General features: G+C 56.9%; 60 protein-coding genes and 1 tRNA gene (2 of these 61 cut by a window edge). 31 read left to right on the plus strand and 30 right to left on the minus strand.

What is annotated here, in order from left to right; all coding sequences use genetic code 11:
- The 3 genes from speA to NI40_RS24525 form a co-directional block, all read right to left on the minus strand.
- On the minus strand, positions 1-793 hold the beginning of the coding sequence (gene speA / locus NI40_RS18300; protein ID WP_023309121.1) for a biosynthetic arginine decarboxylase. It extends 1,184 nt beyond the left edge of the window; 793 of the gene's 1,977 nt are visible here — the first part of the coding sequence; it begins with the start codon at positions 791-793; the stop codon falls past the left edge of the window.
- 8 nt (positions 794-801) lie between these two features.
- A complete protein-coding gene (gene yqgB / locus NI40_RS24445; protein ID WP_127341063.1) occupies positions 802-933 on the minus strand; it encodes an acid stress response protein YqgB in 132 nt (43 codons plus the stop codon).
- Positions 934-1,027: 94 nt separating this feature from the next.
- Positions 1,028-1,171, minus strand: coding sequence for a hypothetical protein (locus NI40_RS24525; protein WP_419095317.1), 144 nt, complete (start codon positions 1,169-1,171; stop codon positions 1,028-1,030).
- Positions 1,172-1,596: 425 nt separating this feature from the next.
- Between NI40_RS24525 and metK the strand changes: the two genes are divergently transcribed.
- The 8 genes from metK to ruvX all read left to right on the plus strand — a co-directional run bounded on the left by metK (position 1,597) and on the right by ruvX (position 8,680).
- On the plus strand, positions 1,597-2,751 hold the full coding sequence (gene metK / locus NI40_RS18305) for a methionine adenosyltransferase (RefSeq protein ID WP_010435443.1): 1,155 nt from the start codon (positions 1,597-1,599) through the stop codon (positions 2,749-2,751).
- Between the two features lie 359 nt (positions 2,752-3,110).
- The gene (gene galP / locus NI40_RS18310) at positions 3,111-4,508 is read left to right on the plus strand and encodes a galactose/proton symporter (RefSeq protein WP_023309123.1); all 1,398 of its coding nucleotides are present in this window, start codon (positions 3,111-3,113) and stop codon (positions 4,506-4,508) included.
- 58 nt (positions 4,509-4,566) lie between these two features.
- Positions 4,567-5,064, plus strand: coding sequence for a SprT family zinc-dependent metalloprotease (locus NI40_RS18315; protein WP_039262968.1), 498 nt, complete (start codon positions 4,567-4,569; stop codon positions 5,062-5,064).
- A gap of 94 nt (positions 5,065-5,158) precedes the next feature.
- Positions 5,159-5,866 (plus strand): deoxyribonuclease I, encoded by a 708-nt coding sequence (gene endA, locus NI40_RS18320; protein WP_023333343.1) that lies wholly within the window; start codon positions 5,159-5,161, stop codon positions 5,864-5,866.
- Between the two features lie 51 nt (positions 5,867-5,917).
- A complete protein-coding gene (rsmE, locus tag NI40_RS18325; protein WP_023309126.1) occupies positions 5,918-6,649 on the plus strand; it encodes a 16S rRNA (uracil(1498)-N(3))-methyltransferase in 732 nt (243 codons plus the stop codon).
- A 19-nt stretch (positions 6,650-6,668) separates the two neighbouring features.
- Positions 6,669-7,616: a glutathione synthase gene (gshB, locus tag NI40_RS18330; RefSeq protein ID WP_029739222.1), complete on the plus strand. Its 948-nt coding sequence runs from the start codon at positions 6,669-6,671 to the stop codon at positions 7,614-7,616.
- Between the two features lie 87 nt (positions 7,617-7,703).
- On the plus strand, positions 7,704-8,264 hold the full coding sequence (locus NI40_RS18335) for a YqgE/AlgH family protein (protein WP_008499752.1): 561 nt from the start codon (positions 7,704-7,706) through the stop codon (positions 8,262-8,264).
- Positions 8,264-8,680, plus strand: a complete 417-nt coding sequence (gene ruvX, locus NI40_RS18340; RefSeq protein WP_029739223.1) for a Holliday junction resolvase RuvX — start codon at positions 8,264-8,266, stop codon at positions 8,678-8,680. Before NI40_RS18335 ends, ruvX begins: the two co-directional genes overlap by 1 nt.
- 10 nt (positions 8,681-8,690) lie before the next feature.
- Here ruvX and NI40_RS18345 read toward each other — a convergent pair whose 3' ends face one another.
- Entirely contained in the window at positions 8,691-9,671 is a 981-nt protein-coding gene (locus NI40_RS18345; RefSeq protein ID WP_039262967.1) for a type IV pilus twitching motility protein PilT, read from the minus strand.
- A gap of 17 nt (positions 9,672-9,688) precedes the next feature.
- Between NI40_RS18345 and NI40_RS18350 the strand changes: the two genes are divergently transcribed.
- The 6 genes from NI40_RS18350 (at position 9,689) to NI40_RS18375 (ending at position 13,405) form a co-directional block, all read left to right on the plus strand.
- Positions 9,689-10,390: a YggS family pyridoxal phosphate-dependent enzyme gene (locus NI40_RS18350; protein ID WP_039262966.1), complete on the plus strand. Its 702-nt coding sequence runs from the start codon at positions 9,689-9,691 to the stop codon at positions 10,388-10,390.
- Positions 10,391-10,411: 21 nt separating this feature from the next.
- Complete coding sequence (locus NI40_RS18355) at positions 10,412-10,978, plus strand: YggT family protein (protein ID WP_039262965.1); 567 nt, start codon at positions 10,412-10,414, stop codon at positions 10,976-10,978.
- Positions 10,975-11,271: a DUF167 family protein YggU gene (gene yggU, locus NI40_RS18360; protein ID WP_023309131.1), complete on the plus strand. Its 297-nt coding sequence runs from the start codon at positions 10,975-10,977 to the stop codon at positions 11,269-11,271. The genes NI40_RS18355 and yggU overlap by 4 nt, the downstream gene beginning before the upstream one ends.
- A gap of 3 nt (positions 11,272-11,274) precedes the next feature.
- Positions 11,275-11,868: an XTP/dITP diphosphatase gene (locus NI40_RS18365; RefSeq protein ID WP_039262964.1), complete on the plus strand. Its 594-nt coding sequence runs from the start codon at positions 11,275-11,277 to the stop codon at positions 11,866-11,868.
- Positions 11,861-13,003, plus strand: a complete 1,143-nt coding sequence (gene hemW / locus NI40_RS18370) for a radical SAM family heme chaperone HemW (protein WP_039262963.1) — start codon at positions 11,861-11,863, stop codon at positions 13,001-13,003. Before NI40_RS18365 ends, hemW begins: the two co-directional genes overlap by 8 nt.
- A gap of 63 nt (positions 13,004-13,066) precedes the next feature.
- Positions 13,067-13,405: an endonuclease domain-containing protein gene (locus tag NI40_RS18375; RefSeq protein WP_039262962.1), complete on the plus strand. Its 339-nt coding sequence runs from the start codon at positions 13,067-13,069 to the stop codon at positions 13,403-13,405.
- 82 nt (positions 13,406-13,487) lie between these two features.
- Here NI40_RS18375 and NI40_RS18380 read toward each other — a convergent pair whose 3' ends face one another.
- From NI40_RS18380 to trmB, 3 genes are read right to left on the minus strand one after another with little or no spacing between them, the layout of a single operon-like run.
- The gene (locus tag NI40_RS18380) at positions 13,488-14,204 is read right to left on the minus strand and encodes a DUF2884 domain-containing protein (RefSeq protein ID WP_033146612.1); all 717 of its coding nucleotides are present in this window, start codon (positions 14,202-14,204) and stop codon (positions 13,488-13,490) included.
- Between the two features lie 56 nt (positions 14,205-14,260).
- The gene (locus NI40_RS18385) at positions 14,261-14,587 is read right to left on the minus strand and encodes a YggL family protein (RefSeq protein ID WP_014885198.1); all 327 of its coding nucleotides are present in this window, start codon (positions 14,585-14,587) and stop codon (positions 14,261-14,263) included.
- On the minus strand, positions 14,587-15,306 hold the full coding sequence (gene trmB / locus NI40_RS18390) for a tRNA (guanosine(46)-N7)-methyltransferase TrmB (RefSeq protein ID WP_033146613.1): 720 nt from the start codon (positions 15,304-15,306) through the stop codon (positions 14,587-14,589). Before trmB ends, NI40_RS18385 begins: the two co-directional genes overlap by 1 nt.
- A 144-nt stretch (positions 15,307-15,450) precedes the next feature.
- On the opposite strand from trmB, the gene mutY reads away from it, so the two are divergent.
- The 4 genes from mutY to NI40_RS18410 all read left to right on the plus strand — a co-directional run bounded on the left by mutY (position 15,451) and on the right by NI40_RS18410 (position 19,464).
- On the plus strand, positions 15,451-16,503 hold the full coding sequence (gene mutY / locus NI40_RS18395) for an A/G-specific adenine glycosylase (RefSeq protein ID WP_176686752.1): 1,053 nt from the start codon (positions 15,451-15,453) through the stop codon (positions 16,501-16,503).
- A gap of 26 nt (positions 16,504-16,529) precedes the next feature.
- Complete coding sequence (locus tag NI40_RS18400) at positions 16,530-16,802, plus strand: oxidative damage protection protein (protein ID WP_023309138.1); 273 nt, start codon at positions 16,530-16,532, stop codon at positions 16,800-16,802.
- Positions 16,803-16,858: 56 nt separating this feature from the next.
- Positions 16,859-17,935, plus strand: coding sequence for a membrane-bound lytic murein transglycosylase MltC (mltC, locus tag NI40_RS18405; RefSeq protein ID WP_033146615.1), 1,077 nt, complete (start codon positions 16,859-16,861; stop codon positions 17,933-17,935).
- A 272-nt stretch (positions 17,936-18,207) separates the two neighbouring features.
- A complete protein-coding gene (locus NI40_RS18410) occupies positions 18,208-19,464 on the plus strand; it encodes a nucleoside permease (protein WP_029740744.1) in 1,257 nt (418 codons plus the stop codon).
- A 78-nt stretch (positions 19,465-19,542) separates the two neighbouring features.
- Here NI40_RS18410 and citG read toward each other — a convergent pair whose 3' ends face one another.
- From citG to NI40_RS18450, 8 genes are read right to left on the minus strand one after another with little or no spacing between them, the layout of a single operon-like run.
- Positions 19,543-20,346, minus strand: a complete 804-nt coding sequence (gene citG / locus NI40_RS18415; RefSeq protein ID WP_039262960.1) for a triphosphoribosyl-dephospho-CoA synthase CitG — start codon at positions 20,344-20,346, stop codon at positions 19,543-19,545.
- The gene (citX, locus tag NI40_RS18420) at positions 20,324-20,863 is read right to left on the minus strand and encodes a citrate lyase holo-[acyl-carrier protein] synthase (protein WP_039262959.1); all 540 of its coding nucleotides are present in this window, start codon (positions 20,861-20,863) and stop codon (positions 20,324-20,326) included. The genes citG and citX overlap by 23 nt, the downstream gene beginning before the upstream one ends.
- 2 nt (positions 20,864-20,865) lie before the next feature.
- Positions 20,866-22,383, minus strand: a complete 1,518-nt coding sequence (citF, locus tag NI40_RS18425) for a citrate lyase subunit alpha (RefSeq protein WP_039262958.1) — start codon at positions 22,381-22,383, stop codon at positions 20,866-20,868.
- 10 nt (positions 22,384-22,393) lie between these two features.
- The gene (gene citE, locus NI40_RS18430) at positions 22,394-23,269 is read right to left on the minus strand and encodes a citrate (pro-3S)-lyase subunit beta (protein ID WP_039262957.1); all 876 of its coding nucleotides are present in this window, start codon (positions 23,267-23,269) and stop codon (positions 22,394-22,396) included.
- Positions 23,266-23,559, minus strand: a complete 294-nt coding sequence (gene citD, locus NI40_RS18435; RefSeq protein WP_039262956.1) for a citrate lyase acyl carrier protein — start codon at positions 23,557-23,559, stop codon at positions 23,266-23,268. The genes citE and citD overlap by 4 nt, the downstream gene beginning before the upstream one ends.
- Positions 23,560-23,575: 16 nt before the next feature.
- A complete protein-coding gene (citC, locus tag NI40_RS18440; RefSeq protein ID WP_039262955.1) occupies positions 23,576-24,598 on the minus strand; it encodes a [citrate (pro-3S)-lyase] ligase in 1,023 nt (340 codons plus the stop codon).
- Positions 24,599-24,608: 10 nt separating this feature from the next.
- Positions 24,609-25,472: a fumarylacetoacetate hydrolase family protein gene (locus tag NI40_RS18445; protein ID WP_021242089.1), complete on the minus strand. Its 864-nt coding sequence runs from the start codon at positions 25,470-25,472 to the stop codon at positions 24,609-24,611.
- Positions 25,473-25,489: 17 nt separating this feature from the next.
- Entirely contained in the window at positions 25,490-26,851 is a 1,362-nt protein-coding gene (locus tag NI40_RS18450; RefSeq protein WP_029740738.1) for a 2-hydroxycarboxylate transporter family protein, read from the minus strand.
- 345 nt (positions 26,852-27,196) lie between these two features.
- On the opposite strand from NI40_RS18450, the gene NI40_RS18455 reads away from it, so the two are divergent.
- Both NI40_RS18455 and NI40_RS18460 read left to right on the plus strand, forming a co-directional pair.
- Positions 27,197-28,822 carry an ATP-binding protein gene (locus tag NI40_RS18455; protein ID WP_029740737.1) on the plus strand — a complete coding sequence of 542 codons (1,626 nt, stop codon included), beginning with the start codon at positions 27,197-27,199 and terminating at the stop codon, positions 28,820-28,822.
- Positions 28,812-29,504, plus strand: coding sequence for a response regulator (locus NI40_RS18460; protein WP_023309148.1), 693 nt, complete (start codon positions 28,812-28,814; stop codon positions 29,502-29,504). The genes NI40_RS18455 and NI40_RS18460 overlap by 11 nt, the downstream gene beginning before the upstream one ends.
- 116 nt (positions 29,505-29,620) lie before the next feature.
- Here NI40_RS18460 and NI40_RS18465 read toward each other — a convergent pair whose 3' ends face one another.
- Entirely contained in the window at positions 29,621-31,756 is a 2,136-nt protein-coding gene (locus tag NI40_RS18465) for an ornithine decarboxylase (protein WP_039262954.1), read from the minus strand.
- A gap of 181 nt (positions 31,757-31,937) precedes the next feature.
- Here NI40_RS18465 and NI40_RS18470 point away from each other — a divergent pair, with 181 nt between their 5' ends.
- Positions 31,938-32,654, plus strand: coding sequence for a DUF554 domain-containing protein (locus NI40_RS18470; RefSeq protein ID WP_039262953.1), 717 nt, complete (start codon positions 31,938-31,940; stop codon positions 32,652-32,654).
- A gap of 95 nt (positions 32,655-32,749) precedes the next feature.
- Positions 32,750-32,825: transfer RNA gene (locus NI40_RS18475), tRNA-Phe, on the plus strand.
- A 140-nt stretch (positions 32,826-32,965) separates the two neighbouring features.
- On the opposite strand, the gene NI40_RS18480 is transcribed toward NI40_RS18475, so the two are convergent.
- The 3 genes from NI40_RS18480 to NI40_RS18490 all read right to left on the minus strand — a co-directional run bounded on the left by NI40_RS18480 (position 32,966) and on the right by NI40_RS18490 (position 34,531).
- Complete coding sequence (locus NI40_RS18480; protein ID WP_231113502.1) at positions 32,966-33,388, minus strand: hypothetical protein; 423 nt, start codon at positions 33,386-33,388, stop codon at positions 32,966-32,968.
- A 166-nt stretch (positions 33,389-33,554) separates the two neighbouring features.
- Entirely contained in the window at positions 33,555-33,848 is a 294-nt protein-coding gene (locus tag NI40_RS18485; RefSeq protein WP_231113503.1) for a DUF1493 family protein, read from the minus strand.
- A gap of 131 nt (positions 33,849-33,979) precedes the next feature.
- The gene (locus NI40_RS18490) at positions 33,980-34,531 is read right to left on the minus strand and encodes a helix-turn-helix domain-containing protein (protein ID WP_045142895.1); all 552 of its coding nucleotides are present in this window, start codon (positions 34,529-34,531) and stop codon (positions 33,980-33,982) included.
- A 672-nt stretch (positions 34,532-35,203) separates the two neighbouring features.
- Here NI40_RS18490 and pgaA point away from each other — a divergent pair.
- From pgaA to pgaD, 4 genes are read left to right on the plus strand one after another with little or no spacing between them, the layout of a single operon-like run.
- Positions 35,204-37,642 carry a poly-beta-1,6 N-acetyl-D-glucosamine export porin PgaA gene (gene pgaA, locus NI40_RS18495; RefSeq protein WP_039262950.1) on the plus strand — a complete coding sequence of 813 codons (2,439 nt, stop codon included), beginning with the start codon at positions 35,204-35,206 and terminating at the stop codon, positions 37,640-37,642.
- An 8-nt stretch (positions 37,643-37,650) separates the two neighbouring features.
- Positions 37,651-39,588, plus strand: coding sequence for a poly-beta-1,6-N-acetyl-D-glucosamine N-deacetylase PgaB (gene pgaB / locus NI40_RS18500; RefSeq protein WP_039262949.1), 1,938 nt, complete (start codon positions 37,651-37,653; stop codon positions 39,586-39,588).
- Complete coding sequence (pgaC, locus tag NI40_RS18505) at positions 39,581-40,909, plus strand: poly-beta-1,6-N-acetyl-D-glucosamine synthase (protein ID WP_039262948.1); 1,329 nt, start codon at positions 39,581-39,583, stop codon at positions 40,907-40,909. The genes pgaB and pgaC overlap by 8 nt, the downstream gene beginning before the upstream one ends.
- Positions 40,909-41,343, plus strand: a complete 435-nt coding sequence (gene pgaD / locus NI40_RS18510) for a poly-beta-1,6-N-acetyl-D-glucosamine biosynthesis protein PgaD (protein ID WP_039262947.1) — start codon at positions 40,909-40,911, stop codon at positions 41,341-41,343. The genes pgaC and pgaD overlap by 1 nt, the downstream gene beginning before the upstream one ends.
- 177 nt (positions 41,344-41,520) lie before the next feature.
- Here pgaD and gss read toward each other — a convergent pair whose 3' ends face one another.
- From gss to NI40_RS18540, 6 genes are all read right to left on the minus strand, one after another.
- On the minus strand, positions 41,521-43,386 hold the full coding sequence (gene gss / locus NI40_RS18515; RefSeq protein WP_039262946.1) for a bifunctional glutathionylspermidine amidase/synthase: 1,866 nt from the start codon (positions 43,384-43,386) through the stop codon (positions 41,521-41,523).
- A 111-nt stretch (positions 43,387-43,497) separates the two neighbouring features.
- Positions 43,498-44,475 (minus strand): ABC transporter ATP-binding protein, encoded by a 978-nt coding sequence (locus tag NI40_RS18520; protein ID WP_039262945.1) that lies wholly within the window; start codon positions 44,473-44,475, stop codon positions 43,498-43,500.
- Positions 44,472-45,449 (minus strand): ABC transporter ATP-binding protein, encoded by a 978-nt coding sequence (locus NI40_RS18525; RefSeq protein ID WP_039262944.1) that lies wholly within the window; start codon positions 45,447-45,449, stop codon positions 44,472-44,474. Before NI40_RS18525 ends, NI40_RS18520 begins: the two co-directional genes overlap by 4 nt.
- Positions 45,442-46,287 carry an ABC transporter permease gene (locus NI40_RS18530; protein ID WP_023294546.1) on the minus strand — a complete coding sequence of 282 codons (846 nt, stop codon included), beginning with the start codon at positions 46,285-46,287 and terminating at the stop codon, positions 45,442-45,444. The genes NI40_RS18525 and NI40_RS18530 overlap by 8 nt, the downstream gene beginning before the upstream one ends.
- Positions 46,288-46,292: 5 nt before the next feature.
- A complete protein-coding gene (locus tag NI40_RS18535; RefSeq protein WP_039262994.1) occupies positions 46,293-47,246 on the minus strand; it encodes an ABC transporter permease in 954 nt (317 codons plus the stop codon).
- A 45-nt stretch (positions 47,247-47,291) separates the two neighbouring features.
- Positions 47,292-48,881 (minus strand): ABC transporter substrate-binding protein, encoded by a 1,590-nt coding sequence (locus tag NI40_RS18540; protein ID WP_039262943.1) that lies wholly within the window; start codon positions 48,879-48,881, stop codon positions 47,292-47,294.
- Between the two features lie 245 nt (positions 48,882-49,126).
- Between NI40_RS18540 and yghU the strand changes: the two genes are divergently transcribed.
- Both yghU and NI40_RS18550 read left to right on the plus strand, forming a co-directional pair.
- Positions 49,127-49,993, plus strand: a complete 867-nt coding sequence (yghU, locus tag NI40_RS18545) for a glutathione-dependent disulfide-bond oxidoreductase (protein WP_039262942.1) — start codon at positions 49,127-49,129, stop codon at positions 49,991-49,993.
- Positions 49,994-50,145: 152 nt separating this feature from the next.
- Positions 50,146-50,478, plus strand: a complete 333-nt coding sequence (locus tag NI40_RS18550) for a hypothetical protein (protein WP_029740720.1) — start codon at positions 50,146-50,148, stop codon at positions 50,476-50,478.
- Positions 50,479-50,551: 73 nt separating this feature from the next.
- On the opposite strand, the gene NI40_RS18555 is transcribed toward NI40_RS18550, so the two are convergent.
- The 3 genes from NI40_RS18555 to NI40_RS18565 are packed head-to-tail and all read right to left on the minus strand — an operon-like array spanning position 50,552 to position 53,420.
- Entirely contained in the window at positions 50,552-51,454 is a 903-nt protein-coding gene (locus NI40_RS18555) for an alpha/beta hydrolase (RefSeq protein ID WP_039262941.1), read from the minus strand.
- Positions 51,444-52,340, minus strand: a complete 897-nt coding sequence (locus NI40_RS18560) for an alpha/beta fold hydrolase (protein ID WP_045142897.1) — start codon at positions 52,338-52,340, stop codon at positions 51,444-51,446. Before NI40_RS18560 ends, NI40_RS18555 begins: the two co-directional genes overlap by 11 nt.
- Positions 52,341-52,364: 24 nt before the next feature.
- Positions 52,365-53,420, minus strand: coding sequence for a sugar phosphate isomerase/epimerase family protein (locus NI40_RS18565; RefSeq protein ID WP_039262940.1), 1,056 nt, complete (start codon positions 53,418-53,420; stop codon positions 52,365-52,367).
- A 141-nt stretch (positions 53,421-53,561) separates the two neighbouring features.
- Here NI40_RS18565 and NI40_RS18570 point away from each other — a divergent pair, with 141 nt between their 5' ends.
- The 3 genes from NI40_RS18570 to NI40_RS18580 all read left to right on the plus strand — a co-directional run bounded on the left by NI40_RS18570 (position 53,562) and on the right by NI40_RS18580 (position 54,981).
- On the plus strand, positions 53,562-54,152 hold the full coding sequence (locus tag NI40_RS18570) for a TetR/AcrR family transcriptional regulator (protein ID WP_039262939.1): 591 nt from the start codon (positions 53,562-53,564) through the stop codon (positions 54,150-54,152).
- Positions 54,153-54,309: 157 nt separating this feature from the next.
- Entirely contained in the window at positions 54,310-54,642 is a 333-nt protein-coding gene (locus NI40_RS18575) for a type II toxin-antitoxin system RelE/ParE family toxin (protein WP_039262938.1), read from the plus strand.
- 12 nt (positions 54,643-54,654) lie between these two features.
- Positions 54,655-54,981, plus strand: a complete 327-nt coding sequence (locus NI40_RS18580; protein ID WP_032640599.1) for a helix-turn-helix domain-containing transcriptional regulator — start codon at positions 54,655-54,657, stop codon at positions 54,979-54,981.
- A 121-nt stretch (positions 54,982-55,102) separates the two neighbouring features.
- Here the strand turns inward: NI40_RS18580 and NI40_RS18585 are convergent, their stop codons facing one another.
- Both NI40_RS18585 and NI40_RS18590 read right to left on the minus strand, forming a co-directional pair.
- Complete coding sequence (locus tag NI40_RS18585; RefSeq protein WP_023309166.1) at positions 55,103-55,357, minus strand: hypothetical protein; 255 nt, start codon at positions 55,355-55,357, stop codon at positions 55,103-55,105.
- A gap of 126 nt (positions 55,358-55,483) precedes the next feature.
- A protein-coding gene (locus tag NI40_RS18590) for a methyl-accepting chemotaxis protein (protein WP_039262937.1) crosses the window boundary here: on the minus strand, positions 55,484-55,836 show its end. Its footprint extends 1,195 nt past the window's final position; the window shows 353 of its 1,548 coding nt (coding positions 1,196-1,548); the start codon falls outside the window, past its right edge; its stop codon occupies positions 55,484-55,486.

A 55,836-nucleotide genomic window follows, 5' to 3' on the forward strand; every position in this document is an offset into this window, starting at 1 on the left:
TGTCCAGACGACCGCGCTCGCGCAGGATTTCCACCAGCTGCAGCACCTGGTTTGCCGCCAGGCCGAACTTGGATTTCTCGCCGCCGGAGGACTGCCATTTACCGGAACCTTGTGACGCCAGACGCGCACGCACGCCAAGGCGCGGCACCACGTTCAGACGTTCGGCCTCTTCCAGCACGATGGCGATTTCGGTCATCTTTTCGATAACCAGATAGACCTTGTGGCCCATCTTTTCGCCGATCAGCGCCAGACGAATGTATTCACGGTCTTTATAGCCGTTACAGACGATCACTGAACGGGTCATGCCCGCATGCGCCAGAACCGCCATCAGCTCCGCTTTGGAGCCAGCTTCCAGGCCCAGCGGCTCGCCGGAGTGGATCAGGGATTCAATCACGCGGCGGTGCTGGTTCACCTTGATCGGGTAAACCAGGAAATAGTCGCCTTTATAGCCGTAGGACTCACGCGCGCGCTTGAACGCGGCGTTAATAGAACGCAGGCGATGTTGCAGGATCTGCGGGAAGCAGAACAGTGCAGGCAAACGCTGGCCCTGAGCCTCACGGGCTTTCACCAGTTTCGCGAGATCCACGCGCGCTTCAGGGACGTCCGGATCCGGGCAGACGCTGATGTGGCCCAGTTCGTTGACGTCGTAGTAGTTATTGCCCCACCAGGCAATATTGTAAGTGCGCAGCATCTTGCTGGCTTCCTCGGAGCTCATCGCAACCTCCTGCATAGAACGTAGTACACCCTGTTCGCCCGCTGACGAAGGCGAAAAAGAAGACATGTCGTCAGACATAGCGAACCTCAACTCTTTGTAATAAGTGTAAAACAGTTGACTACTATCGCAGCGTTATACGGCGATAACAACCCATAAACGGCTCCGTTTCCCAGCAGAGTATGCTGAAAACCAGACCGTGCGACCGGTTTCTTATTCATATCATTGTAAAACACGTATCCGAACTCTGTATGACAAGGTTCGGCGAAACCACGAGAAAACTCTTGTATTAACAAGAGCGCCCTTGTTCAGTTTTCACAAAGCGTGACCGGCCCTGGAATCCTGAGAAGCGCCGAGATGGGTATAACATCGGCAGGTTTGCAGACTAGAAATGCGGGTTGCGGGAATCAAATACGCGCCAGAACGGCTGCGCTGAATGTGCGGAAAACGATGGTTCATTATCTCGTATCACCTCCACGGCCGCCTCTGTTGAAACGGACCACAAGCCAAAGCTAAAAGTTCACTGCTTAACCCGGCTGGAAGTGGCGACACGATGAGTCCATCGAGCGCTTATTTTATATGAGCCGCGCGCCGCGTTTTATACCGAGAAGGGGGCTAAAAAGCAAAACAAAAATGCGCGTGCTGCCAGCAGCGTCAGGAAAAATTTCCAGCTGCCATTTCAACGCAGTGAGAGATGAATCAAAAAAAACTGGAAATCGGGCGAAGAAGTGACCTAAAATAGCCGTCCAGATGTTAATCCATCTATACTGATTAACACTCATACTGCCAGTGTCAAAAACCTGCAGGCCTTGGTAGAATTATCTCCTTTGGCTATTCCGCACAGCAGCTTGAGCTAACCAAATTCCTCTTAGGTGAAATAAAACATGGCAAAACACCTGTTTACGTCCGAGTCCGTATCAGAAGGACATCCTGATAAAATTGCTGACCAAATCTCCGATGCGGTGCTGGATGCGATCCTGGCGCAGGATCCTAAAGCGCGCGTCGCGTGCGAAACCTATGTCAAAACCGGCATGGTTCTGGTTGGCGGTGAGATCACCACCAGCGCATGGGTTGATATCGAAGAGATCACCCGTAACACAGTGCGTGAGATCGGCTATGTGCATTCTGATATGGGCTTTGATGCCAACTCCTGCGCGGTTCTGAGCGCGATTGGCAAACAGTCTCCAGACATCAACCAGGGCGTTGACCGTGCCGATCCGCTGGAACAGGGCGCGGGCGACCAGGGCCTGATGTTTGGCTATGCAACCAACGAAACCGACGTGCTGATGCCAGCACCGGTCACCTACGCACACCGTCTGGTGCAGCGTCAGGCTGAAGTGCGTAAAAACGGCACCCTGCCGTGGCTGCGCCCGGATGCGAAAAGTCAGGTCACCTTCCAGTATGACGACGGCAAAATCGTCGGTATTGACGCGGTGGTTCTGTCTACCCAGCACTCCGAAGATATCGATCAGAAATCCCTGCAGGAAGCCGTGATGGAAGAGATCATCAAGCCGGTTCTGCCGACCGAATGGCTGAGCTCTGCGACCAAATTCTTCATCAACCCAACCGGACGCTTCGTTATCGGCGGCCCAATGGGTGACTGCGGTCTGACCGGTCGTAAAATCATCGTTGATACCTACGGCGGCATGGCGCGTCACGGTGGCGGTGCGTTCTCCGGTAAAGATCCGTCTAAAGTTGACCGTTCTGCGGCGTACGCGGCGCGTTATGTGGCGAAAAACATCGTTGCAGCCGGCCTGGCTGACCGCTGTGAGATCCAGGTTTCCTACGCGATCGGCGTAGCTGAGCCAACCTCCATCATGGTTGAAACCTTCGGTACCGAGAAAGTGCCTTCAGAACAGCTGACGCTGCTGGTGCGCGAGTTCTTCGACCTGCGTCCATACGGCCTGATTCAGATGCTGGATCTGCTGCACCCAATCTACAAAGAAACCGCGGCATACGGTCACTTTGGTCGTGAACATTTCCCATGGGAAAAAACCGACAAAGCCGCCCTGCTGCGTGAAGCTGCCGGTCTGAAGTAATCGACTGACATCTGCGTGATAAAAGGCCAGCCTTCGGGCTGGCCTTTTTTTGTTGGTGGCGCCGCAAAGGTGCACATATGGTACCGATTACACCGCACCGGATGCGCCTCGCTTTCAGAATATTCTCTTTGCATGATCGCCTTTCTTCTGCTGTTACATCGCCTTTCAGTTAAGTCTGAAATGTGTTCTTTCGCGATGCACATCACCTCGTTTACCTCTATATTTTCAAAGCTTTAATTATTTTTACGGTTGCGCGCTAGTGTAACCGATTACACCAATGTGATTAATCTCACATATTTTTACGGGTCACTCACCTACCCTTTACATCAATAAAACTGATAACCCAACTGGAGGGCATAATGCCTGACAATAAAAAACAGGGGCGTACGTCCAACAAGGCGATGACATTCTTCGTCTGTTTCCTCGCCGCCCTGGCAGGATTACTTTTTGGCCTGGATATCGGCGTCATTGCCGGTGCATTACCTTTCATCACTGACGAGTTCCAGATCAGCGCTCACACCCAGGAGTGGGTGGTCAGCTCCATGATGTTTGGCGCCGCAGTGGGTGCCGTCGGCAGCGGCTGGCTCTCCTTCAAGCTCGGGCGTAAAAAGAGCCTGATGATCGGCGCGATCCTGTTCGTTGCCGGTTCACTCTTCTCTGCCGCAGCGCCCAACGTTGAGGTTCTGCTGGTTTCCCGCGTGCTGCTCGGTCTGGCCGTGGGCGTGGCGTCCTATACCGCCCCGCTTTACCTGTCTGAAATCGCGCCGGAGAAAATCCGCGGCAGTATGATTTCGATGTATCAGCTCATGATCACCATCGGTATTTTGGGCGCGTATCTTTCCGATACCGCGTTTAGCTACAGCGGCGCATGGCGCTGGATGCTCGGCGTGATCATCATCCCGGCCATTCTGCTGCTGATTGGCGTCTTCTTCCTGCCGGACAGCCCGCGCTGGTTTGCCGCCAAACGTCGATTCCACGATGCCGAACGCGTACTGATGCGCCTGCGCGACACCAGCGCCGAAGCGAAAAACGAGCTGGAAGAGATCCGCGAAAGCCTGAAGGTCAAACAGTCCGGCTGGGCGCTGTTTAAAGAGAACAGCAACTTCCGCCGCGCGGTGTTCCTCGGCGTCCTGCTTCAGGTGATGCAGCAGTTCACCGGGATGAACGTCATCATGTATTACGCGCCAAAAATCTTTGAGCTGGCGGGCTATACCAACACCACCGAGCAGATGTGGGGGACCGTCATCGTGGGTCTGACCAACGTGCTGGCGACCTTTATCGCCATCGGTCTGGTGGACCGCTGGGGACGTAAGCCAACTCTGACGCTGGGCTTCCTGGTGATGGCGGCCGGTATGGGTGTCCTCGGTACCATGATGCATGTGGGCATTCACTCACCAACCGCCCAGTACTTTGCGGTCGGCATGCTGCTGATGTTTATCGTCGGGTTTGCGATGAGCGCCGGCCCGCTGATTTGGGTGCTGTGCTCTGAGATCCAGCCGCTGAAAGGGCGTGATTTTGGTATCACCTGCTCTACCGCAACCAACTGGATTGCCAACATGATCGTCGGCGCAACGTTCCTGACCATGCTCAATACCCTGGGCAACGCGAACACCTTCTGGGTCTACGCCGGTCTGAACATCTTCTTTATTGTGCTGACTATCTGGTTGGTTCCAGAAACCAAACACGTTTCTCTGGAACATATTGAACGTAACCTGATGAAAGGTCGTCCGCTGCGCGAAATCGGCGCCCACGACTGATCCTCACGCGGGAGGCGCCTCTTGCGCCTCCCCGCTTCGCACTTTATGCTCTGCCCCTATGAAAGCACCCCGTCTCCCCATTGCCGTTCAGCAAGCCGTTATGCACAGCATGCGGGAAAAACTCGCCCAGGCGAACCTGAAGCTCGGCCGTAATTACCCTGAACCTAAGATCGTATATCAGCAGCGCGGCACCGCGGCCGGCACCGCCTGGCTCGAGCCTTATGAGATCCGCCTTAACCCGGTGCTGATGATGGAAAACCAGCAGGCGTTTATCGAGGAAGTGGTACCGCACGAGCTGGCGCATCTGCTGGTGTGGAAACACTTCGGACGCGTCGCGCCCCACGGCAAGGAGTGGAAGTGGATGATGGAAGCGGTGCTCGGCGTTCCGGCACGCCGTACCCATCAGTTCGAGCTGGAATCGGTGCGCCGCAATACCTTCCCCTACCGCTGCCAGTGTCAGCAGCACCAGCTTACCGTCCGCCGCCATAATCGCGTGGTGCGCGGCGAGGCGACCTACCGCTGCGTCAAATGCGGCGAGCCGCTGGTTGCGGAATAATCATCTGAACTTTCAGGAACTTTCCTGATCTGACTGATTGCATACGGGAACAACATTCGTTACGTTGCGGGCTCGTTTTGACACGGAGTGTAAGATGTCCCGTAATTTTTCTCTTGCGGTCGCCTTTTTGACGACAGCGCTCTCAGGCCACGCCCTGGCCGACGGTATCAACAGTTTCTCTCAGGCCAAAGCGGCCGGTGTTAAGGTCAACGCCGACGTGCCGGGCGATTTCTACTGCGGCTGTAAAATTAACTGGCAGGGTAAAAAAGGGGTCGTTGACCTTGAGTCCTGCGGCTATAAGGTGCGTAAAAACGAAAACCGCGCCAGCCGCATTGAATGGGAACATGTCGTTCCGGCCTGGCAGTTTGGCCATCAGCGCCAGTGCTGGCAGGATGGCGGACGTAAAAACTGCGCCAAAGATCCGGTTTATCGCCAGATGGAAAGCGATATGCATAACCTGCAGCCTGCCGTAGGTGAAGTGAACGGAGACCGGGGTAATTTCATGTACAGCCAGTGGAACGGTGGCGAAGGCCAGTACGGCCAGTGCGGTATGAAGGTTGATTTTAAAGAGAAAGTCGCCGAGCCCCCTGCCCGCGCGCGCGGCAGCATTGCCCGCACCTACTTCTATATGCGCGACCGTTACGACCTCAACCTCTCCCGCCAGCAGACGCAGCTGTTCAACGCCTGGGACAAGCAGTACCCGGTGACGGAGTGGGAATGCCAGCGCGACGAACGTATCGCCAGAGTCCAGGGGAATCACAACCCTTACGTCCAGCGGGCTTGCCAGGCGCAAAAGAGCTAACCTACACTACGGCAATTCGCTTATATCGCATGACACATGGAATTTCTGACTATGCGCATTCCCCGCATTTACCATCCTGAACTGATTACCGCAGGCCGCGAAATCGCCCTGTCTGATGACGCCGCCAACCACGTTGGCCGCGTGCTGCGCATGGGCGCAGGTCAGGCAATACAGCTGTTCGACGGCTCGAACCAGGTTTTCGACGCGGAAATCACGCGGTCCGATAAAAAAAGCGTACACGTTAACGTCCTGCGTGGCGAAGTGGATGACCGGGAATCACCGCTGCACATCCATCTGGGCCAGGTGATGTCGCGCGGCGAGAAAATGGAGTTCACCATACAGAAATCCATTGAACTGGGTGTAAGCCTCATTACGCCACTTTTTTCTGAACGCTGTGGCGTTAAACTGGATGCGGAACGTCTGAACAAAAAGATCCAGCAGTGGCAGAAAATTGCCATTGCGGCTTGCGAACAGAGTGGCCGCAACCGTATTCCGGAGATCCGCCCGGCGATGGATCTGGAGGACTGGTGTGCAGAAGAGGAGAGCGGGCTGAAGCTCAATCTTCATCCGCGCGCCAGCGCCAGCATCAATACGCTGCCTCTGCCCGTTGAGCGCGTACGCCTGCTGATTGGCCCCGAAGGCGGCCTGTCGGCGGATGAAATTGCGATGACGGCACGTTACCAGTTTACTGATATTCTGTTGGGACCTCGCGTTCTGCGCACTGAGACAACGGCACTCACGGCCATTACCGCGCTACAGGTACGGTTTGGCGATCTGGGTTGAAGCATTAACGGAGAAGAACATGATCAAGCTCGGCATCGTGATGGACCCCATCGCAAACATTAACATCAAGAAAGATTCCAGCTTCGCCATGCTGCTGGAAGCGCAGCGTCGCGGCTATGAACTCCACTATATGGAGATGAACGATCTTTACCTGATCAACGGTGAAGCCCGCGCGCGCACCCGCATCGTTAACGTCGAGCAGAACTACGACAAATGGTACGAGTTCGGCACCGAGCAGGATATTGCCCTGGCCGATCTCAACGTCATCCTGATGCGTAAAGATCCGCCGTTCGACACCGAATATATCTACAGCACCTACATCCTTGAGCGTGCAGAAGAGAAAGGCACGCTGATCGTCAACAAGCCGCAGAGCCTGCGCGACTGCAACGAGAAGCTCTACACCGCCTGGTTCTCTGACCTGACGCCGGAAACCCTGGTGACCCGCAGCAAAGCGCAGCTGAAAGAATTCTGGCAGAAGCACGGCGATATCATCATGAAGCCGCTGGACGGCATGGGCGGCGCGTCGATTTTCCGCGTGAAAGAGAGCGACCCGAACATTGGCGTGATTGCCGAAACGCTGACCGAACTGGGTACGCGCTACTGCATGGCACAGAACTATATTCCGGCGATCAAAGACGGCGATAAGCGCGTTCTGGTGGTAGATGGCGAACCGGTTCCTTACTGCCTGGCGCGTATCCCGCAGGGTGGCGAAACTCGTGGGAACCTGGCAGCCGGCGGTCGCGGTGAGCCGCGCCCGCTGACCGAAAGCGACTGGGAAATTGCCCGCCGCGTTGGCCCGACGCTGAAAGCCAAAGGCCTGATCTTCGTTGGCCTGGATATCATCGGCGATCGTCTGACCGAAGTGAACGTCACCAGCCCGACCTGCATTCGTGAAATTGAAGCGGAATTCCCGATTTCGATCACCGGAATGCTGATGGACGCTATCGAAAAACGTTTACAGAAATAACCTAACAATACTATTAGTGACAGCGCCTGTGTTTGTCCCCATACTGGGCGCTGTCGCTTTTTAAACCAGGAAACAGTACCTCTGACAATGAATTTACAGCATCACTTTCTTATTGCCATGCCTGCTCTCCAGGACCCGATTTTTCGCCGCGCCGTTGTTTATATTTGTGAATACAATGAAGACGGCGCGATGGGTATTATCATTAATAAACCGCTGGAAAATCTTCAGGTTGAAGGAATTCTGGACAAGCTGAAAATACCGGCTGAAGCGCGACTGCCGGAAATCCGGCTTGATAAACCGGTGATGCTGGGTGGACCTCTTGCAGAAGATCGCGGCTTTATCCTGCATACGCCGCCGGTATTCTCTTCCAGTATTCGAATTTCGGATAACACCGTTATCACGACCTCGCGCGACGTGCTTGAAACGCTGGGCACCGCTGAGCAGCCTTCTGAAGTGCTGGTGGCGCTGGGCTATTCGTCGTGGGAGAAAGGCCAGCTTGAGCAAGAGATCCTCGATAACGCCTGGCTTACCGCGCCTGCGGACATGAATATCCTGTTTAAAACCCCGATCGCCGATCGCTGGCGTGACGCGGCAAAGCTGATTGGCATTGATATCCTGACCATGCCTGGCGTAGCGGGGCACGCCTGATGAGCGGAACGCTTCTGGCCTTCGATTTTGGTACTAAAAGCATTGGCGTCGCCGTGGGTCAGCGCATCACCGGTACCGCGCGTCCGCTTACGGCCCTGAAGGCCAACGACGGCACGCCAGACTGGAATCTTATCGAGCGTCTGCTCAAAGAGTGGCAGCCGGATGACGTGATTGTTGGGCTCCCGCTGAACATGGACGGTACAGAACAGCCGCTTACCGCCCGGGCGCGTAAGTTCGCCAATAAAATCCATGGCCGCTTTGGCGTCTCCGTGAAGCTTCACGACGAGCGTCTTAGCACCGTCGAAGCGCGCGCGGGCCTGTTTGAGCACGGCGGCTTCCGGGCGCTCAACAAAGGCAGCGTGGACTCCGCTTCAGCAGTAATCATCCTCGAAAGCTATTTCGACCAGGGCTTTTAAACACAGGGGTCTAAAGCCGCCCCTGCGCCCGTCTCTCCGCCAGGCTCTGGTCAAAGTTCTGCATTCCTGCCTGCTGACCGGTTTGAATGATCCCGGGCAGTTGCCACGTTTTCCCTTCACGAATCAAATTCGCCGCCGCCGCAGTGTTCACCAGCAGTTCATACAACGCGACGCACCCGCCCTGTAGATCGGGAAGTAGCCTCTGCGCCAGCACCGCCCGCAGGCTACCGGCCAGCTGGCTACGCACCGGATCTTTCTCCTGCGCCGGGAACGTATCGACCAGCCGTTCAATCGCCTGCGATGCCCCGCGCGTATGCAGCGTCGCCAGCACCAGATGGCCGGTTTCCGCCGCCGTCAGCGCCAGGCGGATCGTTTCGCTGTCGCGCAGCTCCCCCAGCAAAATAACGTCCGGATCCTGGCGCAAGGCACTGCGCAGCGCTTCGGCAAATGACGGGCTGTGCTGGCCTATCTCCCGCTGCTGGATCAGGCAACGTTCGCTCTGGTAGATAAACTCCACCGGATCTTCAAGCGTGAGGATATGGCCGTCAGCATGGTGGTTTAGAAAATCGACCATCGCCGCCAGCGTAGTGGATTTGCCGCTGCCGGTCGCCCCCGTGACCAGAATCAGCCCGGCGTCATTGGATAACAGTTCCGGGATTACCCGCGGCGCGCCCAGCGAAGCGAGCTGCGGGCAGCTACGCGGCAACAGCCGCAGCGTCACAGAGACACCTCTCATCTGCTTAAAGGCACTGCCGCGCAGGCGCTGGCCTCCCGTTACCGTTGCGGCAAAATCCACCTGCCCCTTTGCCCACCATGTTCCCTGCTGCTCATCGTTAAGCCACGCTTTTAATAACGCCCCAACGTCGGGAGGCTGAAAGGGAGCGGGTTCAAGCCGGCCTAATCTGCGCCAGCGCGGTGGCGAATCACTGCACAGGTGTAGATCGGAGACGTTATGCTTTACACTAAGGGCCACAATTTCTTCCACATCCATAGACTACTCCTCGGAAAATGAACGACATTGCGCATAACCTGGCACAGGTCCGGGACAAAATCTCAGCCGCCGCAGCGCGCTGCGGCCGTGCTTCAGAAGAAATTACGCTGCTTGCAGTCAGCAAAACCAAGCCTGCGAGCGCCATCGCAGAAGCTATTGAAGCAGGCCAGCGGGCGTTTGGTGAAAACTACGTGCAGGAAGGCGTGGATAAAATTCGCTACTTCCAGGAACAGGGGAATACGGATCTGCAGTGGCACTTTATTGGCCCCCTGCAGTCGAACAAAAGCCGTCTGGTGGCAGAGCACTTCGACTGGTGCCACACCATCGACCGCCTGCGTATTGCTACCCGCCTGAATGACCAGCGTCCGGCAGAAATGCCGGCACTCAACGTGCTTATTCAGGTCAACATCAGCGACGAAAACAGCAAGTCCGGCATTGCGCTGAGCGAACTGGGTGCGCTGGCCGCCGAGGTGGCCGAACTGCCGAACTTAACCCTGCGCGGGCTGATGGCAATTCCGGCACCTGAGTCAAGTTATGAAAGGCAGTTTGCCGTGGCACAGCAAATGGCTGTAGCATTTGAGGCGCTTAAAGCGCGCTATAACACGGTAGACACGCTTTCACTGGGCATGTCGGATGATATGGAAGCCGCCATCGCGGCAGGCAGCACTATGGTGCGCATCGGCACGGCAATTTTCGGTGCGCGCGACTACTCAAAATAATAAGGAAACCTGAGGAACGCCATGAAGACGTTGACTTTCCTGCTCTCAACAGTGCTTGAGCTGTATACGATGGCGCTTTTGCTGCGCGTCTGGATGCAGTGGGCCCGCTGTGATTTTTACAATCCGTTCTCGCAGTTTGTCGTGAAAATCACGCAACCTGTTGTCGGACCGCTGCGCCGCGTTATCCCGGCGATGGGTCCCATCGACAGTTCGTCTCTGCTGGTGGCGTTTATTCTGAGCGTTATCAAAGCGATCGTGCTGTTTATGGTCATCACCTTCCAGCCGATTATCTGGATTGCTGCGATCCTGATTTTAATCAAAACCATCGGCCTGCTGATTTTCTGGGTGCTGCTGGTCATGGCCATCATGAGCTGGGTAAGCCAGGGCCGTAGTCCGGTAGAATATGCGCTAATCCAACTGGCCGAGCCGCTACTGCGCCCGATTCGCAACCTGCTGCCTTCGATGGGCGGTATTGATTTCTCGCCGATGATCATGGTTCTGCTGCTCTATGTGGTCAACATGGGGATCGCTGAGCTGTTACAGTCCACGGGCGATATGCTGCTGCCGGGGCTGTGGATGGCGCTATGAGTGCAGTAAGCACCTGCGCTGACGGGCTGGTTTTGCGGCTGTATATTCAGCCGAAAGCCAGCCGTGACGGTATTGTCGGGCTGCATGGCGACGAGTTAAAAGTCGCCATCACCGCCCCGCCGGTTGACGGCCAGGCGAACGCGCATCTGACCAAATATCTGGCAAAACAGTTTCGCGTCGCCAAAAGCCAGGTCATCATTGAAAAAGGTGAACTTGGGCGACATAAACAGGTAAAAATCCTTAATCCGCAATCTATCCCGACGGAAGTCGCGGCTCTGAAAGAACAGGACTAAACCATGCAGAAAGTTGTTCTCGCGACCGGCAACGCCGGTAAAGTGCGCGAGCTGGCCTCGCTATTAAATGATTTTGGGCTGGACGTGGTCGCCCAGACCGATCTTGGCGTGGATTCCGCCGAAGAGACGGGGCTGACGTTTATCGAAAACGCGATCATTAAAGCGCGCCACGCCGCGCAGATTACCGGCCTGCCCGCGATTGCCGACGACTCCGGCCTGGCCGTGGATTTTCTCGGCGGTGCGCCGGGGATTTACTCTGCGCGCTATTCCGGCGTTGACGCCACCGACCAGCAGAATCTGGAAAAGCTGCTTGTCGCCCTGAAAGACGTACCGGACGAACAGCGCACCGCGCAGTTCCACTGCGTGCTGGTCTATATGCGCCACGCGGAAGACCCGACGCCGATTGTCTGCCACGGCAGCTGGCCGGGCGTGATTACCCATGAAGCAGCTGGCAACGGCGGCTTTGGCTACGACCCGATTTTCTTTGTCCCGACCGAGGGCAAAACCGCTGCGGAACTGACCCGCGAAGAGAAAAGCGCGATTTCCCACCGTGGACGCGCGCTGAAACTGTTACTGGAAGCACTGCGTAATGGCTAATTTGCCGCCTCTGAGTCTGTATATTCACATCCCGTGGTGCGTGCAGAAATGCCCGTACTGCGATTTCAACTCGCACGCGCTGAAGGGCGAAGTGCCGCACGATGACTACGTTGCGCATCTGCTGGCCGACCTGGACGCCGATGTCGCTTACGCACAGGGACGTGAAGTTAAGACCATTTTCATTGGTGGCGGTACGCCGAGCCTGTTGTCCGGCCCGGCAATGCAGACGCTGCTGGACGGCGTGCGTGCGCGCCTGAACCTGGCGGCAGATGCTGAAATTACGATGGAAGCCAACCCCGGCACCGTTGAGGCCGACCGTTTTGTCGACTATCAGCGCGCGGGCGTGAACCGCATCTCCATCGGCGTGCAGAGCTTTAGCGAGCCGAAGCTAAAACGTCTGGGGCGCATTCACGGCCCGGAAGAGGCGAAGCGCGCGGCAAACCTGGCGACCGGGCTGGGCCTTCGCAGCTTTAACCTCGATCTGATGCACGGCCTGCCGGATCAGTCTCTGCAAGAGGCGCTGGACGACCTGCGCCAGGCGATCGAACTGAACCCGCCGCACCTGTCGTGGTACCAGCTCACCATCGAGCCAAACACGCTGTTTGGTTCCCGCCCGCCGGTGCTGCCGGACGACGACGCGCTGTGGGATATCTTCGAGCAGGGTCACAGGCTTCTAACCGCTGCGGGCTATCAGCAGTATGAAACGTCCGCGTACGCGAAGCCGGGCTACCAGTGTCAGCACAACCTGAACTACTGGCGCTTTGGCGACTATCTGGGAATTGGCTGCGGCGCGCACGGCAAGGTGACCTTCCCGGACGGGCGCATTCTGCGCACCGCCAAAACCCGCCACCCGCGCGGGTATATGGAAGGCCGCTACCTGGAGCGTCAGCACGACGTCGAGGCGGCGGATAAGCCGTTTGAGTTCTTTATGAACCGCTTCCGTCTGCTGGAAGCCGCGCCGCACGCGGAATTTGCGCGTTACACCGGGCTGCCGGAGTCGGTGATTCGCCCGCAGATTGACGAGGCGCTGGCCCAGGGGTATCTCACCGAGAGTGAGGAATACTGGCAGATCACCGAGCACGGCAAGCTGTTCTTAAATTCCCTTCTTGAGCTGTTCCTCGCCGAAGAATCCTGAAGGCTTATTCAGGATTTTGCACCCCGCTCTGCCGGCTGAGGAAAAGGCTGGCAGAGTGTGGGGATGGAAAAATCAAAACAACTCCGCAAAGAAATGACGCCCGAAGAATTACGCCTTTGGTATTTGCTCAGGGGTCGTCGTTTCTTTGGGTATAAGTTTCGTCGGCAGATGCCTGTTGGTCCGTACATCGTGGATTTCGCCTGCTTTAAGGCAAAGCTGATCGTTGAGCTGGACGGGGGTCAGCATCAGAATGAAGAGGCGTATGACTTACGAAGAACAGCATTCTTAAACGCAAACGGCTGGGAAGTTTTGCGGTTCTGGAATAATGAATTCAGGGCTAATGAGGAGGAGGTGTTAATAGCTATTCTGCAACGACTGCAATGCCTGATGCCCTCACCCTAACCCTCTCCCACAGGGAGAGGGAACGATTACACCCTCTCCCATGGGGAGAGGGCCGGGGTGAGGGGCCCAGCGCGCAGAGATCTTACTTAAGCGTCCCCACCAGCGCCTTCCGGCTATCTTCCAGCGACACCACGCGTTTACACACGTCTTTGCCGAACTGCTGGAAATCATCTTCCTGGTTCTTCCACTCGTTCTGAATGGAGGTCTGCAAGCCGCCCAGGCTGCCCAGCACGCCCTGCAGCGGATTACCGCCGCCCTTCAGCACGGCTTTCGCACCCATCTCGTTGATGCTGTCCTGCAGGATGCCGCCCATCGCCTGATTCACCAGCTGCTGCCCGTCAGCGCGGACCTGATCGATCGCCTTGTAGTGGAACGTCAGGCCGTCAGTGCGCGTCTCGATAATGCGGTTCATCTGCTCTTTAAGCTGCTTGTCCAGCTTCGTCAGGCGGGTGCGCATATTGCTGCTCTCACCCACCTCTTTGGTGATGATCTTATCCAGCGCGACGCGGCTTTTCTCAACGCGGGTCAGCGCGCCTTCATTAATCCATGGCAGCGCGGTACGCAAATCGGCCTGATAGTCTTTCGCCTGCTCACGCTGTGCGGCAGTCAGGTTGTACTGCTTGCCGTTAAAGGTGACATTCCCCTGCGGCGTAATCACCAGATTGCCGTTCTCGCCTTTGACCTGCACGGTTTGCGGGCTTAACACCACGTCATCACGCGGGGTGACGCTACATTGATAATCCGCATGGGCGGTGAATCCGGTTGCCATCAAAGCAACAGCCAGCAACGTTTTGCGCATCTTAAACACTCCCTCAGACAAAATGGGCCAGCTAATGCTGGCCCCTTACTGCTTTATTAGTCCCACCAAACGTCGAAAAGTTCGCTGACGCGGACATCTTCGAGCTTGTGGTCTTCAAGCCATTTACGTACCAGGGCCTGATGTTCTTCAGTGCATTTACCCACTTCCTGGGTGCAGATCAGACCTTCCCAGGCCAGATAGCCGCTACCGTCGAAGGCCAGCTTGTTTGGCTCAATCACGTCATTGATGAACGCATCCACGTCCTGATCGATCTGTTCTACACTGGTGCCTTCCGGGAAACGCCACGCAACGGAGAAGCCCACTTCCTGGAATTCTTCGATGTGCATCTTTTTACGCAGACGACGGCTACGATTCTTTGCCATTATTTCACCCTCTCGAACATTAAGTCCCATACACCGTGACCAAGACGATGGCCACGCTGTTCAAATTTCGTTACCGGACGCGATTCCGGACGCGGTACATAGTCGTTACTCTCAGACTGGTTTTTATACCCGTCCAGCGACGACATCACCTCCAGCATATGTTCCGCATACGGTTCCCAGTCGGTCGCCATATGGAAGACACCACCCAGCTTCAGCTTACTTTTCACCAGCTCGGCAAACGGCGCCTGAACGATACGGCGTTTATTATGACGTGCTTTGTGCCACGGGTCAGGGAAAAAGAGCTGAACCATGGTTAAAGAATTGTCAGGAATCATTTTATGCAGCACTTCCACCGCGTCGTGACACATCACGCGCAGGTTCTCAACGCCCTCTTCATGGGCCGTTGCCAGGCATGCACCCACGCCCGGAGAGTGGACTTCGATACCGAGGAAGTTCTGCTCCGGTCGCGCTTTCGCCATGGCCACCAGCGAGGTGCCCATACCAAACCCGATCTCCAGCGTGACGGGTGCTTCGCGGCCGAACAGTTCGGTAAAGTCCAGAGGCTGCTCGCTGAACTCAACGCCCATCACCGGCCAGTAGTTGTCCAGCGCATGTTGCTGCCCTTTTGTCAGGCGGCCCTGACGGCGGACAAAGCTGCGAATACGGCGCAGCGGGCGACCGTTTTCATCAAATTCCGGTGAAATGACGTCGTTTTTCATAAAAGAGTTGTCTGCTTGTGAGAATGTTCGGGAAACGGGCATTATCCAAAGTTAAGGCTTCTATGCAAGCATGGGAAAGATCCGGTTTACAGCAGATTGACGCTGTGCTGCAATCTGCGTCCCTGATTATGCGAATCGATGACCATGCAAGCCTCTCAATTTTCAGCCCAGGTGCTGGACTGGTACGACAAATACGGGCGTAAAACCCTGCCCTGGCAAATTGAAAAAACGCCTTACAAAGTATGGCTCTCCGAGGTGATGTTGCAACAAACGCAGGTCGCCACGGTGATCCCTTACTTCGAGCGTTTTATGGCGCGCTTCCCGACGGTGGCCGATCTGGCAAACGCGCCATTAGACGAAGTGCTGCACCTGTGGACAGGCCTGGGCTATTACGCCCGCGCGCGTAATCTTCACAAGGCCGCGCAGCAGGTCGCGACGCGCCATAACGGTAAATTCCCGGAAACCTTTGACGAGGTGGCCGATCTTCCCGGCGTCGGACGTTCAACCGCAGGCGCCATTCTCTCCCTGTCTTTAGGCAAGCATTTCCCGATCCTCGACGGCAACGTGAAGCGCGTGCTGGCACGCTGCTATGCCGTCGACGGCTGGCCGGGGAAGAAGGACGTCGAAAAACGCCTTTGGGAAATAAGTGAAGCGGTCACCCCGGCCAACGGCGTCGAGCGTTTCAACCAGGCGATGATGGATCTCGGCGCGTTGGTCTGCACGCGCTCAAAACCGAAATGCGAACTCTGCCCGGTGAATAATCTCTGCGTGGCGTATGCCAACCATTCATGGGCGCAATATCCGGGTAAGAAACCCAAACAGACGCTGCCGGAGCGCACCGGCTATATGCTGCTGATGCAGCACGGCGACGAGGTCTTCCTCGCCCAGCGTCCACCGAGCGGTCTGTGGGGTGGTCTATACTGCTTTCCACAGTTTGAAGATGAAGATTTGCTGCGTGAATGGCTTAAACAGCGCGGGATTGCTGCCGATAACCTGACGCAGCTGACCGCGTTTCGCCATACGTTCAGCCATTTCCACCTGGATATTGTACCCATGTGGCTTCCCGTGTCGTCATTTGCCTCGTGCATGGATGAAGGCACCGCTCTCTGGTATAACTTAGCGCAACCGCCATCAGTCGGACTGGCGGCTCCCGTGGAGCGCCTGTTACAGCAATTACGTGCCGGTGCAATGGTTTAGCATCGACAAGAAAAAGAGGAATGAGTATGGCCAGAACGATTTTTTGTACTTTCCTGCAGCGTGACGCTGAAGGCCAGGATTTCCAGCTTTATCCGGGCGACCTGGGTAAACGCATCTACAATGAAATCTCCAAAGAAGCCTGGGGACAGTGGCAGAAAAAGCAGACCATGCTGATCAACGAGAAAAAACTCAGCATGATGAACCCGGAACACCGCAAGCTGCTGGAGCAGGAGATGGTGAGCTTCCTGTTCGAAGGTAAAGACGTGCACATCGAAGGCTATACGCCACCGGAAAAATAACAGCGTGCGGGGGAAACCCCGCCGTTAAAGCAAACACAACACGCACTCCCGGAATGATGAAAAAACTTTTAGCGCTAGCCCTTGTTGCGCCGTTGCTTGTCTCGTGCTCGTCAAAAAAAGGCGAAGATTACAACGAAGCCTGGATCAAGGACACCAACGGTTTTGACATTTTGATGGGGCAGTTTGCCCACAACATCGAGAACATATGGGGATTTAACGAAGTTCTTATTGCCGGACCTAAGGACTACGTTAAGTACACCGACGCCTATCAGACCCGTAGCCACATCAACTTTGATGAGGGTACGATCACGATTGAGACCATCGCAGGCACCGACCCTGCGGCACGACTGCGTCAGGCGATCGTCAAAACCCTGCTGATGGGTGACGATCCGGGTTCTATCGATCTCTACTCCGATGCCGACGATATCACTATCTCGAAAGAGCCGTTCCTGTACGGCCAGGTCGTCGATCAGACCGGTCAGCCGATCCGCTGGGAAGGTCGCGCCACGAAATTTGCCGACTACCTGCTGCAGACGCGCCTGAAAAGCCGCTCTAACGGTCTGAAGATTATCTACAGCGTCACCATCAACCTCGTCCCGAACCACCTCGACAAACGTGCGCATAAGTACATTGGGATGGTGCGTCAGGCCTCGCGCAAGTACGGCGTGGATGAGTCGCTGATTCTGGCGATTATGCAGACCGAATCCTCGTTTAACCCATACGCGGTGAGCCGTTCCGACGCCCTGGGGCTGATGCAGGTTGTGCAGCACAGCGCCGGTAAAGACGTCTTCCGCGCGCAGGGGAAATCCGGCACGCCGAGCCGCAGCTATCTTTTCGATCCGCAGAGCAACATTGATACCGGCACGGCCTATCTGGCGATGCTGAACAATGTGTACCTGGGCGGAATTGATAACCCTACGTCGCGCCGCTATGCGGTGATCACCGCCTATAACGGCGGCGCGGGCAGCGTGCTGCGCGTCTTCTCGAATGACAAAGTGCAGGCCGCGAACATCATCAACAGCATGGCGCCGGGGGATGTCTACTCTACCCTCACCACTCGTCACCCGTCTGCGGAATCCCGTCGCTATCTGTATAAGGTGAATACGGCGCAGAAGAACTACCGTCGCCGGTGATCGGCACACCTTCTCCCCTCTGGGAGAAGGTGTTCTGTTTCCCCTCTCCCTGTGGGAGAGGGTCAGGGTGAGGGCATCAGGCCGCACCTATCCAACCCCACCCATACGAAAATGTTATTTGCATCACAATCCAAACTGCAAATTAATGTGGATTGCATTTTTTTGCGGGAGGTAACAAAACATATTGTTGCCAACTGATAGAATTGCATCAAATAACAACCCTGAATGTTCCCAAAACAACATATATCCCGCTCACTTGTGAGGAAAGTAACATGAACCTTAAGCTGCAGCTTAAAATATTGTCGTTTCTGCAGTTCTGCCTGTGGGGTAGCTGGCTGACCACACTCGGCTCCTATATGTTTGTGACGCTCAAGTTCGATGGTGCGTCAATCGGTGCCGTATACAGCTCGCTCGGTATTGCGGCTGTCTTCATGCCAACGCTGCTGGGCATCGTGGCGGATAAATGGTTGAGTGCGAAATGGCTTTACATGCTTTGCCATCTGGTGGGCGCGGGGACGCTGTTTATGGCAGCCCAGGTGACCACGCCGGGGGCGATGTTCATGGTGATCCTGCTTAACTCGCTGGCCTATATGCCAACGCTTGGCTTGATCAACACCATCTCCTACTACCGCCTGAAATCCGCGGATTTGGATATCGTGACCGATTTCCCGCCAATCCGTATCTGGGGTACCATCGGCTTTATCATGGCGATGTGGGGCGTGAGCTTCGCAGGCTTCGAACTGAGCCATATGCAGCTCTATATCGGTGCGGCGCTTTCCGTGGTGCTGGCGATCTTCACCCTGACGCTGCCAACCATTCCGGTTTCTAACCAGCAGAAAAACCAGAGCTGGAGCACCATGCTCGGCCTGGACGCGTTCGCGCTGTTTAAAAACAAACGCATGGCGATCTTCTTTATCTTCTCCATGCTGCTGGGCGCAGAGCTGCAGATCACCAACATGTTCGGCAACACCTTCCTGCACAGCTTCGATAACAACCCGCTGTTCTCCGGCAGCTTTATCGTTGAACATGCGTCGGTGATGATGTCCATCTCTCAGATCTCTGAGACGCTGTTCATCCTGACCATCCCGTTCTTCCTGAGCCGCTACGGCATCAAAAACGTCATGCTGATCAGTATCGCGGCATGGATGTTGCGCTTCGGCCTGTTCGCCTACGGCGACCCGAGCGCGTTTGGTACCGTGCTGCTGGTGCTGTCGATGATTGTTTACGGCTGCGCCTTCGACTTCTTCAACATCTCTGGTTCGGTGTTTGTGGAAAAAGAGGTGAAGCCTGAAATCCGCGCCAGCGCGCAGGGTATGTTCCTGATGATGACCAACGGCTTCGGCTGTATTCTGGGCGGCGTGGTAAGCGGTAAAGTCGTTGAGATGTACACCACCAACGGCATCACCAACTGGCAGCCTGTGTGGCTGATCTTCGCGGCATACTCGCTGGTGCTGTTCTTCGCGTTCATCGCGCTGTTCAAGTACAAGCACGTACGTGAACCGCACGGTGCGCAGCCGATCGCGCATTGATTGTTGTGCCCGGTGGCGCTGCGCTTACCGGGCCTACAAACCAGACCGTAGGCCGGGTAAGGCGAAGCCGCCACCCGGCTATTTTATTGCAGAGAGCACCCACCCCACTGACAGTAAATCCGCGCTGCCGCCCGGGCTCAGATTGCGTTCAATCAATGCCTTATCCATCTTAAGCAGCGCCTCGCGATCCCAGCCACTCGCCAGTAATTCCCGCGCGTATCCCTGAACGTAGCGTAGCCCTTCAATGCCGCCGCGTGAGACGAGATTACTGTCCTGATTAACCGCCATCAGGCGCAACAGCAGACCGTGAAGCGACAGTCCGCTCCACTGCGCCAGCGCCTTACGCGCCGTCGCAAAGCCGCTTTCCGCCTCACCGCGCGCGCCGGTTAAGCCGTACAGCTGAAACTGCCGCTCGCCCGCCGTCTTCTGCCCGCCGCGCGCGGCCAGCTCCCGCGACACTAGCCCGCTGCAGATGTTACTCACCTCACAGCAGAGGCTATCTGCGGAGATATTTTTCACACGTCCGGCAGCGAAGCACAGTAAACCCAGGGCAAAAATCCCGCCCTTGTGGGTGTTCACTCCGTTCGTCGCGGCGTACATCGCCTGCTCGCAGGCCATCCCCATCGGGCGGATAATGCGAAGCTGTGCGTCAGCGGATTTATCCGCATGTGCGTTACCGAGTTCGGCAAAGCGCGAAAACCACGGCGTTATCGCCGCAATGCTGCGGACGAACAGCGCGTGGTCCATATCGCGATGGGAACCGTTATTGAGCTTGTCCACCAGCCCCGGCTTGGGCGTCAGCTCCAGCTCCTGCCATAGCGCCGCCTCCGCAAGCGCGGGCACGTCAACCGGGCGCGGTTTAGTCGCGAGCAAACCAGTCATCGATCGTCTTCTCCACGCGGGAAACCACCTGCTCAACGGGGTGATTGCGCGAACGGGAACAAGCATGAGCGGGTTCGTCGCAGATCAGGCAGCGTCTGAGATTCGCCCCCAGCGACTGGCGCCCGACGTGGCCGTGCTGAGGACAGATCACGTCCAGATCCCACAGCCTGCCGAGCGGGTGCGTCTGCTCCAGATCCGCGCAGTGCGCTTTGATTTCCACCGCGGGATGGGCCACGCACCACAGGGCTTCTGGCCCGGTCGGGAGCCACAGCACCTGACGGTCCAGCACCTGCCAGCGGTTTTCCCACAGCAGCTGGTCGCACATTTGCAGCGCCACGCCCATGGTATTGCGATAGCGCAGGCTGTCTTTGATTTCCCCTGGCGTGACCAGCGTGAGGGAAATCACCGGTTGTTGATAGTGCTCAAGCATGTCAGCCTGGCGCGCTGCGCGGCGCTCTTTCGCCGCCAGCAGTTCCTCCAGGCTGACACCCGCCCGCACGGGTGTCGCTATTGTCATAACTACTCCTTTACCTGTCGTACGGTGTCGATCACGCTGCCGTCGCGGTAGCGGATCACCCCGACGATTTTGTCGGTAAATTCAATCGGTTTCGGTACGCCCGTCAGGGAAATCGCCCGCTCGTAAAGCGCGCTGATATCCACAACTTTGAGCCCGGCTTCCAGCAGCTGCTCGCGGATCTCCGGGCGCGCCGGGTTGACCGCAATGCCGTGGTCGGTGACCAGCACATCGATGCTCTCGCCCGGCGTGAGGCGCGTGGTGACGCGCTTCACGACCGTTGGAATGCGGCTGCGCAGCAGCGGCGCGACGACGATGGTCAGGTTTGCCGCGGCGGCCACGTCGCAGTGTCCGCCGGACGCCCCGCGCATCACCCCGTCGGAGCCGGTGATAACGTTGACGTTGAAATCAACGTCGATTTCCAGCGCGCTGAGGATCACCACGTCGAGCTGGTCGCAGCTTGCCGCCTTGCTGCCAGGGTTGGCGTAGACGTTGGTGGAGATCTCCACGTGGTTCGGGTTGCGCGCCAGCGAGGCCGCCGCCTGGCCGTCAAAGCACTGGGTATCGAGCAGCTTTTCGATGAGTCCCTTCTCGTGTAAATCCACCAGGCTGCCGGTGATGCCGCCGAGCGCAAAGCGCGCCTTTACGCCGCTGCGCTCCATCTTCTCTTCCATAAAGCGCGTGCAGGCGGTCGCCGCCGCGCCGGAGCCGGTCTGCATCGAGAAGCCCGGTTTGAAGTAGCCGGAGTGTTCAATGACGTCCGCCGCATAGCGGGCAATCATCAGCTCGCGCGGGTTGCTGGTGACGCGCGCCGCACCGACGCTGATTTTCGCCGGGTCGCCCACGCTTTCAACCTGCACGATGTAGTCCACCTGGTCCTGCACCAGGCTGGCGGGCATATTCGGAAACGGCACCAGTTCTTCAGTCAGCAGCACTACCTTGCGGGCAAAGTGCGCGTCCACCATCGCGTAGCCCAGGGACCCGCAGCACGATTTACCATGCGTGCCGTTGGCGTTGCCAAACTCATCGCTGCACGGCACGCCGAGAAACGCTACGTCGATATTCAGCTCGCCGTCCTGAAGCAGCTTCACGCGCCCGCCGTGGGAATGAATTTGCACCGGCTCGTCCATCAGCCCGTGGGAGATGGCATCCGCCAGCCTGCCGCGCATGCCCGAGGTGTAAATCCGGGTGATGACGCCGCTTTCAATATGCTCGATCAGCGCGTCGTTACAGGTCATCAGCGAGCTGGAGGCCAGCGTCAGGTTTTTGAAGCCCATTCGCGCCAGCAGCGCCACGACGGTGTTGATCACCCGGTCGCCTTCGCGAAACGCGTGGTGGAAGGAGATGGTCATCCCGTCCTGCAGGCCGCAACGCTTAACCGCCTCTTCAACAGAGGCGCAGAGCTTGCGGCTGTGCTTCGCGTCGCTGTCCGCCAGCCACGGCGTGGCGCTGTGGGCGGTATCAAAGGGTTTTAAGTCCCGCAGATGGGGGAAGTTCACGTGAAGAAGTTCTGTCTGATTCATTATTTTATCCTTACCGACGCACGCCGGAGGCCGCCGCGCGCTCCAGCACCACCTGCGCGTGGTTAATAATCGGTGCATCCACCATTTTGCCGTTGAGCGACACCACGCCCAGGCCGTTACGCTCGCCCTCTTCTGCCGCCTCAATCACCCTTTTGGCGTGATCCACCTCTTCCTGAGTCGGGGCGTAGGCGTTGTGCAGCATGTCAATCTGGCGCGGGTTAATCAGCGATTTTCCGTTAAAGCCCATCTTGCGGATCAGATCGACCTCGCGCAGGAACCCGGCCTCGTCGTTAACGTCTGACCACACCACGTCGAAGGCGTCGATGCCCGCCGCGCGGGCGGCGTGCAGCACGGCACAGCGGGCGTAGAACAGCTCGGTGCCGTCGCCGCGCTCGGTCTGCATGTCCATCACGTAGTCAAAGGCGGCCAGCGCAATCCCGATGAGGCGCGGAGAGCTGCGGGCAATCGCCACGGCGTTGATGACGCCAATGGCCGATTCAATCGCCGCCATCACGCGGGTGGAGCCGATCTCGCGGCCGCACTCGCGTTCGATACGCTCAAGGTGGCCTTCCAGCTCGTAGATATCGTCCGGGGTGTCGGTTTTCGGCAGGCGGATCACGTCCACGCCGGCCCGCACGGCGGCCTCCAGATCCAGCAGGCCAAACGGCGTGCTGAGCGGGTTAATACGCACCACGGTTTCGATATCCTGATACATCGGGTGCTGAAGCGCGTGGAACACCAGCATGCGCGCGGTATCCTTCTCGCGCAGGGCGACGGCGTCCTCAAGATCAAACATGATGGAGTCGGGACGATAGATAAAAGCGGTTGAGAGCATGGCGGCGTTGGCGCCCGGCAGGAACAGCATACTGCGGCGGAGTTTGCTCATTTCAGCGCCCCCCAGTTGATGGCCTGTTCATCGGCGGCACGCATCAGCGCGCTTTGCAGGCGGGCGCGGATCACACAGTCCAGCGCCCCTTTGTCTTCAATAATAATTAATCCCTGGTGCACGTTCATGGTGCGCAACGTGTCGTTGACCACCTGGCGAATTTGCTCGCCAAACTGCTTAATCACTTCACTGTGGATGACTATCTCCAGCTCGCCGTGAGCGGGAGCGATTTTCACCATCAGGTCGCTGGACTCCTGCGTTCCGGCCAGCGCCTCCCTTACAATTTTCATGATAAATTCCTGGTAGTTAAGCGACTTCCGCACTCGCACGGTAATGCGTTTCGAGATGCGCGAAGGTGGAGTCCGGGACAATCTCCCGGATCCGGGAAAACTGCTGTGTCTTCAGTAAGCGGCGCACTTCGGACGCTGAAATAGCGTTGCCGGTGGCCTTGATGCGCGGCATTTCCACCACCTCGATATGCGAGGCCAGCAGGTCGTGCAGCGTCTGGTTGTACTGGCGGGTGATATCGCAAAACGGCTCCGAGCCGATGAAGCGGTGCGTAATGCCGAGCGCCGGGGCGATGAAGTCCCGGAAGATCAGCACGTCGATCTCGCTCCACGCCTGCTGCACTTTGCCGGTCTCCTTCAGGAAGTAGGCAGGGAAGGTGGCGCGGGAGATGATGTACTGCGAGCCTTCATGCACCACCACGTTCGGCAGATGCGCCACGCCCGCGCGCACCATCTCGAGGCGCGCGCTGAACGGGAAGAACGAGGCGTCTTCACGCACCACGAACAGGTGCAGGGCATCGCACCGCTGCGCCGCCTGCTCCACCAGATGGCGGTGGCCGAGGGTGAACGGATTGGCGTTCATCACTATCGCGCCAACGTTCTCCCCGCACTTGCGCTTCGCGCGCAGGGAACGGCAGTAGCGTTCGATCCCCTGCGGGGTGTTCTCCATCAGCACCGCGTTGTTCCCGCTCTGGGCAATCGGCCAGAAGCCGCTGCGGGCAAAGCGCTCCCGGTTGCACGGACGGGTGCAGAGGAAGAGATGAAAATGGCCGCACTCCAGCGCCGCATTTTCCACCTCTGCCAGCAGCCGCGCGCTGAGGTTCTCGCCGCGAAGCTGCTCGTTGACCGCCACGCATTTGATGACGTTGGCAGCAAGCCCTGCGCAACCCACCAGCTGCGGGCCGGACCAGGCTTCGACAAACAGCGTGATGTCGTTGTCCAGGCCAAGGCCGCTGTCTGCCAGCAGGTAGCGGATCTGGCTTAAGCGTTCCGGGTGTTTCGCCACGAGGGTGTGGCGAAAATCGATGGGTTGACTGTTCATGCCGCCTTACTCAGTGTGCCGCCGCAAGCCCGACGGCCGGCGCTTCCACGATCACGTTGCTCAGATGACCGATATGCTCGATCTCCACCTCAATGCGATCCCCTTCCTTCATAAACAGCGGCGGATTGCGCTTTTTACCCACTCCGCCTGGGGATCCGGTGATGATCACATCGCCCGGGCTGAGGCGGGTGAAGGTGCTGATGTACTCGATCAGCTCCGCCACCTTGTGGATCATGCTGCTGGTGTTGTCTTCCTGCACCATGCGGCCGTTCAGCCAGGTGCGGATCGCAAGCTGGTGCGGATCCGGGATCTCATCCGCCGTCGCCATCCACGGCCCAAACGCGCCGGTTTTGCGCCAGTTTTTACCGGCGGTAAACCAGGTGTGCTGCCAGTCGCGGGCGGAGCCGTCCATGTAGCAGCTGTAGCCCGCCACGTGGCGCAGGGCGTCATCGCGGCTGATGTTCTCCCCACCTTTGCCGATGATCACCGCCAGCTCGCCTTCATAGTCGAATTCACTTGAATGGCGCGGCTTCAGCACCGGCTCGTTGTGGCCGGTCTGTGAATCCGGGAAGCGGACAAACAGCGTCGGGGCCGGGTTATGCTGGTCAAACTCCTTGCGCTTGTCGGCATAGTTCATGCCCACGCAGAGGATTTTTTCCGGCTGCTCGATCACCGGTAAGAAGGTGATGGCGCTCATCGGCACGTCCACGGCGTCGTTCAGGTAACGGGTGGCCTGCGCCAGCCCGTTGCCCTGCAGCAGCGCTTTAAGGTCGCTGTAGCGGTCGCCGAGACGGCGGCCTAAATCAATCACGCCGTCGGCCTGGACGATGCCGTAGCTGCGTTTTCCCTGGTATAAAAAGCTTGCGAGTTTCATTGTTCTTTCCTGAAAACTTAAACGAGGAAGTTGCCCAGAATCAGCAGTGAGACAGAGACGTTAATCGCCCCGCCGATACGGGTAGCAATCTGGGCGAACGGCATCAGGCTCATGCGGTTGCCTGCGGTCAGGATCGCCACGTCGCCGGTACCGCCCTGGCCGCTCTGGCAGCAGGAGACGATGGCGACATCAATCGGGTGCATACCAATCTTTTTGCCGACGAAGAAGCCGGTCGCCACCAGTGCGGAAACGGTGCTGACAATCACCAGCAGGTTGCTGACGGTGAACGCCGCCACCAGTTCATGCCACGGGGTGATAGCCACGCCGACGGCGAAGAGGATTGGATAGGTCACGGAGGTCTGGAAGAATTTGTACACCACCTGAGAGCCTTCCAGCAGGCGCGGAGAGGCGCCGTTGCAGAGTTTCACCAGGACCGCCATAAACAGCATGCCAACTGGTGCAGGCAGGCCAATCAGCTTGTGGCCGAGCATGCCCAGCATGTAGAGCAGCACCGCCAGCAGCGCGCCGGAGGCAATAGTGGTGACGTCCGCTTTGCCGGAAAACGCAGGCTGAGAGACCGTGGCATCGGCATTCGCGCGGTTAGGCATCAGCTGACCTTCACCGGTCAGGTGCGGGAAGCGTTTACCGAGCTGGTTCAGGCAGCCGGAGATGATGATTGCCGTCAGACCGCCGAGCATCACCATCGGCAGCACGCGGCCGAGCGCCACGCCCTGGTCCATGTGCAGCAGGGTGGCATAGCCGATGGAAAGCGGGATCGCCCCTTCCCCGACGCCGCCCGCCATAATCGGCAGAATGATAAAGAAGAAGATCTGGAACGGCTCAAGACCCAGCGCCAGGCCCACGCCCATCCCCACCAGCATGCCGACGATTTCACCGCACAGCATCGGAAAGAAGATGCGCAGGAAGCCCTGAATCAGCACCGTGCGGTTCATGCTCATGATGCTGCCGACGATAATGCAGCAGATGTAGAGATAGAGAATGTTGGTGGATTTGTAGAACTTGGTGGTGGACTCGACCACCACGTCCGGCAGCAGGCCATAATAGACCAGCGCGGAAGGGATAAAGGTGGCGCAAATCGCCGCCGCGCCGAGCTTGCCGACAATCGGCAGGCGTTTGCCAAACTCGCCGCAGGCAAAGCCGAAGAAGGCCAGCGTTGCCACCATGACCACGATATCGCTCGGCAGTTTTCCGCCCAGGCAATCAATCGCAATCAGTGCGCCCGCCAGAACGAACAGCGGCAGAGGAATAATCCCAACTTTCCAGGTATCCATAATATGCCACCAGCGCTCTTTGAGCGAAGGCCGCTGAATTTCAATCGGGTCGTGGGTAACAGAGAAAGAATCGTCAGTTGTGCTCATAATAAGCCCCTTGGTTATTTTGTGCGTTCAGCTTAGAGTCACAAAGGCTTACTTTATGTGAGGGATGGCATATTAAAAGCGAAGTTTTAATGGCAGCTATGGTTTTAATGGTTTCATTTATTTAATGTGATTTATACCTTATTTATTGCCGTGGTTTTTATGGTTTCTTTTCCGAATCGAACAAACAAATAACATTTGTTCGCGCAGCCCGAAGTACGTTCGCCTTCAGCATAACTCTTTTACAGCGCCCGCTGTGCAAGGGATCACAAGTTTTCGGCAAAGCGGGCGTCAGCGCGAAAAAAGATGATATATTGGCGATCTTTGCTGCTACCTCGCGTGATAGTTATGAAAGTTTCTTTCCAGATTAAGCTGTTTATTTCGCTGGTTGCCTTTTTCTCGGTGCTTTTCGCGCTGCTGGGCGGATATTATTATGCCGACGTCGGGAAACAGCTTTATCAGGAAATGAGTACGCGTGCCAAAATACAGGCTGAAGAGATTGCGCTTATTCCGACATTGCGTAATGAAGTTGAACAAAAGAATATCAATGCCATCCATGATTTTATGCAGAAGATTTCTGCGCACAGTGACGCCAGCTTTATTGTGATTGGTGATAATAAGGGGCAGCATCTTTTTCACTCCGTCTTTGCCGACAGAGTGGGCACAACCCTGGTTGGCGGAGACAATGAAGCCGTATTGCAGGGTAAAAGCACCACCACCATTCGCAAAGGCGGGCTGGGCATTTCGCTGCGCAGTAAAGCCCCCATCTTCAACGCCGCCGGACAGGTGGTCGGCATTGTTTCGGTAGGCTATCTGACCAGCTACCTTGATACCATTACCGTCAGCAAAGTGGTCAATATCCTGATTGCCGCCGTGCTGCTGCTGATCGCTCTCTTTATCTTCTCCTGGTTCTTTACCCGCAGCATCAAGAAGCAGATCTTCTCCCTTGAGCCGCGCGAGATCGGCCTGCTGGTGCGCCAGCAGAAGGCGATGATGGAGTCTATTTATGAAGGCGTGATTGCCATTGACGATCGGCGGCGGATTGAAGTCATCAACCAGGCGGCGCGCAAGCTGCTGGGCCTGAGCCAGCCGGCCCGCGAGCTGCGCGGACAGCTGATAAGCCAGGTGATCGATCCGGTCCCGTTCTTCGACACGCAGACGATGCTGGCGAAAGATACCCATGACGAGATTTGTCGTTTTAACGATCTCACGGTGATTGCCAGCCGGGTGCACATTATGCTTGAGGGGTCGCTGCAGGGCTGGGTGATCACCTTCCGCGATCGCAACGAGATCGACTCGCTGAGCGCCCAGCTCAGCCAGGTAAAACGCTATGTCGATAACCTGCGCATTATGCGCCACGAGCAGTTAAACAGGATGACCACCCTCTCCGGCCTGCTGCACATGGGCCGCTATGAGGAAGCCATTGGCTACATTCAGGCGCAGTCGGAACATGCCCAGGAGCTGCTGGACTTTATCTCTTCGCGCTTCAGTTCCCCGACCCTGTGTGGCCTGCTGCTGGGGAAAGCCGCCCGCGCGCGGGAGAAAGGCGTAGAGCTGTGTTTCGATCCAGGCTGTCGGCTGGACAGACCGTTCCTGCCCCTTGGGGAGCAAGAGCTGATTTCGATTATTGGCAACCTGCTGGATAACGCCATCGAAGCAACACAGCGGTCGCCGCTTCCCCACGCGCCGGTAGAAGTGCTGATAAAGCTCAGCGAACAGGAGCTGATTATTGAAGTCGCCGACCAGGGCGTTGGCATTACACCGGAGATGCGTGACCGGATCTTTGAACGCGGCATCACCACCAAAACGCGCGGCGATCATGGGATTGGCCTGTATCTGATCGAAAGCTACGTCACACAGGCTGGCGGCGCGATAGAAGTTGCCGATAATACCCCGCGCGGCGCCATTTTCTCCTTGTTTATCCCGGCCACGGGAACCGCCCGGCAACTGGAAGACACCGACTATGCAACATGAACTTATCGACGTACTGATTGTTGAAGACGAGAACGAACTGGCGCAACTGCACGCGGAGCTGATAGGCAAACATCCGCGTCTGAGGCTGGTAGGCATTGCCTCGTCGCTGGCTGCGGCCCAGGCAGAGCTTGAAAGCAAACAGCCGCAGCTGATGCTGCTGGATAACTACCTGCCGGACGGCAAAGGCATCTCGCTTATCAATAACCCCATGCTGGCCCGCGCCAACTGCTCGGTGATTTTTATTACAGCCGCCAGCGATATGGACACCTGCAGCCAGGCGATTCGCAACGGCGCGTTCGACTACATCCTCAAACCCGTCTCCTGGAAGCGGCTCAGCCAGTCGCTGGAGCGGTTTGTGCAGTTTGCGGAACAGCAGCGCGTGTGGAAGATTGTCGACCAGCAGAACGTGGATTCGCTGTATCAGCTCCAGGCGAAAAACTACCGCCTGGACAACGGCAGTAAAGGCATTGAGGAAAATACTCTGGCGCGTGTGCAGACGCTGTTCAACGACAAGGCAACGCACTGCTTTACCGTGGATGAGGTGGTGAGCGAAACCGGATTAAGCAAAACCACCACCCGGCGCTATCTGGAGCACTGCGTGGAGGCGGGTTTTCTGACGGTGGAGATGCTGTACGGCAAGATTGGGCATCCGAGGAGGATGTACAAGCGTAGTGCGGTTTGATGAAACGTTCCCCCTCACCCCGGCCCTCTCCCCAAAGGGGCGAGGGTGAAAAGACGGCCCCGTACAATCCCCTCTCCCCTTTGGGGAGAGGGTTAGGGGGAGGGCAACAGCCCGCACTATCTCAATACATACCCATACAGCCGCTTAATCCCGTCGGCATCCTTCTCGCTGTAAACCCCCTGCAGCTCCGGCGAGAAGCCCGGCAGCAGGTTGATGCCCTCCTCCAGCGCGAGGAAGTAACGCTGTACCGCCCCGCCCCAGACCTCACCCGGCACCACGCACAGCACGCCCGGCGGATAGGGCAGCGCCCCTTCGGCAGCAATGCGCCCTGCGGCATCACGTATGCGAACCAGCTCCACGTCACCGCGAATATAGGCCCGGTTCGCATCCTGCGGGTTCATCACTACCTCAGGCAGGCTCTCCTTGCGGAACATCGCCTTCTGCAGATCCTTCACGTCAAAGCTGACGTAGAGATCGTGCATCTCCTGACACAGCTGGCGGAGGGTATAATCCCGGTAGCGCACCGGGTATTTCTGGAAAATCGTCGGCAGCACGTCCGCCAGCGGCGTGTCGTCTTCAATATGCTGTTCGAACTGGCCCAGCATCGCCACCAGCTGCGCCAGCTTCTCGCTGCTTTCGGCAGGCGTCAGCAGGAACAGGATCGAATTGAGGTCGCATTTCTCCGGCACGATGCCGTTTTCGCGCAGGTAGTGCGCCAGAATCGTCGCCGGGATCCCGAAATCCGTGTACTCCCCGGTTTCAGCATCGATACCCGGCGTGGTCAGCAGGAGCTTGCACGGGTCGACAAAGTACTGCTCGCGGGCATAGCCCTCAAAGCCGTGCCATTTGGCCCCCGGCTCAAAGCTGAAGAAGCGCAGCTCGCTGGCGATGGCGTGCGTCGGATGATCCTGCCACGGCCGCCCCGCCACCACCGGTGGGATAAACGGTTTGATCATATGGCAATTCGCAATGATCGCCTTGCGCGCTTCAATCCCCAGCTCGACGCACTCCGCCCACAGCCTGCGTCCGCTTTCACCTTCGTGGATCTTGGCATTCACATCCAGCGCTGCGAACAGCGGATAAAACGGGCTGGTGGAGGCATGCAGCATAAACGCGTTGTTCAGCCGCTTGTGCGGGCAGAAACGCGCCTGACCGCGAATGTGGTTATCCTTTTTATGGATCTGCGACGTTTGCGAGAACCCGGCCTGTTGTTTATGCACCGACTGGGTCACGAAAATCCCCGGATCGTTCTCGTTCAATTCCAGCAAGAGCGGGGACGTTTCCGCCATCATCGGAATAAACTGCTCGTAGCCCACCCATGCGGAGTCAAAGAGGATGTAGTCGCACAGATGACCGATCTTGTCGATCACCTGGCGGGCGTTGTAGATCGTCCCGTCGTAGGTGCCAAGCTGAATGATCGCCAGGCGGAACGGACGCGCCTCGTCGGCCTTTTCCGGCGCCGCTTCACGGATAAGATCCCGCAGATAGGCATCGTCAAAGCAGTGGTCGTCAATCCCGCCAATAAAGCCAAACGGGTTACGCGCCGCCTCAAGATAAACCGGCGTGGCGCCCGCCTGGATCAGCGCCCCGTGGTGGTTAGATTTGTGGTTATTGCGGTCGAACAGCACCAGGTCGCCGCGGGTCAGCAGCGCGTTGGTCACCACCTTGTTTGCCGCAGACGTGCCGTTCAGCACGAAGTAGGTTTTGTCCGCATTGAACACTTTTGCCGCGAACTTTTGCGCGTGCTTGGCGGACCCTTCGTGGATCAGCAGATCGCCCAGCTTCACGTCGGCGTTGCACATGTCGGCGCGAAACACGTTTTCACCGAAGAAATCATAGAACTGTCGCCCTGCCGGGTGTTTTTTGAAAAATGCCCCGTGCTGGTGGCCCGGACAGGCGAAAGTGCTGTTGCCCATCTCCACATACTGACACAGGGTGTCAAAAAAGGGCGGCAGCAGGTTCTCTTCGTAGCGACTGGCAGCGCTCTCCAGTTCCAGAAACTCCTGAGCTTTACCCGAGATAACCGCGGTGGCGCCATCGGGTACGTCCGTAGGCTCCTGCGAGAAAATAAACACCGGTAAATGAAATCCCGTGCGTTTCAGCAGTGCAAGAATGCCGCTGCGACTTTCAGCTGTTGTGATGACGACGGCCGCCACATCGGTAAAATCAGTGCTGTCCAGCGTCACCTTTTCGCGGTGAGTAGACACAGTGGAAAGCAGCTCGCGGCTGACGGCAATTTTCATGGTTTTCATAGGCGCAGTTACCCTCACCGGGCGGTGAGACAGGGAGGAGAAAATTCGCGCAATAATGTCACCTTTTATTTTGAGGTGCAAGAAGGAATCAGTATGCACGAAATCAACCAAAGCTAAGGCCCGCGCAGCCCTGCCGTGTCATAATAATGCAATATCAATGATTAAATAACAGGAGTTAACTTTGGTTATCGGGCCATTTATTAACGCAGGCGCCGTATTGCTGGGCGGCGTACTCGGCGCCGTGCTGAGCCAGCGGTTGCCGGAGCGTATTCGCACCTCCATGCCCTCAATATTCGGCCTGGCATCGTTAGGGATCGGTATTCTTCTCGTGATCAAATGCGCCAACCTGCCGGTGATGGTGCTGGCCACCCTGCTCGGCGCGCTGATTGGCGAGTTCTGCTATCTGGAAAAAGGCATCAACAGCGCGGTGAGTAAAGCCAAAAACCTGATTGCCCGACCGGGCGGCAAGGCGAAACACGGTACGCACGAGTCGTTTATTCAAAACTATGTCGCCATCATCATTCTGTTTTGCGCCAGCGGCACCGGGATTTTCGGTTCGATGCAGGAGGGGATGACGGGCGACCCAGGCATTTTGATTGCGAAGGCATTTCTTGATTTCTTTACGGCCACTATTTTTGCCACCACGCTCGGCGTTGCCGTTGCCGCGATTTCCGTGCCGATGCTGCTTATTCAGCTGGCACTCGCGAACTGCGCCACGTTGATTCTCCCGCTCACCACGCCGGCGATGATGGCAGACTTTACCGCCGTCGGCGGCCTGCTGCTGTTGGCGACCGGGCTGCGCATCTGTGGGATTAAGATGTTTGCCGTGGTGAACATGCTGCCCGCACTGCTGCTCGCCATGCCGCTCTCCGCGCTCTGGACGCACTTTTTCGCTTAAGGATGCGGCGAAATGGTGAGAGATTGCGCAGTCTGTAACGAAAACAACATTTTTCGTTGACGCCACGGGGCAGATCGGGTTTAATGCGCCCCGTTGCCCGGATAGCTCAGTCGGTAGAGCAGGGGATTGAAAATCCCCGTGTCCTTGGTTCGATTCCGAGTCCGGGCACCACTATTTAGAAAACCCAGCCTATGGCTGGGTTTTTGCTATATGGCTACGGCCGATTTCTGGGCGCTGATAAGCGTGGCTTTAATGCAGGCACGCTTACGCTAATAGCCCGGTAAGTTAATACAGGCGGTGGCTCTTTTTTATCACTTAATTTTGCCGGATAAATTGCTGACCTGATTTGAAAGGTTGTCGTTGCTCCGCTTCATGTCATCAAGGCTTTTTTGCAATCGCTCGATCTTACTCTCCTGCTCAGAATTCTTTCTCTCAAGCTGTAAAACCTTCTGAGTTAGCTCATCGACTTTGCGGTTGTCGGACTTCATCTTACTCAGGCTATTCTGCATCTCCTGTAGATCCGACTCCCTGAAATCAGAAGGCTCGATTTCATCTGCATCAGAAATTACCGGGATATATCCTCCATTAGCGCTGCTGGGTTTGATACTAACCTGAACTTTATTTAGCCCCGCAGAGTGCGCGTAACCTATTGAAGAAAAATAAAAAAAAGAAACAACACACAGACCAGACAGATATTTATTCATTTCTAACGTCCTTTTAAATTTTTCAATCACTTCCAGGAGTCTCCTTCTGGTATCACCCGCTCAGGATAAAACACATGGCTTAGCCACTGGCAGTTCATAAACGGGGTTAAAGAGCAGAAGATACTATTCGTTTTTCATTATAATACGCGTTTCCTCTCCCCCAAAATCCAACCGCCACCCGATCATTTTCTGCCACCTAACATCCGCCGGTAGATAGCGGTTTGTACTGCCGATCGCGGAATTTTTTTCTGAGCCGAAACTGAAACCAAAACAGCTCCGGTTCAAAATAATGGTCCATCACAAAGTTGCTGTACTCAATTCCGTACCGGGGGAAAAGGTCAAGCAGCATGTCCTCAAGATCTTCAGGTATGAGATTGAAATGCTCCTGGAAGGTCCATTCTTTCTTTGCCGGAGATTTACGGTCACTGTAATTCTCAGTGAGGTAATCTAACAATTCTTGCTCATCATGTAGCATCAGAAAAATTTCCAACCAGTCTCTTCAACCGTGTCCATTACATCGTCCTTTCACTTGTTTTGAGCCAGAGTAAATCCATAGCTAAAACAAGGATGTCGTCACCGTCCAGTTTTCTTAAAACTCAGAATACCGCCCGCAAGTCAGTTCTATGCTTTTGGTTTCTCCCCACCCCAGGGATCGTTCCCACCTGCGTCCAGCAGTTTGTTTTTAAAGATAAACAAACACGCCTCGTTGAAGTTCTCCGCCCCCAGGCGTTCCGAGAGCGCCGTTCGTTTGCGATAGAGGCTTTTCACCGACGTATTCAGCTCATCGGCAATGGCTTCCATCGACATCCCTGCCCTCAGCAACCGCAGCATGATCGCTTCGTGCGTGCTAAGCCGTAAATTAAGCAGCCACTTCGTGGTCAGGCGCCTGCCCTTCATATTGAGCACCAGGTTAAATAACGACGCCATATCCGGCGCAGTCAGCGACGTGTTCATAAATAACTTCATACTGAGCAGATTCTCCTCGCGGTGTCGCATATCGAGCATAACGCAGCAGATTGTTTTTTTCGTTCTGGCCGGATGGCGTATCAGGTAATCATATAAACGGAGCGGAGAACGACTATCAATCAATACAGAATATTCATCTGCACCGTTATCAAATATGTTTCTGTCAATCGAGTCGAGCAGGATAATATCCGGGAAAAATATCCGCATCCCCCTGACAAGGTAGCGATCCTGAGTCACTAAAACAATTGAAGTTGCCACTAACCATCCCTTTTAGATTAAAGCAAGCACGATCCCTCGCAAAGAAGGCCGCCTTCGTTTTATAGCGCTGTTATATTAACGATAAATGTATTCCGGCTTTGGACATCCCTCAATACAGACATTGATGAGTAAGACTTCCTATAGACTATCATTCAATGGCTGCCATTAATTATAAATAAAAAACAATCGCAGAAAAGTCACTTCTCTAAACATTAAGAATTTTTGTCATGAAACTTCCCAAACATGCACCAGAAAGTACTTTAATTGAGGCAGGTAAACCACATTAAAAATATATACAAAGCTGTCACAATATAAATAAAACACCAATATATCAATAGTTTACAAATAAACAATCATTTCAATAAAACCGCCAAAAACCACTCGATACAGAATTATCTCAAAACAACACAGCCCCATTTCAACATATTTATCCGGCAACATATCAGGTGTACATTAGCTTTCACCCAGTCCACTGAGATAAGGATCCATAATTACCTTTAGGTAAGTACCCCGTAACATCACTGCATTCAGATTTAATGTTCTCATTTATGGCCTTTAACCCTGAGTTTAAAGGCGGCCGTGTTATGCAATGGATTCATGATAAACAAATGGCAAATAGATATGGAAAGATCGCTTCGCTTCAATACGTTATTCTTTTATCGCGCCCCAACATTATTGTTTCTGTTATTCCTCTTTCCTGTTCTGGCTCAGGCGACTGAATCCGTTTATGAGCAACAGATTCAACAGGCGCGTAACGGTAATTACTCGCCGTTTCTCGATTATCTTCAGCGTTATCAGCAGCAGCATGCCCTGACGCCAGAACACGTTGCGGACTGGTTACAGGTTGCGTCCTGGGCAGGTCATGATGACGAGGTTATTCAGGTCTGGCAGCGTTACGGTATTTATATGCCGCTGCCCGCCCGCGGCGTTGCTGCCGTCGCGCAATCCTGGCGGAATAAAAAAGCCTGGCAGCCAGCCCTGGCGCGCTGGAAAGAGGCGCGTAGCCTTGCGCCGGATAACGACGAGTATCGTATCGGCTACATAAAAACTCTCGCCGATGCCCGCATGGACGCGCTTGCCCTGCAGGAAGCCCAACGGCTGGTAGCGGAAAATCCCTCTCAGGCACATCTTGAGACGCTCTCGTATGTCTGGTTACGCCAGGGAAAAAGCTGGGATCGGCTTCTGGCAGACACGCGCGCGCTGAATATCGCGCCTGAGAATAAAGCGCTCCTCAGCGAGCTGATCGACGCGCTAACGGATAGCCGGGTGAACACCCCCGCGCTCCAGCTTTCACAAAGCGTCACGCTGTCCCCCGCGGAGCATCGCCGTCTTGAGCGTAATGCCGCCGCCGAACGGGTTCGCCTTGCCGATGTGCCCGGCAGAACAGAAAAGGAGCGCCTGCAGCTTGCGCAATCCACGCTGAATCGTTACGACGCTCTGCTTTCCCGCTGGCAAAAAGATCCGCAGGCGGCGGAAGACGTCGTTCTGGCGCGTATAGACAGGCTTGGCGCGCTGTATGCGCATGGTGATTACCCGCAGGTCATCCGTGAATATCAGGCGCTGACGGCTGAGCAGCATCCGATGCCGGGCTGGGCCATCGGCTGGGTGATTTCCGCGTATCTGCAGGAGCAAAACGCGGCCGCCGCCTTCTCGCTTCTGCAACGCTATCCGCAATACGCTTCCGATCCGCAGGACGAGGAGCACGCGCTTTTCTACGCCTGGCTGGATACGGGACAGTATCAGTCCGCCCGCCGATATGCTGAGCGCCAGACCCGCAACGTCCCGTGGACCCGCTACGATTTCGGCTCCCCAACCCCTCAGCCGAACGATCGATGGCTTACCGGACAGTCGCTCCGCTTTAACTATTTGCTGGCGACGAATGCCCTGCCGGAAGCCGAAACGCTGGCGCACCGTCTGGCGACAACGGCGCCGGGCAATCAGGGATTACAGATTGACTACGCCACCCTGCTTCAGGCGCGGGGCCTGCCGCGTGCGGCCGAGCAAACGCTGAAAAAGGCGGAGGCGCTGGAGCCGTCCAATACAGAGCTAGAGCAACAGCAGGCTTACGTCGCGATGGATCTACAGGAGTGGCGACAGATGGATTTACTGGCCGACGACGTGCTGGCTCGCGCGCCCAACGATCGCAGCGCCAGGCGTCTCGACAGGCTCCGAACGGTCCACCACATGTCCGAGCTGCGCCTCAACGCAAGCAAGGGCTTGCACTCCGATAGCCCCGTCAGCGGGACGCACGACCTGAGCTGGGACGCCACGCTCTATGGCCCACCCGTAGCGGACAGCTGGCGGCTGTTTGCAGGCACCCGCTACGCGCAGAGTAATTTCGATGAAGGCAAAGGCACCAGCCGTCACCTTTTGGGCGGCGTCGAGTGGCGACCACGCGACCTCCAGCTCGAAGCCGAGCTTTCCAGCAACCGCTATCACGGCGAAAACAAGCCGGGCGCTCGCCTCGCAACAACGTACTTTGTGAACGATAGCTGGCAGGTCAGCGGCAGCCTGGAACGCCTGTCGCGCACTACGCCCCTTCGGGCGTTACGCACCGGTATTAGCGCCAACCGGGGTGAAGGCGGGGTGCGCTGGTATCAAAACGAGCGGCGTGAGTACCAGTTCAGCGCCGCCCTCAGCCGCTTCTCCGATCATAACCGCCGCCAGGAATATACCCTCACGGGCAAGGAGCGTCTCTGGCAGACCCCGTCCCTGACGCTGGATCTCGAGCCGGGGATCGCCGCCAGTAAAAACAGCCTGCGCGACACGCTCTACTACAACCCGGCGCGGGATCTGTCCGTGACGGCGGCCCTGGCCGTTGACCATGAAATGGTCCGCCATTACGACACCCTCTGGAGCCAGCAGTTCGTGGCGGGAGGCGGCAGCTACTGGCAGAAAAATCAATCCGCTGGCGCCATCGCCCTGCTGGGTTACGGACAGCGCGTCCAGTGGAACAACGTCATTGATACCGGCGTGATGCTGAACTGGGACAAGCGCCCTTACGACGGCAAACGCGAGAGCAATCTCTCCGTCACGTTTGACGCGACTTTACGCTTTTAAGGATGAATATGCTGAACACACGTTTTTCCGTGAGCCTGATACTCCTCGGCTGGCTCTGCCTCAGCGCGAGCGTCTGCGCGCAGGCGATCTCGTTCATTGCGCCCAAAGATCGGCCGCAGCTGGAGGCGAGTAAACCCTGGCCGAAGAACCAGTTTCTGGTCCTGGCCTACCACGACGTCGAAGACGATGCCGCCGATCAGCGCTACCTCTCCGTTCGCACCAGCGCGTTAAACGAGCAGATAAGCTGGCTGCTGCACAACGGCTACCACGCCATCAGCGTGCAGGACATTCTTGACGCGCATGACGGGAAAAAAACGCTGCCGCCAAAAGCCGTTCTGCTCAGCTTTGACGACGGCTACAGCAGCTTTTACACCCGCGTCTGGCCGCTGCTTCAGGCCTGGAACGTCCCCGCGCTGTGGGCGCCGGTGGGCAGTTGGGTCGATACGCCAGCCCATCAAAAGGTGAATTTTGGCGGCCTGATGACGCCCCGGGATCGCTTCGCGACGTGGGACATGGTGCGCGAGCTCAGCCAGTCTCCGCTGATTGAAATCGGATCGCATACCTGGGCCTCGCATTACGGCATTCCGGCCAACCCGCAGGGCAGCCGCGAGCCGGCCATCGCCAACCGCTTGTATGACAAAGCGACGGGTCGCTATGAAACCGACCAGCAGTTCAGCCAGCGGATCGGCGATGACGTTCGCAAAGTGACTGAAAAAATCACGCAGGTGACGGGCAAGGCGCCGCGCGCCTGGGTCTGGCCCTACGGCGCCGCCAGCGGTACGTCGCTCGCTATCGCCAGACAGCAGGGTTACCGGCTGGCCTTCACCCTTGAGGACGGGCTGGGGAACGTGCAGGATCTTGGCAACATCCCCCGCCTGCTGATCGCCGGAAATCCCTCGCTCAAGGCGTTTGCCAGCACGGTCAGCCAGGTTCAGGAGCGCGATCCCGTGCGCGTCATGCACGTCGATCTCGACTACGTTTACGATCCCGATCCGGCCCAGCAGACCCAAAACATCAACAGGCTGATCCAGCGGGTTTACGACATGAAGATCAGCCATGTTTTCCTGCAGGCGTTTGCCGATCCGCAGGGCGACGGCAGGATCAAGGCGCTTTATTTCCCCAACCGTCGGCTGCCGGTTCGGGCCGATCTCTTTAATTTTGTCGCCTGGCAGCTGCAAACCCGCGCCGGGGTAAAAGTCTTCGCGTGGATGCCGGTGCTCTCGTTCGATCTCGATCCTTCCCTGCCGCGCGTGCAGCGCCGGGATCGTCAAACCGGCCAGCTGCGCGAAGCCACCGAGCCCTATATCCGGCTCTCCCCGTGGGACCCGCAGGTGCGCCAGCAGGTGACGGACATCTATGAAGACCTGGCCCGCTATGCCAGCTTCAACGGGATTTTGTTCCATGACGATGCGGCGCTGACGGACGTGGACGATGCCGGTCAGAACACCACGCGTCAGAAAAGCCAGACGCTTATCGGGTTTACCCACGCCCTGAGCCTGGCGGTGAAGCATATCCGTGGCCCGCAGATAAAAACCGCCCGCAATATGTTCGCCTTACCCATTCTGCAGCCCGAAAGCGAAGCGTGGTTCGCGCAGAATCTTGATGATTTTCTGGCGGAGTATGACTGGACGGTGCCGATGGCCATGCCGCTGATGGAGTCCGTTCCGGCAGACGAGAGCGATGCCTGGCTGACGCGTCTGGTTAACGCGGTCGCCGCACGCCCCGGCGCGCTTGATAAAACCATTTTCGAGCTGCAGGCCAGGGACTGGGATCGGAAACCGCAGCGCGCCGTTGCCGATAGCCAGCTTGCGCAGTGGATGCGCGTGCTCCAGCTGAACGGCGTCAAAAACTACGGATACTACCCCGACGACTTTCTCAACAACCAACCTGATATCTCGCGCATCAGGCCTGAATTTTCTTCGTACTGGTACCCTGACAATGACTGATCGCATTATCGCCTTCTCTATTTTATGTCTGGTATTCGGGTTGCCGTTAGGCGTGGCCGCCCTCTTTACCGGCGAACTGATTCTGGATTTCGTGTTCTTCTGGCCGCTGTTCATGTCGGTGCTCTGGATAACAGGCGGCCTCTATTTCTGGTTTCAGCTTGAACGCCACTGGTCGTGGGATAAAGACACGCCCGCCCCGACGCTCGCGGGTGAGCCGCTCATCTCTATTCTTATCCCCTGTTTCAACGAGGGACGAAATGCCCGGGAGACCATCAGCGCCGCGCTGGATCAGCGGTATGAAAATATAGAAGTTATCGCCATCAACGACGGCTCTTCTGACGACACCGCGCAGGTGCTGCAGGAGTTGGCGCAGGAACAGCCGCGCCTGCGGGTGATTAACCTCGCGGAAAATCAGGGGAAAGCGCTGGCGCTCAAGGCCGGGGCGGCGGCGGCCCGGGGCGATCTGCTGGTCTGCATTGACGGCGACGCCCTGCTCGATCGCGATACCGCCGCTTATCTGGTGGCCCCGCTGATTCAGTACCCCCACGTCGGGGCGGTTACCGGCAATCCGCGCATTCGCACGCGCTCCACGCTGATTGGCCGCATTCAGGTGGGCGAGTTCTCATCCATTATTGGGCTCATCAAGCGGACGCAGCGGATCTATGGCCGGGTCTTTACCGTCTCCGGCGTCATCGCCGCGTTTCGCCGACAGGCGCTGGCGGACGTCGGGTACTGGAGTCCGGACATGATCACCGAAGACATCGACATCAGCTGGAAGCTTCAGCTGCGCCACTGGGATATCTTTTTTGAGCCGCGGGCGCTGTGCTGGATCCTGATGCCGGAGACGCTGAGAGGCCTGTGGAAACAGCGCCTGCGCTGGGCCCAGGGGGGCGCGGAGGTGTTTCTGGTTAACCTTCGCAGGATCGTGCGCTGGGAGCATCACCGCATGTGGCCGCTGTTTATGGAGTACGCGCTGTCAACGCTGTGGGCATTCGCGTACGCGATGACGGTGCTGCTGTTCCTCCTCAGCCAGGTTGCGCCTGTTCCCGCCAGGCTGACCGTGGAGAGCCTTTTTCCACCGGAGTTTACCGGGCTGCTGCTGGGCGTGATGTGCCTGCTGCAGTTCCTGGTCAGCTTGTACATCGAGCGGCGCTATGAACGTAAAGTGGCCAGCTCGCTTTTCTGGGTGATCTGGTTCCCGATGGTGTACTGGATGATCGGCCTGTTCACCACCCTCGTCGCATTTCCAAAAGTCATGCTTAAACGCCAGCGCGCCCGCGCGCGCTGGATCAGTCCGGACCGGGGAAAAGGGAGCATTTAATGAACGAAAACACCTTAATTTTGACCGAGCATCGGCTCTTGCCGCGTCTTTTCGATGCCGCGCTGACGCTGGTGGCGTGGGGAGGATTTCTGTTTTTCCTGTATGCCCGTCTGTGGATGCAGCTAACCGATGAGAGCGACCACCGCTGGAGCGTGATTATCGCGTCCTTTAATACGGTGTTGATCTACTTGCTATTTGCCGCGCTCAACGGCTGGCTGCTGATTTTGTGGTATCAGTACAACCGCCGCCGCGCCCACGTGAGACGGCGCCAGCCGGGCTATTTTCACCAGGAGGAGCTGGCCCGCAGCTTTAACGTCTCACCGCAGATCATCTCCGAGATGAGCCAGTACAACCTGCTGACGGTGTACCACGATCAGATTGGCCGCATCATCGATCTGAAGATCAACGAGCAGCAGGAAGAGGAAGAACAGTAACAAAAACCCCCCGCAGGAGACCCTGCGGGCTGAGGGAACCACAGTATTTTGTAGCAAGGAACATAACGTGACCTGAGCCGTATGTTCCCCCTCACCCCAGCCCTCTCCCTCAAGGGAGAGGGGGCCGTCCTTGCAGGCATTATTTTGTAGGCAATCCTCAGCCCTGCGGGGGGATTTTTATAGCGAGTCCTTCACCACAATCAACGGCTCGATATCGCTCTCTTTCTTCACCACCAGCGAGTCATCGCCGCGCAGACAGGTTCCGCCGTAGTTCCCGCCCACGGTGAAGGTGCAGACCTGTATGTACTTGCCGTCGACCTTCGGCAGGCACCACAGCTGCTGGTAGATGTTTTTGCGGTCAACAAACTTGCCGCTGGATTTATCCAGCAGTTCGTCCTGGGCGCTGATGAGATCGATATTGCTGCCGCAGCGGCCGGCAATCGGCTTGACGGCATAGCCGGTCTGCTTCAGCAGATCGTTAACCTCAAAATCGGTGTCGAGCAGATAACGGTGATTCGGGAACAGCTGCCACAGGACCGGGAGAATCGCCTTGTTGCCGGGAATAACGGTCCACAGCGGTTCGAAGACCAGCACCTCCGGGCGCAGCAGGACGTCAATCAGGCGCACCTCGCCCTCGGGATGTCCGGTCCGAATAGGCACGGCGGCGTATTCGGTTTCGCTGACCTCGCGGATCTGCTCTATCGCCGTTTCCCACGCCCAGGTTTTCCACACGCAGTTGACGTGGCGACCTTCGTCGTCAATCAGCTGTCCGGCGGCATCCCAGCTGAGCGCCTCCAGCCCGTGCAGGATTTTGGTCTCGAACCCGGCCTGCATCAGCGAACGCTGAATAAAGAGCGCGTGATAGTCCTCTTCGACATCGTTGTCCTGCATGATGTGGACGAACGGCCGCGCGTGGCTGTGCTTCCACGCCCCGGTCAGCTCTTCCAGCAGCCCTTCCGCCGGGTTATGCCCGTTGCCGCGATAGCCGTTTTTCACCCACTCTTCGAGAATCAGCCCGCCCTCGGTATGGCAGGACGCGGAGTCGGCGTTGTACTCGTAGACCTTAATGCCTCGCTCATCCATGCAGAAATCCATACGACCGGTGATCATATGGTGGCGACGCCACTGCCAGGAGAGGCGCAGGCGCGGCCAGAGGATTTTCGGGATGTCGAAAAGCGCCAGCAGGCTGTCGTCTTTCAGCACCTTGTCCGTCGCGTGCAGGTACATCAGATGCAGTTCGTTAGTGGCCTTGATCAGCTCCTGCTCGGCGCTTTCGGTAATGGTGAAGTACTGGCAGGGATCTTTGTTGATCACATGGCCGTTGGCGCGGATATACGCCTGCTGCAGCGCGTCATTTTCGTTAAGCCATTTTCCGTCGAACTGACGCTTGTTTTTCAGCCGCGCGCCGCTGATTTTCAGCATTTCGCCGTCGATTTCCGGCTGGGGAATGCTGTATTCCGCGTCGTCGGTCTGGATCATCCAGCCGAGAATCTCCGTGTCATTGAAGGTGTCATGGATCGTGTAACACCCGTTCTCCACGCTCAGACGCAGCTCGCGCGTCCACTGCTGCCCGAGCGGCAGCGGGGAGTGAATCACGTTCTGCTCCGCAATTCGCACCCTATCGTCGAGAAGCTGGGTGATCACCGCCACGTGGCCGGTCTCGTGAAACTCGCCGCCCTTTTGCCAGATCAGCAGCGCTCCGGCGCGCGGCGCGCGTTTTGAGCCGTTGGCAAAAGCCTGAAGAGGCAGAATGTTATCGTTCACCACCTGGCGCAAAAAGCGCAGGGAGAAGATTTCCCACGCCATGCCGACATCGGTAAACACGAAGCCATAGTTGAGAAACAGGAAACGGCGGGCAAACTCAACGCATTGCCACTTGTGGCCCATGTATTCGTTGCCGATATAGCTGCGAAAATCCGCGTCTTCCGGGTATTTTCGCGGATCCAGACTGCCGTAATTTGAAGAGTAAATCGCCACGCCACCGGGCGCATAGCCTAACAATGTCCCGAATGGCGCATCACTGCTTAACTTTCCTTTACGCATGTATCCAACCTAAAACAGGCAGGCGGCAATTTTTTTAAGGGTTGTCGTCGTCTGCACGTTGTAATTAACCTGACAGAGGGACATTTATCATACACCTGCGCGGCGCATTAACTACATGTTAAACAGCCAGCATGCCGCGAAATGCCCAGGCGCAATCTCCTGCATGGCAGGCTCCTGCGTCTGGCACACCGGCATGGCGTGCGGGCAGCGGCTGCAGAACTTACAGCCCGGCAGCGCGGACGTGGGGCCGGGAATGTCGCCGCGCAGGGTGGCGTCTTCGAGGTTGCGGATGCGCGGATCGGGCTGGGGAACCGCCGCCAGCAGCGCGCGGGTGTAAGGGTGCGCCGGACGCTGATACAGTTCATTCGCCGGGGCCACCTCCACCAGTTTGCCGAGATACATCACCCCAATGCGGCTGGAGATATGCCGAACCATGGAGAGATCGTGGGCGATGAACAGATAGGTTAGTCCCAGCTCCTGCTGCAGATCCTGCAGAATATTCACCACCTGCGCCTGCACCGAGACGTCTAGCGCCGAGAGCGGCTCATCGCACAGCACGAATTCAGGGTGCACGGACAACGCGCGGGCAATACTGATGCGCTGACGCTGGCCGCCGCTGAACTCATGCGGGAACCGTTCAAGGTGCTCGTGCTTCAGCCCCACTTTGTAGAGCAGCGTTTCCGTGCGTTCCCACTGTTCTTCGCGGCTGTAGCCGTGGATCTGCATCGGCTCGGCCACCAGCTGTCGCACCGTCATTCCAGGGTTGAGCGAGGAGTAAGGATCCTGAAAAATCGCCTGCATCCGTTTACGCAGCGGCTTAAGCTCTTTTTCACGGGCGTGGGCAATCGCCTGCCCGGCGAAGTGGATCTCGCCCGAGGTGATATCGAAAAGGCGCAGGATGGCGCGCCCGAGGGTGGATTTTCCGCAGCCGGACTCCCCCACCAGGCCAAACGTCTCGCCGGGCTGGATATCAAAGCTCACGCCGTCAACCGCCTTCACGGCCACGCCTTTACGCAGCAAACCGCCGTTGAGCGGATAGTGCTTGCGCAGATCGCGCACGCTCACTAATGGCGCCAGTTGTTCACTCATGCCTGAATCTCCTTGTCGGCCCATAGCCAGCAGGCGGCGCGATGGCCCTCTCCGGCGGCGTAAAAGGCAGGCTGTCGTTCACACTGGGGCATGCGCTTCGGGCAGCGTTCCGCGAACGGACAGCCCGGCGGCGGATTAAGCAGCCCGGGCGGCGAACCTTCAATGGGCGATAAACGTTGATTGACCTCATCCGGACGCGGCAGCGAGGCCAGCAGCCCCTGGGTGTAAGGATGCGCAGGGCGATAAAAAATGTCCTCTACGCTCCCCTCCTCCATCACCAGCCCGCCGTACATCACCACCACGCGGCTGCAGACCTGCGCCACCACGCCGAGATCGTGGGTGATCAGCAAAATCGCGGTCCGGGTCTGCTGTTGCAGACTTTTTAGCAGGCGCAGGATCTGCGCCTGAATGGTCACGTCCAGCGCGGTGGTCGGTTCATCGGCGATCAGCAGCTTAGGGTTGCAGGAGAGCGCAATGGCGATCATCACCCGCTGGCGCATCCCGCCGCTGAACTCGTGGGGATACTGGTCGTATCGCCGTTCCGCCCCGGCAATGCCTACCTGTTCCAGCATGGCGATGGCCGCCGCTTTGGCCGCTTTTTTGCTGAGTCCTTTGTTGCGCATCAGGATCTCAGCCATCTGCTTGCCGATGGTCAGCACCGGATTCAGGGCGGTCATCGGATCCTGAAAAATCATCGCGATCTCGTTGCCGCGGATGGCGCGCATCTGCGCGGGCGTTTTCTGGGCCAGATCCTCATTCTGGAAGCGGATGCTGCCGCCGGTTATCCGTCCGTTGCTCCCCAGAAGCTGGATAATCGACTTGCAGGTGACGCTTTTCCCGCAGCCCGACTCGCCGACGATGCCGACGAGTTCGCCCGGCTGAACCTGAAAGCTCACGCCGCGCACCGCGTGAACCTCGCCCTCGCGCGTGCGGAACGTGGTTTGCAGGTTCTCAAGCGCTAATAAGTTACTCATCGCGATTCGCTCCCGGCTCAAAGGCGGTACGGAACACATCGCCCAGCACGTTAAAGCTGAACACCGTCAGCAGGATCAGAATGCCGGGGAACATCGCCAGCCACGACGCTTCGCCAATATAAGACTGCGCGTTGTTAAGCATGCTTCCCCACGACGCCGCGGGCGCCTGCACGCCCAGCCCTAAGAAGCTGAGCGTTGACTCCATCAGAATGGCCGAGGCGATATTGAGCGTGGCCGCCACGATAATGGTCGGCAGCACGCCGGGAATGATGTGGCGCACGATAATGCGCAGCGGATGCTCCCCCGACGCGCGGGCATAAAGCACGTACTCGCGCTCTTTCACCGACAGGGTTTCAGCACGCACCAGACGCGACATGTTCATCCACGTGAGCAGGCTGATAATCAGAATGATGTTATCCACACCCGGCTTGAGGTAAGCATTTACTACCAGCAGCAGGAAGAAGGCCGGAATGGCCATCAGAATATCCACGGCGCGCATCATCAGGTTATCCAGCCAGCCGCCAAAATAGCCGCTCACTGTTCCCACCACCGTGCCGATAAGCGTGGAAAAGAGCATCGCCAGAAAACCGACCATCAGGGAGATCTGGCCGCCATACAGCGCGCGGGTAAAGTAGTCGCGGCCGTATTCGTCGGTGCCGAACCAGTGCGCGGCATCCGGCGGCAACGTGCGCGCGCCGAGCGCCATTCGATCCGGATCGTACGGGCTTAACCCCGCACAGAGCGCGGCGACGACGAAAATAAAAAGCACAAACAGAGAGAACTGCGCCGGACGGTTGCGGCGCAGCTGGTGACGAACCTGCTGCCAGCGTCTGCTCATCCGGGTTACCTCAGCGTACGAATGCGGGGATCGGCGAAGCGATAAAGCACGTCGGCGATCAGGTTTCCGACGATCAGCATCATCGACGAGAGCATGATGATCGCCATAATCAGCGGGTAATCCAGCGAGGCGATCGACTGGATCCCGAGCAGCCCCATCCCCGGCCAGGAGAAGACGCTTTCCGTCACATAGGCCCCCACAATCAGCTCTCCGAACGACAGGCCGAACAGGGTAATCACCGGCAGCAGCACGTTTTTCAGCACGTGCCGAAACAGAATACTGGAACGCGTCGCGCCGTAGGCAAGCTGGGTCTGCACGTAGTCGGCCGAGAGCTGCGAGATGGTGTTGGAGCGGATGTAGCGCACGTAGCTGGAGAGGTTGTAGAACGTGAGGGCAATACACGGCAGCACGCCGTGACGCAGCAGATCCAGCCCGTTATCCTCCATGCCGATGGTGCGCATCCCCATGCTGGGGAACCAGTTAAGCTGCACGGCAAAAACGGTGATGAGCAAGATGCCGAACCAGAAAATCGGAACAGAAATGCCGATATAGGCGAATAAATTGAGCAGATGATCCAGCCAGCGGTGCTTAAATGCCCCGGCCAGCAGGCCCAGCGGGATCGCCAGCACAATAGCCATCAGCAGCGACGCGCCCATCAGCCCCAGCGTGGCCGGAATGCGTTCGCCGATCATCTCCAGCACCGGGCGGTGATAAATCAGCGAATAGCCGAGATCGCCCTGCAGGACGTTTTTCAGCCACAGGATGTACTGCGTGACCAGGGGCTTATCCAGCCCCAGGCTCTGGCGAATACGCTCGATATCCTCCGGGGCCATACGCGGCGTAATGTACGCCGCCACCGGATCGCCGGGTGCGAGCTTGACCAGCAGAAACGCCACCAGTGAAATAAAAAACAGCATCGGCAGCAGCTGCAGCAGCCGACGCGTGAGGAGTGTGTTCACGACGTGCCCTTTCAAAAGCCCCGACCTGACGGCCGGGGCAATCACTTATTTCTGATAGATTTTTGACAGATCCTGGAACAGATAGACCGGTTTCGGCTCCGCTTCCTCGGTGCCGCCAAAACGCTTGTCCACCGCGACGGTCGCATTGGTGTAGGCGATCGGGTAGTAGGTCATATCGTTCGCCACGGTCTGCTGAATTTGCTTGTAGATATCGGCACGTTTTGCGGCGTCGGTTTCGACTGCGCCTTTATCCCACAGGGCATCAAACTGCGGATTTTTATAGTGCGCGTAGTTATAGGCTTCGTTGCTCATGAACAGCGATTTGTAACCGTCCGGCTCGGAGCCCATGATGTAGCCGCCCAAGTTCAGCTCCCACGCGGTGTTGTTCATATCGAGGCTGCGCTGAGACATGGCGTTGGAGTCCAGCGGCATCAGCTCCACGTTCACCCCAATGCCCTTCAGCGCCTGCTGAATGTAGAGCGCCATGCTCTCCTGGGTTTTGTTGGTGTTCACATACGCCAGGCGCAGCTTGAGATTGTCCGGCGCGCCGGACGTCTTCAGCAGCTCTTTGGCTTTTTGCAGATCGAACTTGTACTGCTCGACGTCATCCGTCTTGTAAAGCGTATCTGGCGTCAGGAAGGAGGTCGCCGGTTTAGCGTAGTCCAGCGAGGTAAAGGCGGTCTGGGTGAGCTCGTCTTTGTTGATGGCATACGCGATGGCCTGGCGCAGCGCTTTGCTCTTCATCACCGGCACGTTCTGGTTGAACGTCATATAGGCCAGACGGCCTTCCGGATAGACCACGAAGTCAAACTTACCGGTATTTTTCAGACGGTTCACATCCTGCGGGTCAACCATCTTGAGGTTGATTTCCCCGTTTTGCAGCGCAAGGTTGGCGGCGTTGCTGTCTTTGGCGAAACGGTAAGTGACCGAATCAAGCTTCGCTTTGCCGTTCCAGTAATCGTCAAAACGGGTCAGGGCGTAATACTGCCCGGCGCGGTACTCTTTAAACTTGAACGGGCCGGAGCCGACCGGCGCATCGTTTTTGGTGCTCTTTTCCAGGTCGCCTTCACCGGCGAACACGTGCTGCGGGATCGGGTAGATTTGTACCAGGGTGCCGGTAAAGGCCGCGCTGACCTGCGGCAATGTGAACTTAACGGTGCGCTCATCCACCTTGCTCACCTGTACCGGCTTGTCGCCGTAGGTGAACATGCTGCGGAAGAAGCTGTGCTGTTTGGCATCCAGCAGCTTATTGAACGTAAAGACCACGTCGTCCGCCGTCAGCGGCTGGCCGTCCTGCCATTTGAGGTTGGGTTTTAACGTCAGGGTATAGCTCAGGTTGTCGGCGGAGGGCGTCAGGCTTTCCGCCAGGCCCCACTCAATGTTGCCGTTATTAAAGCTGTACAGCGGGGCATAGAGCGCCTGCATGATCGTTAACGTCGTACGGTCACTGGCATAGAGCGGATTAACGGCTAACGGGTCGCCGGAGGTAATTCCAATAATTAGCGAACCGCCCTCTTTTGGCGCGTCGTTTTTTGCCGCAGCCGCACTGTTTGTCTCTTTATTTTTCGCATCATCACAGCCCGCCAGGCCTAACGCGAGCGAAACGACCACTGCCGATAACAGAAGCTTGCGCATCTCACTAACTCCTTGCCTTATAAAGTGTTTATTACTGCATCTTTTATTTATGTTGAAGCATCATATTCAGCTTTATCGGTTTACGCATTAATTATGAAAATGCGATTTTCGATTAAGCTTATGCCGGATTTGATATATATAAGCGCCGGAAGGAATAGCGGCAGATCGATTACGCTCAGTTCGTTAAACGCTTCACAAATCTCCTGCTACACTGCCTCAACACATCACTCAAAAGGCAGGCCAACATGTCAGACAACACGTATCAGCCACCAAAAGTGTGGGAATGGAAAAAGAACGGCGGCGGCGCGTTCGCCAACATCAACCGCCCGATTTCCGGCGCGACCCATGAGAAAGATCTGCCCGTGGGCTCCCACCCGCTGCAGCTTTACTCTCTCGGAACACCGAACGGGCAGAAAGTGACGATCATGCTCGAAGAGCTGCTGGCGCTGGGCGTGACGGGCGCGGAGTACGACGCATGGTTGATCCGCATCGGCGAGGGCGATCAGTTCTCCAGCGGGTTTGTTGAGGTGAACCCGAACTCGAAAATACCGGCGCTGCGTGACCACTCCACGAACCCGCCAACGCGCGTCTTTGAATCCGGCAATATCCTGCTCTATCTGGCAGAAAAGTTCGGTCACTTCCTGCCGAAAGATCCGGCGGGACGCACCGAGACCCTGAACTGGCTGTTCTGGCTGCAGGGCGCAGCGCCGTTCCTCGGCGGCGGCTTTGGCCACTTCTACAACTACGCGCCGGTAAAAATTGAGTACGCGATTGACCGCTTCACCATGGAAGCCAAACGCCTGTTCGACGTGCTGGATAAACAGCTGGCGCGGGGTCGCTACGTGGCGGGTGAGGAGTACACCATCGCGGATATCGCCATCTGGCCGTGGTTCGGCTGCGTGGCGCTGGGCAGCGTCTATAACGCCGCCGAGTTCCTCGACGCAGAGAAATACACTAACGTGCAGCGCTGGGCGAAAGACGTGGCGAATCGCCATGCCGTTAAGCGCGGCCGCATCGTTAACCGAACCAGCGGCGAGCTGAACGAGCAGCTCCACGAGCGCCACGCGGCGAGCGACTTCGATACCAATACGGAAGATAAGCGTCAGGTGTAATGTTCCGCCGGGCGGGTCCCCGCCCGGCAACTGAGATCCCTGCCCAGGGCATGATTAGCTTAAAGGGTGAGCCGGTATTGCTGGCACTATCTGGACGTTTTTCTCGCGTGAGAAACGACGTCTCAACCGACAGCAGTCACAAAGGATCTGTTATGAAACTTATTAAAACAACGCTGGTTATCAGCGCCCTCATTTTTTCCACCTCGGGAATGGCTATCGACAAAACCGCCGCTGGCGCGGTAGCAGGCGCGGCCATTGGTGCGGCCACGGGCAAAGATCTGAAATCGACCGTTGGCGGCGCCGTCGTGGGCGCAGGCACCGGTGCCATGTTCAAAAACGGCGGCAAAGGTAAAGCCGCGCGTAAGGGCGGCGCGGTAGGGGCTGCCGTGGGCGCAGGCGCCGCGGCGGTTACCGGCAAGAGCGTGCTGAAAGGTGCAGCCGTTGGTGCGGGCACGGGCGCGCTGATTGGTGAAGCGACGCACTAAGGTCGTGTGCCACCTTGTGAACAGGCATGAATAATAAACCCAGCGATCGCGCTGGGTTTTTTGTGTTTTTGAATCAGATACAAGCCCGTTCGAACAACCGACGCGCGGCTGGCGTTAACCCTGACATATGAATGCAGGCATGCACCATTCCCGGCAACCGTTCACAGCGTACTGGCACCCCCGCCTCCTCAAGCCGTCGCGCATACGCTTCAGCCTCATCGCGCAGGGGATCGTATTCACAACTCAGGATGGTTGCTGGCGGTAACTCCCTCAGCGAGGCCATATGCAGCGGCTCGGCATAAGGATGATGACATTCTCCCAGATAGTTCTCCCAGCAAAACGCCATCGCATCACGCGTTAAATAAAAACCTTCAGCAAATTCACAATAGCTTCGGGACGACATTTCGCGACTTAATGCCGGGTAGAGCAGCAACTGATGCTCAATGTGAGGTCCGCCGCGATCCCGGGCCAGCAGAGCTGTCGCGGCAGCAAGATTGCCGCCTGCACTGTCGCCGCCCACCGCCAGACGGGTCGCATCTATCCCCAAAAGCGCGGCCTGTTCACTGGCCCAGCACAGTGCCTGATAAACATCCTCTAACGGCCTTGGGAAGGGGAACTCCGGTGCCAGACGGTAATCAACGGAGAGTATTTTCCGACCAGTAGCATTGGCCAGTGCCTGACAGGGCCGATCGTACAGCGACAGCGAGCCCAGACACCATCCACCGCCGTGAGCAAAAAGCATTGCAGGCTGTGCGATTTCAGCGTTTGAGGCAGCAGGCGTATACACGCGAAGACCGATAGCGTAACCATCATCAGCGATAACAACGTAATGTTGAATGCCGCCACCTGCTTCCTCCTCACCCTGTAGCCGCAATAAGTCCACTTCGGTGGCGGCACGCAGGTCGGCTAACGACGCCGGTTGCGGCGCGCCCGATGACGCAGCCAGAAAGTCAGCGATGTGTTTATCAAGCGGCACGATCGGTGTCCTCTGAGAGAAAGGGTACGATTAGCCCAATAAACGCCTCATGACACTCTTCGGTAATAAAATGCCCGCAGTCCGCCACCGTCTCGCCACGCAAATCAAGGGCATTGCCCTGCAGGGTTATCAGCGGAGCATCGCGCGTCGCATGTTCGGCCCCCACCGTTAACACCGGCATGGTTAAAGGCGTTAGCGCACGGCGCTGGTTCTGCCGGATGGTTTCCGGGATAGCGCGATAATAGTCGAAACCCGCACGCAGCCCGCCGGGTGTTGAATAGGCGGCGATATACACCTCTGCGGCAACCCGTTCACGTCGATGAGACCAGCGGTCGAAAATATAGCTGAGATACTGTGATTCGCGCCCGCTGGTCAGGGTTTCGGGTAGATCCGCCAGTTGATTGAACATGAAGTGCCAGAGAAAGATGTTCTCTTCCGGTGCGACAAAAATCGGCGGTGGTGGGGCCAGTCCAGGGATAACCGCTTCTGTCAGCACAAGTCGTTCTATCGCCTGAGGAAAATCGCTCGCCATGGCGTATCCAACCCACATGCCAATATCGTGGCCTACTATGCTATAACGCGCATGACCCAACTGCGCCATCATGGTATGCAGCATGGCACCGACACGTCCGGTGTCATAGCCGTCGCGCGGTTTATCTGACTCACCAATGCCCGGAGGGTCGACCGCTATCGCCTGAAAACCCGCCGCCGCCAGCGCCTGAAGGATATAGCGCCAGGTATACCAGGTCTGTGGCCAACCCGGTATCAGCAATACCGGTTGACCTTTTCCCGCCACGACGCAGTGGATGCGCTGTCCGTTCACTTTCGTATAGACGTGTTCTGCCCTGAGATCCGCGTGCGCGATCTCACCGTATTGTTGTTCCATGGGGACTCCCTGTGATGTCGTTGCTTAGCGAATGCCGAGTAATACGTTGATTTTCTGAGGGTTAACTGGCGCACCGGCGAAATCATCGAAGACTTTATCGGTGATGTGAATAATGTGGTCGCGGATGAACGCTGCCCCTTCTCTGGCACCATCCAGCGGGTTTTTCAGACAGCACTCCCACTCCAGGGTTGCCCAGCCAGCATAATCGTATTGGGTCAGCTTCGAGAAAATAGCCCTGAAATCAACCTGGCCGTCACCCAATGAGCGAAAACGTCCTGCACGATCGACCCAGGACTGATAGCCACCATAAATCCCCTGACGCCCGGTCGGATTAAATTCAGCGTCTTTGACGTGGAGCATGTTGATCATGTCCTTATAAATATCAATAAAATCCAGATAGTTAAGCTGCTGTAATACCATGTGACTGGGGTCGAAAAGTATCCGGCAGCGGGGATGCTCTTTCACCCTTTGATAAAACATTTCAAACGTCACCCCATCATGCAGATCTTCGCTCGGGTGGATCTCATAGCAGAGGTTAATACCCTGCTCGTCACAGGCGTTGAGCACCGGCATCCAGCGCCTGGCCAGCTCGTCAAAGGCAGCTTCAATTAACCCTTCCGGCCGCTGCGGAAACGGGAACAAATAGGGCCACGCCAGCGAGCCAGAGAAGGTACCCAGATCGCTGAGTCCAAGCCTGGCAGAGGCCTTGACCGCCATCAGCAGCTGTTTCCGTGCCCACTCGCCGCGGGCTTGCGGGTTACCGTGTACTTCCGGCGGTGCGAAGCTGTCGCATAAGCTATCGTAAGCAGGATGTACCGCCATCAGTTGACCGAAGATGTGGCTGGTCAGTTCACTCACCACCAGGCCATGCTCCGCCAGCATACCGGTCAGATCGTCGCAGTAGGTCTGGCTTTCTGCCGCCGTCGCCACGTCGAACAGCCGACGGTCCCAGGCCGGGATTTGTAATGCCTTGAAGCCGGTTTCCGCGGCCCACCGGGCTATCGCAGGCAAATTATTGAATGGGGCCGCATCATCGCTGAACTGAGCCAGATGGAGAGAGGGACCTTTGAGGGTTTTCATCGTATACTCCTATTGTTTGTCGATTGACAAACAATAGGAGTAAAGCCGGATAACCGCAAGCGAAAATTATAAATTCGTTGGTAATCCAGATGATTTAGGCGATCCTGTTTCACTGAATTCAGGACCAACCGGAGCAACAAAATGGCAGGCAGACCGCGCCAGTTCGATCGTGATCAGGCGCTTATCAAAGCGCGCAACCTGTTCTGGCGACAGGGTTATGAAGGAACCTCAATGTCGGATCTGGTGGCGGAGCTGGGGATTGCATCGGCACGGATTTACAAGGCGTTCGGTTCAAAAGAGCAGCTCTTTCGGGAAGCTATCGCCGATTACGAAAAACAGGAAGGCGGTTTTGCGGATCGGGCCTTATCCGCAGGGGGCAACGTGCGGGATACCATCCAGACGATGTTAATGGATGCGGTTCACCTGTACTGCCATCCGGATTTGCCGCAAGGATGTATGGTGGTGGCCTCTGCAGCCTGCGTCAGTGCGGAAAATGAAACGCTCAAAACCTGGCTGGCACAGCATCGCCTGCAGCGTACGCAGCAGATCATCGACCGTCTCCATCAGGCAGTGCATAACGGTGAACTGCCGGATACGACCGATGCAGAGAGTCTGGGAGACTATTTTGCCGTCTTTTTACATGGTTTGTCGGTGCAGGCCAGAGACGGTGTTCCGGAATCGCGTTTGCAGGCGGCGGTTAAGCAAGCGCTTAGCCTGCTGCCGCATTGCTGAGTGCGATGTTGAGAAAGGCCGAACACAACGGTCTCACATTTTTGCGATCCGCTTTCAGAAATCACATCTTCCCCACTGCCACAACCCTGTGAACAGTTGCCTGTCGTAGCCTGAAGATTACAATGCGTTTGCTTATCGTAAACTACAGGCTACAATAATGGCTAAGGTTAAACACTACATCACAGCAGACGGGTACGACCCTTTTGATGCATATCTGAGAAGTGTTAAAGATCCCATAGCTAAAGCCATGATTGCTACACGTGTCGCCAGAATGTCTACGGGTAACTATGGTGATTGCAAGCCATGCAGAGAGAGCGTTTCAGAACTCAGGATTGACCAGGGGGCGGGTTACCGCGTCTATTTCAGCGAAGTCTTCGATCCGGCAGATGGCGCAGTGAGTCTGGTGCTATTGACTGGAACGAAAAAAAAGCAAAATGCAGATATTGACAGGGCCGTTGAGTATCTCAACGACTACAAGCGCAGGATATAAGAGGAAATCGGAATGGCTAAATCAGTACTTCATGATGACGCAATGGTACAGCTCCTGAAAGATTCTCCGGATTTCGCGCCCGTATATCTTCATCAGGCTTTTATTGAAATTGACGAGCCCGGAGGCTATGAGGCGTTCATGCTGGCTTTACGACATGTTATTGAAGCCTCTGGCGGGATGACCGTCATCGCAAAACGTGCAGGTATTTCCCGCGAATCACTCTATAAATCACTCTCACCAAACGGTAACCCCTCATTTAAGCGTATCGCAGAAGTGGCATCCGCAACGGGATATCCGATTTCCAGAATTGCAGCTGCAGGGTTAAACGCACCAGCGTGAGACGCACGTCAAAATACGCCCTAAGTTCTGGCCGGGCGAAGCATCAATGACGATCGTCATGCTGAAACGCCATTGGAAAAGGCGGTAAGAGACATGCCTGCATGCCGCCTCATCTGTTGCATTAATACTTAATGTCCCGCGCTTTTTGTCTTCCGGACTGTTTCATCTGACGCTTGTCCTGACGGCAGTCGTGATTACTCTGGTTATTGTTCGCCACGCAGGTCTGCTTCACCTGCCGCGACGCGTCGCGGGTTTCCTGCCTGACATCACGCGCCACGCGCCGCTCCTGCGCCTGCTGGGTCGCACTGGCAGAAACCGAGAACAGCATCAGAAGAATGCAAGAAAGGACAGGAATGACAGATAACGATCTGTTCATAGCAACACCTCGGAGAAGAGAGCCCAGAACGTCAGGGGGTTAGCAAAAGAATAGCAGTTTCAGAAGGAGCTGAATGGGGAAGGCGTTAATAATATAAGGCCGCACAAGGCGGCCTTTTAGGTTGCGTTATGCCGTCAGGCGGAACTTCTGCACCGAGCGCTGAAGCTCTTCGGTCTGGCGCTCCAGCGCCGCCGCTGCCGCAGAAACTTCTTCAACCAGCGAGGCGTTTTGCTGGGTAACGCCATCCATCTGGGTAATGGCAATCCCGACCTGCGAAATACCCTTGCTTTGCTCCTCAGAGGCGGAAGCGATTTGCTTCATGATGGTCGTCACTTCCGTCACGTCGCGCAAAATCGCATCCATGGTGGTGCCGGTGTCGCTCACCAGCTGCGCCCCCTGCTCTACGCGGGAAACGGAATCGGTAATCAGCCCCTCAATCTCTTTAGCCGCGTTGGCGCTGCGGCTTGCCAGGTTACGGA

Source organism: Enterobacter sp. E20, from assembly GCF_000801755.2.
Taxonomy (GTDB): domain Bacteria; phylum Pseudomonadota; class Gammaproteobacteria; order Enterobacterales; family Enterobacteriaceae; genus Enterobacter; species Enterobacter asburiae_B.

Bases quoted from the DNA above. Each gene is read 5' to 3' on its own strand.
- yqgB (WP_127341063.1), bottom strand. From the start codon at position 933: ATGAATAAGAAACCGGTCGCACGGTCTGGTTTTCAGCATACTCTGCTG.
- NI40_RS24525 (WP_419095317.1), bottom strand. From the start codon at position 1,171: ATGAACCATCGTTTTCCGCACATTCAGCGCAGCCGTTCTGGCGCGTAT.
- metK (WP_010435443.1), top strand. From the start codon at position 1,597: ATGGCAAAACACCTGTTTACGTCCGAGTCCGTATCAGAAGGACATCCT.
- galP (WP_023309123.1), top strand. From the start codon at position 3,111: ATGCCTGACAATAAAAAACAGGGGCGTACGTCCAACAAGGCGATGACA.
- NI40_RS18315 (WP_039262968.1), top strand. From the start codon at position 4,567: ATGAAAGCACCCCGTCTCCCCATTGCCGTTCAGCAAGCCGTTATGCAC.
- endA (WP_023333343.1), top strand. From the start codon at position 5,159: ATGTCCCGTAATTTTTCTCTTGCGGTCGCCTTTTTGACGACAGCGCTC.
- rsmE (WP_023309126.1), top strand. From the start codon at position 5,918: ATGCGCATTCCCCGCATTTACCATCCTGAACTGATTACCGCAGGCCGC.
- gshB (WP_029739222.1), top strand. From the start codon at position 6,669: ATGATCAAGCTCGGCATCGTGATGGACCCCATCGCAAACATTAACATC.
- NI40_RS18335 (WP_008499752.1), top strand. From the start codon at position 7,704: ATGAATTTACAGCATCACTTTCTTATTGCCATGCCTGCTCTCCAGGAC.
- ruvX (WP_029739223.1), top strand. From the start codon at position 8,264: ATGAGCGGAACGCTTCTGGCCTTCGATTTTGGTACTAAAAGCATTGGC.
- NI40_RS18345 (WP_039262967.1), bottom strand. From the start codon at position 9,671: ATGGATGTGGAAGAAATTGTGGCCCTTAGTGTAAAGCATAACGTCTCC.
- NI40_RS18350 (WP_039262966.1), top strand. From the start codon at position 9,689: ATGAACGACATTGCGCATAACCTGGCACAGGTCCGGGACAAAATCTCA.
- NI40_RS18355 (WP_039262965.1), top strand. From the start codon at position 10,412: ATGAAGACGTTGACTTTCCTGCTCTCAACAGTGCTTGAGCTGTATACG.
- yggU (WP_023309131.1), top strand. From the start codon at position 10,975: ATGAGTGCAGTAAGCACCTGCGCTGACGGGCTGGTTTTGCGGCTGTAT.
- NI40_RS18365 (WP_039262964.1), top strand. From the start codon at position 11,275: ATGCAGAAAGTTGTTCTCGCGACCGGCAACGCCGGTAAAGTGCGCGAG.
- hemW (WP_039262963.1), top strand. From the start codon at position 11,861: ATGGCTAATTTGCCGCCTCTGAGTCTGTATATTCACATCCCGTGGTGC.
- NI40_RS18375 (WP_039262962.1), top strand. From the start codon at position 13,067: ATGGAAAAATCAAAACAACTCCGCAAAGAAATGACGCCCGAAGAATTA.
- NI40_RS18380 (WP_033146612.1), bottom strand. From the start codon at position 14,204: ATGCGCAAAACGTTGCTGGCTGTTGCTTTGATGGCAACCGGATTCACC.
- NI40_RS18385 (WP_014885198.1), bottom strand. From the start codon at position 14,587: ATGGCAAAGAATCGTAGCCGTCGTCTGCGTAAAAAGATGCACATCGAA.
- trmB (WP_033146613.1), bottom strand. From the start codon at position 15,306: ATGAAAAACGACGTCATTTCACCGGAATTTGATGAAAACGGTCGCCCG.
- mutY (WP_176686752.1), top strand. From the start codon at position 15,451: ATGCAAGCCTCTCAATTTTCAGCCCAGGTGCTGGACTGGTACGACAAA.
- NI40_RS18400 (WP_023309138.1), top strand. From the start codon at position 16,530: ATGGCCAGAACGATTTTTTGTACTTTCCTGCAGCGTGACGCTGAAGGC.
- mltC (WP_033146615.1), top strand. From the start codon at position 16,859: ATGAAAAAACTTTTAGCGCTAGCCCTTGTTGCGCCGTTGCTTGTCTCG.
- NI40_RS18410 (WP_029740744.1), top strand. From the start codon at position 18,208: ATGAACCTTAAGCTGCAGCTTAAAATATTGTCGTTTCTGCAGTTCTGC.
- citG (WP_039262960.1), bottom strand. From the start codon at position 20,346: ATGACTGGTTTGCTCGCGACTAAACCGCGCCCGGTTGACGTGCCCGCG.
- citX (WP_039262959.1), bottom strand. From the start codon at position 20,863: ATGACAATAGCGACACCCGTGCGGGCGGGTGTCAGCCTGGAGGAACTG.
- citF (WP_039262958.1), bottom strand. From the start codon at position 22,383: ATGAATCAGACAGAACTTCTTCACGTGAACTTCCCCCATCTGCGGGAC.
- citE (WP_039262957.1), bottom strand. From the start codon at position 23,269: ATGAGCAAACTCCGCCGCAGTATGCTGTTCCTGCCGGGCGCCAACGCC.
- citD (WP_039262956.1), bottom strand. From the start codon at position 23,559: ATGAAAATTGTAAGGGAGGCGCTGGCCGGAACGCAGGAGTCCAGCGAC.
- citC (WP_039262955.1), bottom strand. From the start codon at position 24,598: ATGAACAGTCAACCCATCGATTTTCGCCACACCCTCGTGGCGAAACAC.
- NI40_RS18445 (WP_021242089.1), bottom strand. From the start codon at position 25,472: ATGAAACTCGCAAGCTTTTTATACCAGGGAAAACGCAGCTACGGCATC.
- NI40_RS18450 (WP_029740738.1), bottom strand. From the start codon at position 26,851: ATGAGCACAACTGACGATTCTTTCTCTGTTACCCACGACCCGATTGAA.
- NI40_RS18455 (WP_029740737.1), top strand. From the start codon at position 27,197: ATGAAAGTTTCTTTCCAGATTAAGCTGTTTATTTCGCTGGTTGCCTTT.
- NI40_RS18460 (WP_023309148.1), top strand. From the start codon at position 28,812: ATGCAACATGAACTTATCGACGTACTGATTGTTGAAGACGAGAACGAA.
- NI40_RS18465 (WP_039262954.1), bottom strand. From the start codon at position 31,756: ATGAAAACCATGAAAATTGCCGTCAGCCGCGAGCTGCTTTCCACTGTG.
- NI40_RS18490 (WP_045142895.1), bottom strand. From the start codon at position 34,531: ATGCGGATATTTTTCCCGGATATTATCCTGCTCGACTCGATTGACAGA.
- pgaA (WP_039262950.1), top strand. From the start codon at position 35,204: ATGGAAAGATCGCTTCGCTTCAATACGTTATTCTTTTATCGCGCCCCA.
- pgaB (WP_039262949.1), top strand. From the start codon at position 37,651: ATGCTGAACACACGTTTTTCCGTGAGCCTGATACTCCTCGGCTGGCTC.
- pgaC (WP_039262948.1), top strand. From the start codon at position 39,581: ATGACTGATCGCATTATCGCCTTCTCTATTTTATGTCTGGTATTCGGG.
- pgaD (WP_039262947.1), top strand. From the start codon at position 40,909: ATGAACGAAAACACCTTAATTTTGACCGAGCATCGGCTCTTGCCGCGT.
- gss (WP_039262946.1), bottom strand. From the start codon at position 43,386: ATGCGTAAAGGAAAGTTAAGCAGTGATGCGCCATTCGGGACATTGTTA.
- NI40_RS18520 (WP_039262945.1), bottom strand. From the start codon at position 44,475: ATGAGTGAACAACTGGCGCCATTAGTGAGCGTGCGCGATCTGCGCAAG.
- NI40_RS18525 (WP_039262944.1), bottom strand. From the start codon at position 45,449: ATGAGTAACTTATTAGCGCTTGAGAACCTGCAAACCACGTTCCGCACG.
- NI40_RS18530 (WP_023294546.1), bottom strand. From the start codon at position 46,287: ATGAGCAGACGCTGGCAGCAGGTTCGTCACCAGCTGCGCCGCAACCGT.
- NI40_RS18540 (WP_039262943.1), bottom strand. From the start codon at position 48,881: ATGCGCAAGCTTCTGTTATCGGCAGTGGTCGTTTCGCTCGCGTTAGGC.
- yghU (WP_039262942.1), top strand. From the start codon at position 49,127: ATGTCAGACAACACGTATCAGCCACCAAAAGTGTGGGAATGGAAAAAG.
- NI40_RS18550 (WP_029740720.1), top strand. From the start codon at position 50,146: ATGAAACTTATTAAAACAACGCTGGTTATCAGCGCCCTCATTTTTTCC.
- NI40_RS18560 (WP_045142897.1), bottom strand. From the start codon at position 52,340: ATGGAACAACAATACGGTGAGATCGCGCACGCGGATCTCAGGGCAGAA.
- NI40_RS18565 (WP_039262940.1), bottom strand. From the start codon at position 53,420: ATGAAAACCCTCAAAGGTCCCTCTCTCCATCTGGCTCAGTTCAGCGAT.
- NI40_RS18570 (WP_039262939.1), top strand. From the start codon at position 53,562: ATGGCAGGCAGACCGCGCCAGTTCGATCGTGATCAGGCGCTTATCAAA.
- NI40_RS18575 (WP_039262938.1), top strand. From the start codon at position 54,310: ATGGCTAAGGTTAAACACTACATCACAGCAGACGGGTACGACCCTTTT.
- NI40_RS18580 (WP_032640599.1), top strand. From the start codon at position 54,655: ATGGCTAAATCAGTACTTCATGATGACGCAATGGTACAGCTCCTGAAA.
- NI40_RS18585 (WP_023309166.1), bottom strand. From the start codon at position 55,357: ATGAACAGATCGTTATCTGTCATTCCTGTCCTTTCTTGCATTCTTCTG.